Below are 57,671 nucleotides of genomic sequence, written 5' to 3'. Positions count from 1 at the left end.
CTCTCCCTCTATCATTGCCCTCGCATTCAATGGCAATGCAACAAAGGAAGATGCTGAAAAACTGGATCAATACGTGAGAGAAAATTTTAAAGATGACCAGAAATTCAATATCCTGGCCATCTTGACGGATGTAGACGGAACAACTTTTCAAGGAGCTGCGGAAGGAATGGAATTTGATATAAAAAGGTGGAAGCAGTTTAATAAATTCGCTGTTGTCAGTGATAAAGACTGGATTGGAACTGTTTCAAAGGTCACGAACTACCTGCCTGGGATTACAGTCGAATACTTTGAAGGCCATCAGCTGGAGGAAGCCTGGTCGTGGATATTGAAATAGTCCTATTCCTTTTGGAAGGGCTATTTTCTATGTTGGATCGCACGGTATTGGACAGGTAACAACAGGGTTCACAACCTGCTAAGCTGATGCCCTGAAAAATTTCCACCTTGACACTATTAATCTTTTCTGAAATAATAATAGACAATTAAATACTGGTACCTTTAAATCAGTCCCGTGAGGCTGACAAGGACAGCGGAAGTATGATGACTAATGGGTTAGGTGTATCCTGCCCAAGGGTTATTCATGCAGGAAAAAGGCTTCTTGTCGGAAAACGGCGAGAAGCCTTTTTCTTTTTCCATCCACTTACTATCGAAGATCCTTCGGTACCAGTTTCAAAAATCGATTGGAGGAATTGGTATGAAAAAAGTAGATTTGGATTTTTCGTTAGAAGCGGTACCTCAAGGGCACCGCAATGGATTTTGGAAAATGCTTGTGGTGATGCTCGGCCTTACCTTCTTCTCGGCCAGCATGTGGTCAGGCGGAACGCTTGGAACAGGATTAACGTTCATTCAATTTATCGGAATCGTTCTGGCAGGCAACTTGATTTTAGGTGCTTACACAGGAGCACTTGCCTATATCGCGGCGAAGACAGGCCTATCAACACACCTGCTCACCCGGTATGCTTTTGGTGAAAAAGGATCCTACCTATCATCCTTCCTGCTGGCTGCCACCCAGGTTGGCTGGTTCGGCGTTGGGGTAGCGATGTTTGCGCTGCCGGTTCAAAAAGTAACAGGAATTGATGCATATCTTCTGATTGCGGTGGCAGGTCTCCTGATGACAGGCACAGCCTTCTTCGGCATGAAGGCACTGGCAATCTTAAGCTTCATAGCAGTACCTTTAATCACTATTCTTGGAAGCTTCTCCGTTTTTAAAGCAACAGAAACTGCAGGCGGCCTGGAAGGGCTTATGCAATATCAGCCAACAGAGGCCATTAGCCTGGCGGCGGCTTTAACAATTTGCGTAGGCTCGTTTATCAGTGCAGGCACACTGACACCAGACTTTGCACGTTTCTCAAATACAAAGCGTTCGGCGGTAGTATCAACCGTCATCGCCTTCTTCATCGGAAACTCAATTATGTTCCTGTTCGGTGCAATCGGTGCAATTGCAACAGGGCAATCGGATATCTCAGAAGTCATGTTTATCCAAAAATTGATTTTCCCGGCGATTCTGGTTCTTGGTTTAAACATCTGGACAACGAACGATAACGCTTTATATGCATCAGGCTTAGGGTTTGCGAGCATTTTAAAGATACGAAAAGGAAAGGTTGTCATCTTTAACGGGATTGTCGGGACAATTGCAGCCATGTGGCTGTACAACAACTTTGTCGGGTTCCTGACGATTCTGGGTTCGACGCTGCCATCCATCGGGGCTATCATTTTAGCAGATTACTTTATCGTGAATCGAGGCGAGTATAAGAAGTTTGCAGATATGAAGTTTAAGGCTGTTAACTGGATCGCTATCCTTGCTTGGGCAGCAGGTGTAGCCGCTGCAAATTTCGTGCCGGGAATCCCGCCAGTCAACTCGCTATTAGGTTCAGCAATAACATTTGTCCTGGCATCAAAATTGGCGGCTTCATTACAAGGCAGAAATACAGTCAGGGAAGGGGAACTAAGAAGTGATTATTAAAAATGCAAAACTAAGAGGCCGGGAAGGCTTGTGGAATATAGCGATACAAGACGGAAAGATTCATAGCTTATCACAAGGGGAAGCGGATACCGGCGGGGAAATTCTGGACGCTGCCGGATCCCTAGTTTCGGCACCCTTCATCGAACCCCATATTCACCTGGATACAACCCTGACAGCAGGAGAACCGGAATGGAACCAGAGCGGAACTTTATTTGAAGGCATTCAAAGATGGGCACAAAGAAAAGAAACCCTGACACATGAAGATGTGAAAACAAGGGCCAAAACGGCATTGAAATGGCAAATTGCACAGGGAATCCAGCATGTCCGCACCCATGTGGATGTAACCGATCCAAGTCTTACGGCATTAAAGGCACTTTTGGAAGTAAAAGAAGAAATGGCTGACTATGTGGACCTCCAGCTGGTAGCTTTCCCGCAGGAGGGAATCAATTCGTATCCAAGCGGCGCCGAACTCATGGAGGAAGCGCTGAAAATGGGGGCTGATGTGGTAGGAGGCATTCCTCATTTCGAGTTCACAAGGGAGTACGGCGTTGCTTCAATGAAAACGGCCTTTGATCTTGCTGAAAAGTATGACCGCCTTGTCGATATCCACTGCGATGAAATCGATGATGAACAGTCGCGCTTTGTGGAAGTTGTGGCAGCGGAAGCCTATGAACGCGGATTGGGCAGCAGGGTAACAGCCAGCCATACAACGGCAATGGGCTCGTATAATGATGCATATACCTACAAGCTGTTCAGACTTTTGAGGCTTTCAAACATTAACTTTGTCGCCAACCCGCTCGTAAACATCCATCTGCAGGGACGCTTTGATACGTATCCGAAGCGCAGGGGAATCACAAGAGTAAAAGAACTGCTCGAAGCAGGGCTAAATGTAAGCTTCGGCCATGACGACATCTTTGATCCATGGTATCCGCTTGGCACCGGCAATATGCTGCAGGTGCTCCATATGGGCATCCATGTATCACAGCTGATGGGGTATGAGCAAATTGTTAACTCCTTTGACCTGATTACAAATAACAGTGCTAAAACACTAAATATTGAAGCGAAATATGGAATTGAAGAAGGAAAGCCGGCCAACCTGATTATTCTGGATGCGGAAAATGAGTATGAAGCAATCAGGAGGCAGGCCGCTGTCAGGTATTCAATAAGAAATGGAAAAATAATTGCTGAAACGAAACCCAGCCAGACATCAGTGGTGTTTGGTGAAGGAAAAGAGAATGTAGATTTTCATAAATAATAGAAGAATGACTGGCTCAGACTGACTGGGTCAGTTTTTTTGCTATCCTGAAAATTATTATTTAATGTAATCGCTTACAAGCCTAATGGTAAAGAAGCTTATAAGACAAGCTTTTCAAAATAAACATTTCGACTCTAAAAATATAGTAGAATATTTCGATAATCTAATATATACTAATTTTTATTAAAAAGTATGAAAAGTCTAAAAATACCACTTTTTCTTACTTTCAGCTACATAAAACCACAAGGGGGAAAAACAATGAAAGGCAAGTCTTCACTAGTTTTAAGCATTTTACTGATTCTTTCATTGCTGCTTTCAGCATGTTCCGGCAGCAGTGAAAAAGCATCAGGCGGCAGCAGCGGCGATTCAAAAGATGGAGGCTCATTAATTTATGCCCGCGGTGCTGATGCGATTGGACTGGATCCCATCAATGTAACGGATGGCGAATCCATCCGTGTAACAAGCAATATCTTTGAAACATTGTTTGTATATGACGAAAATCTAGAAGTTAAGCCGGGATTAGCAGAATCTCACAAAGTCTCAGACGATGGACTTACATGGACCATTACCCTTAAAAAGGGCATTAAGTTCCAGGATGGAACCGATTTTAATGCGGAAGCAGTCGTGTTCAACTTTGATCGGTGGATGGATCCTGAAAACCCCTATCACAAAGGGGATTTTCCATACTACCCTTTCTTGTATGGAGGGTTTAAAGGGGATTCCAACCATAAGATCGAGTATGTAAAAGCAGTTGATGAATCAACAGTAGAGTTTAAATTAACGGAAAAGACAGCTCCGTTTATCAGCTATTTGGCTATACCTATGTTTGGAATTGCAAGTCCTGCGGCGATTGAAAAACATGGTGACAAATTCTATCAAAATCCAGTGGGAACAGGCCCATTCGTATTTGATAGCTGGAAAACCAATGACAAAATCGTCCTAAAGAAAAATGAAAATTATGCAGGCGAAGGGCCATATCTGGATGAACTGATCTTCCGTGTAATTCCGGAGAATTCCTCACGTCTGACTGCCCTCCAAGCGGGTGAAGTCGATATCATCGATGGGTTAAATCCGGATGATGCCACGACCATTGAAGCTGATTCAAACTTAAGTCTTGTCAAGCGCCCAAGCTTTAACATCGGCTACATGGTTCTGAATACACAAATGGCGCCTTTCGATGATGTTAAAGTCCGCCAGGCAGTCAATATGGCCATTGATAAACAGGCCATTGTGGATGCTTTTTATAATGGCTATGCCGAAGTGGCGAAAAACCCATTCCCATCTGTGCTTTGGGGCTATAATGACAGCATTGAAGACTACAAATTCAATGTGGAAGAAGCGAAAAAACTATTAGCAGAAGCAGGATATCCAGATGGATTCAAGACCCAGCTTTGGGCGATGAGCAACCCAAGACCGTATATGCCGCAGCCGATGAAGGTGGCAGAAGCAATCCAGTCAGATTTGAAGAAAGTTGGCATCGAAGCGGAAATCGTTACCTATGAATGGGCAACGTACCTTCAAAAGTCTGGAAACGGGGAACATCCAATGGGCTTATACGGCTGGACAGGCGTTATGGCCGATCCGGATAACTTCCTGTTCCCGAACCTGAGTGCAACGAATACGGAGAAACCTGCGAGCAACCGTGCGTTCTATGAAAACGAAGAATTCACGAAGCTTTTGCAGGACGCCCGTGTAACATTTGATCAGGAAGAACGGGCAAAGCTATACCAGCAGGCTCAGGAAATTTTTCATGAAGATGCCCCGTGGGTGACGCTTGCACATACAACACCGCCAATCGCAATGGCAGCTTATGTTCAGGGATTCACTGCACACCCAATGGAAGATGATGATTTTACGAAGGTTTACTTAACGAATTAAAAGCAAGGGCCCCTGCGTTTGCGGGGGACTCTTTTCATATTTAAGGAGGGTATCACTGTGTATGAATTATTAAAAGGTTTATGCGATATCGTAGGTCCAAGCGGTTTTGAACAGGATGTTCAACGATTTATTTTAAATGAAGTGAAGGATTATGTGGATGAATACCACGTCGATTCAGTCGGGAACCTGATTGTGAAAAAGAAAGGGAATAACCCGGATTTTCCTTCTTTAGTCATTGCAGCCCACACCGATGAAATTGGGTTTATCGTGAAAAAAATCGAAGAGAATGGGTTAATTCGATTTGAGAAATTAGGCGGATTCGATGACCGTATTCTTTTATCATTGCCGGTTAAAATCCGTTCTGACAAAGGCAATATAGATGGAGTGATTGGAACCATTTCAGCCCATTATGTGAAATGGGACGACCCAAAGCGCATTTCCAGCCACCGCGATCTTTATATTGATATCGGAGCCCGTACAGCCGAGGAAGCCGTGGAAATGGGAATCAAGATTGGACAGCCTATCAGCTATGGCACCGAGTTCAAGAAAATAGGAAATAACCGCGTTACGGGCAAAGCTTTGGACGACCGGGCAGGCTGCGCCCTATTGATTCGTCTACTTCAAAATATTGGAAGAAATGGAACTCAGCATGGCGATATTTACGGTGCCTTTACGGTTCAAGAGGAAGTTGGGTTACGAGGAGCATCCGTTGTATCTGCTGCGGTAGAACCTGATTTTGCGCTGGCACTTGATACAACGCCAACAAGCGACACATTTGACGTGCTCATGACAGGCACAAGAATCCTTGGCGATGGCCCTTGCATCAAAATCGCTGATAAATCACTGATTGCCCATCCGCTTGTCACTCAGCACCTCGAAAAAGTGGCCGAAAAAGGGGATATCCCATATCAGCATGAAGTCTTCATGGGAATCGGAACAGATGCCGGCGCAATCCATATGACAAACAAAGGCGTCACTTCAGGGGTTATCTCCATCCCGTCCCGCTATACACATACGCCGATTGAAGTAGTGGATTTGGATGATATGGAGAACTCCTACAAGCTGCTGCACGACTTTGTGGTGACATTGAATCAGCTGAAGGGGAAGACGTTTTTGGATACATAATCGTATTAGACAAGACAGGGGGATGGATGCTCTCTGTCTTTTTTTTTATAAAAGCAGCCGTGCGAAACTGCCTATTTGCAGAATTCTCCTCTCTATTTGCAGAAATGGCCATTCTATTTGCAGATTTACCCGGTCTATTTGCAAAAAGAGCGTCTCTATTTGCAGGTTTCCCGATTCTATTAGTAATGTTCACATTCACACATCACAACTGCCAAACTCCGAAACTAGAATCTATTTAAAAGTGTTATTTTCTATTACAGCAGCAACATCTGCCGAGCTGGATTGCTCTATTTGCAGAATTTCCCCCTCTATTTGCAGAAATGGCCATTCTATTTGCAGATTCAACCGGTCTATTTGCAAAAAGACGTCTCTATTTGCAGATTTCCCGATTCTATTAGTAATGTTCACATTCACACATCACAATTTACAAACTCCGAAACTAGAATCTATTTAAAAGTGTTATTTTCTATTAAAGCAGCAGCATCTGCCGAGCTGGATGGCTCTATTTGCAGGATTCCCCTCCCTATTTGCAGAAATGGCCATTCTATTTGCAGATTCAACCGATCTATTTGCAAAAAGACGTCTCTATTTGCAGATTTCCCGATTCTATTAGTAATGTTCACACTCACTCGCCAAGGGACAAGCAACCTGTCTCCCAAGCAGCCGCCTGGCATGGATTGATCTGTCAGTCATTCTGTTAAAATCAATCAAACGTTTGATTAATTTCTCAGCTGAAAACAAGAGAATATTTTAACAATTTATAATTTTATCTTGAAATTATAGCGCTTACATTGTATATTGAATACGTATTCAAAAACTAGAAATTTCAGAAAGATGGTGAGCGATTGGAGAGAATAGCTGTACTTGGGTGCGGCACGATGGGCCATTCAATTGCGCTTAATGCGGCCTGGGCCGGACTGAGCGTGACCATGCAGGGAATCAGCGACGCCGACCTGGAACAGGGCTGGACCAACATGCTGAAAAAGCATGAGGTTATGCTCAATAACGGTATTTTATCCGAATCGGAAGCTGGCCACATTCAGGAAAATATTAAAATGACGGTCTCTGTTGAAGAAGCAGTTCAGGGTGCTACTTTCGTGATTGAAGCTGTACCGGAAAACATTCAATTAAAGATTGACTTATTTAAACATCTCGACGCTCTCTGTGATCCTGATGTCATTCTCGCAAGCAATACTTCAGGCCTTAGTCCAACGGAGATTGCTTCAGAGACTGCCCATCCGGAACGCACGGTAGTGACGCACTTCTGGAACCCGGCACATTTAATTCCGCTTGTCGAGGTTGTTCGCGGAGAGAAGACCGGCGATGAAGCAGTGGAAAGATCCTTTCAGCTTTTAAAGCAAATGAAGAAAAAGCCGATTGAAGTGAAAAAAGAAGTTCCCGGTTTTGTCGGCAATCGCCTTCAATATGCACTTTTCCGTGAAGCCCAATACCTTCTGGAGGAAGGCATCGCAAGCAAAGAAGATATTGATGATGCCGTTACTTACGGAATTGGACGCAGGCTGCCGGTTTCAGGTCCGCTGATGACGGCGGATATGGGCGGACTGGATGTCTTCTCCGCCATCTCTGATTATCTGTTCCATCACTTATCCAGTGCAGAGGAATCTTTGCCGGCACTAAAGAAGCTTGTGTCTGAACAGAAGCTCGGCGATAAAACGGGTGAAGGCTACTACAAGTGGGATGAGGCTTTTTCCAAAGAGTACAATCAGAAAAGGGAAGCTGAGCTGATCCGTTTTTTAAAAAAGGATCTGGGAATCCAATAAAGCTGATGGAGGAATGGCATGAAGAACTTTCCTGATCTGGAGAATAAATCAGTAATCGTGACAGGCGGAAGCAAAGGAATCGGAAGGGATATTGCCATGTCCTTTGCGGAAAACGGAGCGAAGGTTGTGATCGTGGGGAGAAATGAAGATGCACTCCGCCAGACAACCGATGAGCTGAAAAAAATTAACACCAATAGCTATTATGTTGCCGCTGATTTAAATAATGTCTCAGAGATTAAAAGAATGACAGAAGCAGCAGTGGATTATATGGGCTCTCTCGATGTGCTGATCAATAACGCCGGAATTAACCGGGCCAAGCCTGCAATGGACGTGACGGAAGAGGACTGGGACCTGACGCTTGATACCAATTTGAAGGCAGCGTTTTTCTGCAGCCAGAAAGCAGCCGAGTATATGATCCCGAAGCAATCCGGCAAGATAGTCAACATTGCTTCCCAGATGGCGTTTGTCGGCTACTATAAACGGGCTGCCTATTGTGCAAGCAAGGGCGGCATGGTGCAGCTGACGAAAGCGCTCGCGGTGGAATGGGCATCACATGGCATTAATGTAAATGCAGTGGCTCCCACCTTTATTGAAACCGAGCTGACATCAAAAATGTTCGAGGACAAGGAATTTGAAAAGGAAGTCTACGGCAGAATTCCGCTTGGAAAGCTTGCGGATGCCGAGGATGTTTCAGCAGCCACCTTATTCCTTTCTTCCAATCTATCAAAGTTCATTACAGGCGATACCATTAAAGTTGACGGCGGCTGGACAGCCATTTAAATTTTTTTCTTTCATTTTGCATACGTATTCAAAAAATAAAAACAGGAGTGATATCAAAATGGCAACTTTCTTAAAACAAGGCAAGAACGACCAAGAGGTACAGGAAGCAGATGTAAAAGTAAGAGAATCGGTGAGCGCCATTCTTAAAAATATTGAAGAAAACGGAGATGCAGAGGTTCGTAAGCTTTCCGAGCAGTTTGATAAATGGTCACCGGGGCAATTCAGATTAACTGAGGAGCAAATCCAGGAGATCGTGGCATCTGTACCGGAGCAAACGATCAATGATATCAAATTTGCTCAAGAGCAGATCCGCAATTTCGCTGAGCATCAAAAAGCAGCACTGCAGGACATTGAAGTCGAAACATTGCCTGGTGTGTTCCTTGGCCATAAAAATGTGCCAGTAAACAGTGTCGGCTGCTATATTCCGGGCGGACGCTACCCGATGGTTGCTTCCTCCCACATGAGTGTTCTGACTGCTAAAGTAGCGGGCGTTAAACGCGTAATTGCCTGCACACCTCCGATTAAAGGAGAAATTCCTTCTGCAACCGTTGCGGCTATGCATCTTGCAGGCGCTGACGAGATTTATCTTCTTGGCGGAATCCAGGCGATGGGTGCAATGGCAATCGGAACAGAAACCATTGAGCCGGTTGATATGCTCGTTGGGCCAGGAAATGCGTTTGTAGCAGAAGCAAAGCGCCAATTATACGGAAGAGTCGGAATCGATCTGTTCGCAGGCCCAACAGAGGTTCTTGTCATTGCAGATGAAACAGCTGATGCAGAAATGGTCGCAACAGACCTTTTAGGACAGGCAGAGCATGGACCAAACTCTCCGGCATGTCTAATTACAACATCTGAAAAATTAGCGAATGAAACAGTAACAGAAATCGAGCGCCAGCTGGAGACTCTTCCAACAGCAGATGTTGCAGGTGCGGCATGGAAGGATTACGGTTCGATCATTCTTGTAGACAGCCTGGAGGAAGCCGTAGTGGAAGCGGATAAACTGGCTTATGAGCACGTGGAGGTTCTAACTGAGGATCCAAACTACTTCCTTGAAAACATGACAAACTACGGTGCACTTTTCCTTGGACCTGAAACAAATGTGGCATACGGTGATAAAGTAATCGGAACAAACCACACGCTTCCTACCAAAAAGGCAGCACGCTACACTGGCGGGCTATGGGTTGGAAAATTCCTGAAAACGTGCACTTACCAGAGAACAACACCTGAAGCAAGTGCAAAGATCGGTGAATATGCATCCCGCCTATGTGATCTTGAAGGCTTTAAAGGCCACCAGGCACAGGCTGATCTTCGTGTGAAACGCTACAGCAGTCTCGTGAAGTAAGCAAAATCTGTTATAATTTCTCTGTCTAGATTCAGGCAGGAGGAACAAGCGTTGAAAAATAAAAAAGTGACAGCCATGGATGTCGCCCGATTGGCAGGCGTTTCCCAATCGAGCGTATCCCGGGCTTTTAGTGAAAATTCAAGTATCTCATCCAAAAAGAAACAGCTTATTTTGGAGGCTGCTGAACAGCTGGGATATCAGCCGAATGCCATAGCAAGGGGCCTTATTACCAATCACTCCCGCATCATTGGCGTTGTCATGCGAAATATCCAGAACCCTTTTTATCCGGAAATCCTTGATAAGTTTTACAGCAGACTGGCTGAAAAAGGGTACAAGGTGATGTTTATCAACTCCCAGAATAACGAAATCCAAGAGGATGAAGTGAGCCATTTAATTGAATACAGCGTTGAGGGAGCCATCATCACCGATGCGCTTTTGACCTCATCGACTGTGCAGAAATTTACCCGCAATGGCATCTCGGTCGTCCTGTTTAACCGATATGTGAACGATTCCTTAAGCAGTGCTGTTGTATGCGATAACTTTGCTGCCGGGAAAAGGATTGGGCACTACTTGATAGAAAAAGGACATGAAAATCTCGCCTTTATCTCCGGACCGATGAATACATCAACAACAGTTGATCGAAAAAATGGCTTCCAGGAAGCTTTGGCAGAACACGGCATCTCTTCCTTTTTAACCGAAAACGGCCTTTATTCATATGAAGGAGGATTTGCAGCAGCCCAAAAACTGCTGGAACGCAGTAAAAAGATAGATGCCATCTTCTGTGCAAATGATATATCCGCTTTCGGCGCAATGGATTATCTGAAAAAACAGGGGATCAGAATCCCTGAGGATATCTCTGTAGTAGGCTTTGACAATGTGGCAATGTCAGATTGGTCATCCTATGAATTAACCACCTGGCACCAGCCTGTTGACGAAATGGTCGATTATTCGATTAACCTTCTTTTGGAGCATATCAATGGGGACACGGACATTCCTGAAATCCAAAGATTAGAAGGCCATTTGGTGGAAAGAGGATCCGTAAAGGACAGAAGGTAATGGAGAGAAGGTGTGGGTTTTAGTAAAACCAATTTTACATCTTTGAAGTTCGATAAGTGTCTAGCTCCAGGCGCCATCGGCTCTCAGGTCTAAGCCAATCCGTCCAAAAGGTTAAAGAACAACCTTTCAGCCGGCTTGTCTTATGCTTGATGTCGATAGGCGGGCGCCTTGTGCTTTTCTGATAGGAGGCTTTTTATGCTAAGTATGATTGGATTGCTTGGGGGGATCGGGCTTCTCATCTATTTGACGATGAGAGGAATGAACCTGCTGCTTGCTGCCCCTCTTGCTGCATTTATTGTTGCAATATTCAGTGGATTGCCGATTTTCCCTCAGCTGGCAGGCGAGGGTGAGGTCAATTTTCTGACCAACTATATGAACGGTTTTGCCGGATTTATTACATCCTGGTATTTGATGTTCCTATTCGGGGCCATTTTCGGAAAACTTATGGAAGACAGCGGAGCAGCAGACAGTGTTTCCAAATGGATTATCGATAAAATTGGCATGAAGCGGGCTGCATTAGCCGTTGTCATTGCCTGTGCGGTCTTAACCTATGGCGGCGTAAGTCTGTTTGTTGTGGCATTTTCCGTCTATCCAATGGCTTTGAGCCTATTTAAAGAAGCCAACCTGCCAAGAAGGTTTATACCGGCAGCTCTTGCCTTCGGTTCGACTACATTTACCATGACGTCTGCCGGCTCCCCGGAAATCCAGAACTGGATTCCGATTGAATTCCTGGGAACTTCCCCGTATGCTGCCTGGGAAGTCAGCTTTATTGTTGCTGTCTTTATGATGGCATTTGGATACTGGTGGCTGAAGAAAATGATTAACAAGGCGATTCGCAATGGAGAAAAATTTGAGGCAAGGGAAACAGATTCTGCACTAATCCGTGAAAACTTGCCAAGCCCATTATTAAGTGTGATTCCGCTAGTGGTCGTCCTTGTGATTTCGTTTATTTTCCATGATTCATTAGCACAGTCAGCCTTGATTATTGCCTTATTGAGCGGCTGCTTTGCAACATATTTTCTTAACCTTAAGTATTTCACGAATGTATGGGGTGCTGTATCAGAAGGAACGATTGGCGCATTGATTGCCATTGCCAATACATCTGCAGTGGTGGGCTTTGGCGGTGTGGCTAAAGCAACCCCTGCCTTTGCTAGTGCGGTTGATGCCATGACCAGCATTCCGGGAAGCCCTTTAATTGGGGGAGCCCTGGCTGTTGCTGTCATTGCCGGTCTGACCGGATCAGCTTCAGGTGGTCAATCCATCGCCTTGCCGCTGCTTGCTCCGCATTATCTGGATATGGGTGTCAATGCAAGTGAACTCCATCGTGTTGTAGCGATATCATCGGGATCAATAGATTCCCTGCCGCATGGCGGTTATGTTGTGACAACCATCCGGGCGATCTGCGGCGAGTCCCATAAGGATGCCTATCCGGCATTTGGTGCTCTGACAGTGATTGTTCCGATACTTGGTGTTATTTTAGCGGTCATTTTATTCTCAATTTTCTAAAGTTATAGCAGAAAGACAGAGGGATTTAGGCTCTCTGTCTTTCTTTCTATCAAAATCGGGCGGTATCCGCTGTGCGTGATAGCTCTATTTGCAGAATTAGCATTTCTATTTGCAAGGTTGGGTCATTCTATTTGCAGGTTCAACCAGTCTATTTGCAAAATAAGCATCACTATTTGCAGGTTTCCGAATTCTATTAGTAATGTTCAAAACTGCGAAACTGGATTTTCTATTAAACTCGGCGGCAAATGCTGTGCGGATTGCTCTATTTGCAGAATTACCATTACTATTTGCAAGATGGGCCATGCTATTTGCAGGATCAACCAGTCAATTTGCAAAATGAGCTTCTCTATTTCCAGATTTCCGGATTCTATTAGTGATGATCACACATTAGCACCACCTGCCAAATTCGAAACTCAACCTATCTATTTAAAAATGGTATTTTCTATTAAACTCGGCGGCAAATGCTGTGCGGATTGCTCTATTTGCAGAATTACCATTACTATTTGCAAGATGGGCCATGCTATTTGCAGGATCCCCCAGTCTATTTGCAAAATAAGCATCACTATTTGCAGATTTCCCGTTTCTATTAGTGATGTTCACACATTGGCACCACCTGCCAAATTCGAAACTCAATCTATCTATTTAAAAAAGGTATGTTCTATAAAAACCGGCAGCATCCGCCGTGGGAATGCTCTATTTGCAGAATTAACATCACTATTTGCAAGATGGGCCATGCTATTTGCAGGTTCACCCGGTCTATTTGCAAGACAGGTCATTCTATTTGCAGGGTCAACCAGTCTATTTGCAAAATACGCATCACTATTTGCAGATTTCCCATTCCTATAAGTAATGTTCACACTCAGGCACCACACTGGAACCTATCTATCTTTTTAAAAGTGTTATAATTTAGAAAATTAAGATTAACGGAGGGGTTCCGTATGCCTCAATCCATTTCTGATAAGAAAGAGGACTTACTAAATGATGAGCACCTTAAAGTGAAAAACTGGATGACACCCAGTCCATTTTGCATCCGGCCTGGACAGACACTGGCAGAAGCTTCAAAAATGATGGCGGATCTTCATCAGGAAAGCCTGCCTGTCACAGATGAAGCCAATCGTCTGGTTGGAATGATTACTTCCAGGAAGCTGCTTAACTACTTTGCCCAGGGCAACCCGGGTGGTGCATTAATTGGCAGCATTCCCAAATCGAATCAGGCAGCTGTCCGGCCGGATGATTCTATCCTTGAAATTATGTCGCTTCCATATGATCAGCTTCCTGTCACGGGTGAAGATGGAAAGCTCCTTGGAATCCTGACAGCCAGGGATATCCTGGATGGGCTCTCCAAATACCTGTATAAGCTAAGGCAGCAGCATAATTCCGAGGGTGCACTTGGCGCCATTTTGGAAAGTGCCTATGAGGGAATAGCAGTTGTCGATGAAAACGGCATTCTGCAGGAATTTAACGAAGCCTATAGCCGTTTTACCGGCATTAAGCGGGAGGATGCAATTGGCAGGCATGTCACAGAGGTCATTGATAATACACATCTTCACGAGACTGTAAAGACCGGGATAGCCGAACGAGGGGTTCTCCAGAACATTCAGGGGCATGACATGGTAGTGCACCGGATCCCGCTCTGGAAGGAAGGCCGGATTGCCGGAGCCATTGGAATGCTGATTTTTGAGGGAGTAACAGAAGTTTATAAAATCTATGAAAAGCTGCAGGAAAATCAAGAGGCCAAGCCGGATCTTTTCACAAAGAAAAAGGAAAATGACAGCCGGGTTACCCTTGACCAAATCATTGGGACAAGTGAAGGGATTACGGAGGTGAAGAGGCTGGCACGGAAGGCTGCAAGGACAGCAGCCACTGTCCTCATAACAGGGGAAAGCGGGACGGGAAAAGAGATGTTCGCCAAGAGCATCCATCACCTCAGCCCTTTTTCCACCGGGCCTTTCATCAGTGTCAACTGCGGGGCCATTCCGGAGCACTTATTCGAGTCTGAACTGTTTGGCTATGAAGAAGGAGCCTTTACTGGGGCGAAAAAAGGCGGAAAGCCGGGAAAGTTTGAGCTTGCGGACAATGGCACGATTTTTCTCGATGAAATCGGAGAGATGCCGCTTGTCATGCAGACCAAGCTGCTGCGGGTCCTGCAGGAAAAGGAAGCTGAACGTGTCGGCGGTGTGAAAAAGTATCAGATAAACGTCCGAGTTATTGCCGCGACAAACCGTAACCTTATGCAAATGGTTGAAACGGGAGAATTCCGGGAGGATCTTTATTACCGGCTGAACATCATCCAGCTCCATATCCCTCCGCTGCGGGAACGGAAAAAGGATATTCCTGTCCTGCTGGTCCATTATCTGAAGGAAATCTGTGAGCGGTACCAGGTACCTGGAAAACTATTTACATCTGAGGCGGTGAACGCTTTTGTCCAGCATCCGTGGAGAGGGAATATCCGTGAGATGGTGAATACAGTGGAACAGCTGGTGACACTGGTTGATGGGAAGGTTATTGACTATCATCATTTGCCGGAGATGCTGAAAAAGCCGGAACCCCCCTTGAAAAAAGAGGATCGGGCTGCTGGGTCTATTGAGGAAGCTAAATTACTGGGCAGCCAAAAAGAATCTGAAATTATTCTGGATGCATTAAGAAGAGCAGGCGGAAATAAATCGAGAGCTGCAGAGTTGCTTGGAATTCATCGGACAACTCTCTACCAAAAGCTGAAAAAACATAGAATAACCTGAATGAAGTGTAGTGGTTTCACTACAAAAAATCTACAGTTGTAGTGTAGTGGCTACACTTTTACAAAAAGAAAACACTGACTTTACTGGGTTTCAAAGTTGGCACGCTCCTTGCATGTATAAGTAGTAATAGAACAAAAGGGGTGGAATGTCCAATGGAGAAACCAGCAGTTTTCCGGGTGCCGGAAGCGATTTTTTATGGAAGGGGGTCTTCCGAAAAAGTTGGTGCTGAAGCGGCGGCTAGAGGGAAAAACGCGTTAATTATCAGTGATAAAATAATGGATCAGCTTGGATATGTAAGTGAATGCAGAACATATCTCCAGGAAGCAGGGGTAAAAAGTGAGATTTATCTCGGGGTAGCATCAGAGCCGACTGACGAGTATGTGGCAGAAGCGCTGGAGCTATTTCAAAAGCAGCAATGTGACCTGGTTATTTCAGTAGGCGGCGGCAGCTGTATCGATACAGCAAAAGCCATTGCGGTTCTAGCAACAAATGGCGGCTATATCGGCGAGTATATGGGAGGAAAGAAACCCGCCAAGAATGCACCGGTTCCTCACATAGCGATTCCGACAACAGCAGGGACTGGCTCTGAGGCCACAGATGTAACCGTCATCACAAATTCATCCAATGATGTCAAAATGATGATCAAACAGCCTGCTTTTATGCCGAGCGTTGCGATTGTGGATCCGCTGCTCACACTTTCATCTCCGAAGAATGTCACATCCGCAACCGGGGTCGATGCCCTAAGCCATGCGGTTGAAGCATATCTATCCAAAAAGGCACATCCGATGACAGACACAATGGCGATATCGGCCATGAAACTGATCGTGGAAAATATTTTAACCGCTTACAATGAGGGGGACAATGTCGATGCCAGGGAGGCGATGAGCCTAGGATCACTGCAGGCTGGAATGGCGTTCTCGAACGCATCCGTATGCCTTGTGCATGGCATGAGCCGTCCAATTGGCGCATTATTCCATGTTCCTCATGGAATCTCGAATGCCATGCTCCTGCCGGCTGTTCTTGAATTCAGCCAGGAAGCATGTGTGGACCGCCTGGCGGATATCGGCCGAATTTTTCAGCCTGATAATGAAAGCCTTACCAACGAAGAAGCTGCAGAAGTGGCTGTTCAATCCGTCAAAGAGCTTTGCCGGAAATTAAATATTCCTAACTTAAGAGGATGGGGAATAGATGGGGAAGCCTTTACGAATGCGGTTGGCAAGATGGCAGACGACGCGATCGACAGCGGCAGCCCCGGCAACAACCCAAGAGTGCCGGCTAAGAGCGAACTCGAAGAGCTCTACCATGTCTGCTATGATTATCAGTTTTCCTCTGAAACAGAGAAAGTGTAACAGGGGGACATACAGATGATTGGAATGCTGGGGTTAATCGCTTCACTGCTTCTATTAATGTATTTAACTATGAAAGGCGTAAATATTATTATTGCCGCCATCATCAGTGCAGTTGTAGTTGCTCTGACAGGAGGGCTTAACCTTGAGACAGCCCTGACAGAGCATTACATGACAGGCTTTACAGGCTATTTTTACTCATGGTTCCTCATCTTTTTATTGGGAGCCATATTCGGAAAAATCATGCAGGTAACCAAGGCGGCTGACAGCATTGCGAATTGGGTCAAGGATACACTTGGGCCATCAAGAGCGGTATTTGCAGTCGTGGCGGCGGCAGCCATCATGACTTACGGAGGCGTCAGCTTGTTTGTTGTAGGCTTCGCCGTTTATCCAATTGCTGTGTCCCTATTCAAAGTGGCAAACCTGCCGCATCGTTTTATCCCGGCGGCATTGGTGTTCGGATCCATATCCTTTACGATGACAGCACCAGGCTCGCCGGAAATCCAAAACCTGATTCCGACTGAGTTTTTTGGAACAAAGCCGACAGCGGGCGGAATCATCGGGGTGTTAATGGCACTTCTGATCATGGTAATAGGCGGTATTCTGCTTAGCCGGATGGTGAAAAAAGCGGTCAAAAATGGCGAGGCTTTCTCATTGCCAAACCAGCCGTCCGGTGCTAATGAGTCGGCAGCAGCTCTTGAATCGGAGCTGGAGATGCAAAGGCCTGATGCTGCTCCGGCAGGGAAGGACTATCCGAATGTGATCATGGCCATCTTACCGCTGGCATCAGTGATTGCGATTTTAAATACGGCAGCCAACTTCACTTCTTCAACGGCGGCCGCATTGATTTCTCTGACAAGCGGCATCGTTCTGGCATGTGTGCTGATGATGAAATATTTAGTCGGATTCTGGGAGGCGCTTGCCAAGGGTGCTCAGGATGCTTTAGTCGCAGCCGCCAATACGTGTGCAGTTGTAGGATTTGGAAGTGTTGCAGCCCAAGTTGCTGCGTTTGATACTTTTGTGGATGCACTGGTAAATATCCCGGGACCGCCGTTAATGGGACTGGGGATTGCCGTTACTCTGATATGCGGTATTACCGGATCGGCATCAGGCGGCTTAGGCATTGCGCTGCCGATTCTGGCGCCAATGTATCTGTCGCAAGGACTGGACCCAGGTGCCATGCATAGAATTTCAGCCCTTGCATCCGGCGGATTGGACTCACTGCCGCATAATGGCTATGTCGTGACAACGATCCGGGCGATTTGCGGAGAAACCCATAAGAGGTCCTATTGGCCAATCTTTATTCTAAGTGTAGCAATGCCAACGGCTGTACTATTCCTGGCAATATTCTTATATTCAATCTTTTAATTTCGAAAGGGGATTTTACTTATGACAGCGACAACAACAACGGTATTAAAAAACTTTATCAATGGCGAATGGGTGGATGCCAATACAGATAAATTCGAAGTGGTGCCAAACCCGGCAACAGGAGAGGAGCTTGCCCGCACACCGATTTCCACACGCGAAGATGTCGATAACGCCGTTCAGGCAGCCAAGGAAGCTTTTAAAACCTGGAGCAAAACACCGGTGCCAAAGAGAGCGAGAATTCTATTTAAATACCAGCAGCTTTTAATAGATAACTGGGACGAGCTGGCAAAGCTGATTACACAGGAGAACGGAAAGAACTATAAAGAAGCCTATGGCGAGGTGCAGCGCGGAATAGAATGTGTGGAATTCGCTGCAGGTGCTCCTTCCCTCATGATGGGCAAGCAGCTTCCGGATATTGCGACAAACATTGAATCAGGCATGTACCGCTATCCGGTTGGTGTTATTGGCGGCATCACACCTTTCAACTTCCCGATGATGGTTCCCTGCTGGATGTTCCCGCTCGCGATTGCATGCGGCAATACATTTGTATTGAAGCCATCTGAGAGAACACCAATCCTTGCTAACCGCCTGGCAGAGCTGTTCACAGAAGCGGGACTTCCGGCTGGCGTATTCAATATTGTTCATGGTGCCCATGACGTGGTAAACAGTCTGATTGACCATAAAGATGTACCGGCAATTTCGTTCGTTGGCTCCCAGCCTGTAGCCGAGTACATTTACAAATCAGCTACAGCAAAAGGCAAGCGCGTCCAGGCGCTGGCCGGTGCCAAGAACCACTCAATCGTGCTGCCTGATGCAGACCTTGATGGCGCGGTTAAGGAAATTATTGCTGCTGCATACGGTTCAGCAGGCGAAAGATGCATGGCCTGCTCTGTGGTAGTAGCCGTGGATTCCATTGCCGACGAGCTGGTTGCGAAACTGAATGAACAGGCGGGCCAGCTGACAATCGGAAACGGCTTGGATGAAAGTGTATTCCTTGGCCCGGTCATCCGCCAGGAAAACAAGGAACGCACAAGCAATTACATTGAAATTGGCGAAAAAGAAGGAGCAAAACTTGTCCGTGATGGCCGCAAAGACGAAGCATACCATGAAAACGGCTACTTCATTGGACCGACGATTTTTGATAATGTAGATCCATCAATGAAAATCTGGAAAGAAGAAATCTTTGCACCGGTACTTTCTGTGGTGCGTGTAAAAAATCTTGAAGAAGCGATCGAGCTTACGAACAAATCCGACTTCGGAAACGGTGCATGCCTATTCACTGACAGCGGAAGCAGCGTCCGCTACTTCAGAGAAAACATCGAGGTCGGCATGCTCGGAGTGAACATCGGCGTACCGGCACCAATGGCCTTCTTCCCATTCTCCGGCTGGAAAAACTCCTTCTATGGAGACCTTCACGCAAACGGAACAGATGGAGTGGAATTCTATACGAGGAGAAAGATGCTGACTGCACGCTGGTAAAAATAAAAGAGTAGAGACACCTGCCATAAAAAGCGGGTGTCTCTTTTTTTTGAATACATAGACCCAGATATTTTAAAAAAAACGTGAAAAAGGTCACAAAATTTCACGTTTTCTGTCGATATAATAAAGGAGTATATAAGAGATGGGGAGATCAATGATGTTCGGAAAAGGAAAGTTGAAGCAGCTGGAAGATGAAAAACGGGAATTGGAGGCAAAACTCCAGTTTGCAGAAGAAGAGTTTCAGCGCAAGGAAAATTTTTATCAGACACTGATTCAATCATTTAACGAAGATTTGACAACTACAGTAAACCAGCATGAAATGGTCAATGGTCAGCATTATATGCTGGGAGATCTGGTTCTGAAAATAAAAGACGGTTTTGAAAATGTAAAAAAACATAGCGAAGCTACTTTTTCAAACAGCCTCACTCTATCGGATAAAGGGGAAAACCTGATTCAATCTGCAAAAGAGATGGTCAAAAGCTCGGAGGATGGCCGCGGATCCGTCAGCAAGTCTGAGCATCTGATTAAGCAGCTGGGAGAGCAGCTGGAAGTGAATTCACAGAAAATGGAGGCGCTGAGCAAACGATCAAAAGAAATCGAGATGATTGTTCAGGTCATTAAAGATATTGCAGAGCAAACGAACCTTCTTGCATTGAATGCATCCATTGAAGCGGCACGCGCAGGCGAACAGGGCAAAGGATTTGCAGTCGTGGCGGATGAGGTCCGGAAACTGGCTGAAAGCACCGCGACGAGCACCGCGAATATCAGCTCCCTGACGAAAAATATTCAGGACGACATTGAAGCAACGCTGAATTCAACAGTCGCAAGCACCGAATTAATTAAAGATGGCATGTCCCTCAGCGGCCAAACTACCAGCAAAATTGATTCGATCACGAACCTGATCCATACAGTTGAAGCCGAAGTCAGTGAAGTGATTGAAATGATCAACATTCAGAAGGGATATTCCGAGGAAGTAGCTGATGAGATTGCGGATACAAAGTCAGTTTTTGACCAGGTGAACGAACTGATTCAGAGACATATTGACGATGCCAGGGTTGTTGACGAGAAGCTGGAAGGCGCCATCTCGCAGGTTAAGGCGGTAAATTACTAAGTTTTAAAAGGGGTCACATGATGAAAAAGAAAAAACAGAAAGAAAAAGGGTCGCTGTTTTCATTTACGATTAGAAAGAAATTATTGCTCTCTTTTATTATTATTCTATTAATTCCTTCTATTTCAATCGGCTACATATCCTATCAGAAGGCGCATGATGAGATAAAGGACCAGATTTCCATGAGTGCAGATGAGAATGTTAAGATCCTTGATCAATTTATAATCAACTTTATAAAGCCTAAGATGGAAGATACGAATTACTTTTCCAAAAGGATCAAAAAGGACTTTTATACAGAGGCAGAACTGGAGGGTACGGTAAACGCATTTAGCCAGTATAAAGATCTTCATCCGGAGGCAGTCGCTATTTATGCCGGTTCTGATAATGGCGATTTAGTTATCTATCCCCGTGCAGATCTGCCAGCTGACTTTGATGCCACCACCCGCCCCTGGTATAAGGGAGCCATGGAGGCCAAGGGAAAAGCCTTCATTACAGAGCCATATGTTGACGCTGTCAGCGGAAACATCTTAATCACCGTAGCGCAAAAGCTCGGCGACAGCTCAGGTGTTATTGGAATTGACTTAAGTCTCTCTGCTCTTAGTGAGCTTTCCAATAATATTAAAATTGGAAAAGAGGGCTATCCTGCCATCTTAAGTGCAGAGGGAAGCTTTTTAGTACACCCGCAGGAGAAGCCGGGCACACAGGCGGAAGGCAGCTGGCTGCCGCAAGTCCTGGAAAAGGAAAAGGGACAGGTTGAGTACACGCTTAATGGCGTAAAGAAAGAGATGCATTTTACCACCAATGGCCTGACAGGCATGAAGGTAATCGGCACGATGAACCTGAAGGAAGTGACGTCATCTGTCCAGCCTATCTTAGTGTCGACAGTCATATTCATAGCCATCTTCGTCCTTGTGGGTGCACTTGTTTCTTACATTATTGTCCGTTCGATTACCCGCCCGCTCAATCTGCTGATCGCGGCAACCGATAAAGTCAGCGAAGGAGATCTGACCCAGAAGTTTATTGTCAAGAACAACGATGAAATCAGCAAACTGGGTGTCAGCTTTAATAAGATGGTCCTATCGCTGCAGCATCTGATCAACCAGGTGAGCGAAAAAGCGGTTCATCTTGCATCCTCATCTGAACAGCTGACAGCAAGCTCTGAGCAGAACAACATGGCAACAGAGCAGGTGGCCAACTCCATCCAGGAAGTAGCTTCTGCTACTGAGCAGCAGACAGAAAAAGTGAAAGAAAGCACCTCTGTCGTCAAGGAAATGTCCGGCCGCCTTCAGCAGATTATGAATAACACCAATGTCGTGGCGAAGACGGCGAATGAGACAAATGAAGTGGTGGTAAAAGGAAATGCAGCCATCGACCTTTCGACGAACCAGATGAAAAATATTAATGTAACAGTCTCAGAACTGGGTTCCATTGTTCATACATTAGGGAAACGTTCGGAGGAGATTGGTGAGATTGTCAATGTGATTTCTGCCATTGCCGACCAGACGAACCTGCTCGCACTGAACGCAGCCATTGAAGCCGCAAGAGCAGGCGAGCACGGAAGAGGCTTCGCTGTTGTGGCCGATGAAGTCCGCAAGCTCGCAGAACAATCGTCCAAGTCAACCGAAAGCATCCGCGAGCTGATCTCAACGATCCAGACGGATACAAACAAAGCCATCTCTTCCATGGAAAAGGGCACGGCTGAAGTGGAAAAAGGAATTGACCTGGTGAACAATGCCGGAGATGCCTTCAGCCACATCCAGCAATTTGCCGACACCGTTTCGGGCCAGATCGCAGAAGTGTCATCATCCATCAGGGACATGGCCGAAGGTGCCGACCAGGTGGTGGAACTCGTAAGCGCAATCGAAGAAATTGCCGCTGTTACAACAGCCGAAAGCCAGGACGTATCCGCCGCTACAGAAGAGCAGCTGGCATCCATGGAAGAAATCGCGGCATCCGCTGCTTCGCTTTCAGGGATGGCGGAGGAACTGCTGGATTCTATTAAGAGGTTTAAAGTGGAGTAAATGTGAGGGACCCGCCAGGATTGGCGGGTCTATTTTAAATTTGGATAAGGCTTGGCTGCTGAGGAGGAGGAGGTGGGCAATTGTGAACTCTGCAAATAGGATTGGAAAATTAGCGAATAGATTTATTAAAGCTACAAATAGAAATGGAGATTCTGCAAATAGAATGGGAAATTTGCAAATAGCCGGCTCCTTCCTGCAAATAGAAGATTCGGGTTAATTTTTAAAATAAAAAATTGCAAATAGAAATGGAGATTCTGTAAATAGAATGGGGAAATTGCAAATAGCCGCCTGCAACCTGCAAATAGAAATCACTCCTCATCCTGCCAAACCGAAACCTCTCCAAATAAAAAAAGCCGCAAAAGCGCATCCAGCGCTTTCACAGCTCCCGTTTAAGGAAAATAGATATCCAGACGATTCTTATCTCTCCGCATAATATAGTAATTTTGAAAATCCTCGCCTATCTTTATATTACGATACTTCTTCGAGTTGATGGTTACGATTCGTTTTCTATTCTTGATAAAATAAATCTTTCCATGATGCACATAAATCTCATCAAAACTGGTCCCATCCCGATTGATAAGCTCATCTTCAAAATAATAATTCAAAATGACATGCCGGTTTTTATAGTCACACAAAATAGTCAGATCTTTCATTTGTTTTTCCATACCCTCAAAACATACCCCCCGCATCCGCATTGATCGATAAATTGAGGGTCCACTTTATTTCCGAAGTATATGAGCAGTGCTTCAGTTAGGTAGTTATCGGGATTTCCTAACTCAGCTGGTGTGACTATATTGACATAATACCCTTTAGCTGTCTGGCTTACTGCCGCAATCGCTTCGTTGATCAGAAGCTCCAAATCACTAGCGTAATCACCATGCTCAAGTGAAATAGACCAGTTCTTTTCCATATTAGCACCTCAATTCAGCCTGATTATAAATTAAATTATTGGGAAAATTTGTGAGGTTAATCACTGTTCAGGGGATTTTTCGTAAATTCGGTGTCTTTTATTTCTTTTAAAAGAAAGGTTCATCCTGGAGAGTAATCTTGAAGCCGCATAGGGGGATAGTATGTGGGTGAATGAGCGGAATTGCGAGTTGGTAATTGCCGGCTTAATTAGCCGGAAGTAGTCTTGGACTGCAGCTTCATGTGCTGACGAAGAGGAAAACAAACACATTGGGCAGTGCCATTTCCCCCAATGGAAAATCATCGGAAGGGAAGTGCATTTAGGACAGCTGACACCAGTGAGAATGTCTTCAGCTGAAACATTGAAATGCTCGAGAATCTCGGATTGTGCAGGGGTATGTTTTTTTAACAAAGTCCGGCATAGCTTCCGTATCTCCTTAGTGTCAGTTTTTTCGTGAGTGAACTTATTTTCAATGCCATTCATTTTGGATAAAAGGTGATGAGAGTGTAAGACTTTCTTAGATATTTGCAGCGGGTCTGTCTCTGCCTTAATAATGGTAGAAGGGTGGCTGATTACAACTAAAAAATCAACAGGAATGCCAGGGAATCCATTTAGGTCAAGCCAGTTTCTAAACTGGTTTGTCTGATGCCGGCCTTGTGAAATGGGGTCTGGAAATCCTTCCTCTTTGTCGTTATGGATGCGGATGACCTGCTGGAAATGAGGGCTGAAAATCAAGGTTCCTGTCCAATTTTTAACTTCCAATATGAGTGCAAAATTTGCCGTCAGCAGCAATGCATCGATTTGAAAAAAATGCGATCCGTTTGATAGCCGCAAATCATGAAAAATCCAATACTTCTTAGGTTCAAGAAAGCTTAAATAATAAAATAACCTTTCTTCTCCCTTAAATCCTGCACTTCTCTTTTTATATTCTGAAATCACTTTCTCACGTGCTGGATGCTGTTCGGGGATTCTTCTTAACAAAGCTTCAAGCTGGAGATTCAATTCAGGGACTTTCAGACTTTTACTAATCAAGTATAGCTCTCCTTTCTATGTTTACTTAGTTATTTTCGATATAAATGTCTATATACCTTTTTTAGATGGGAGGCTATTTGCAATTTTTCGTGCTCTATTTGCAGGTATAGATCGCGGGCACATCCACGATTTTTCTATTTGCAGGAAGCATGTAGCTATTTGAAATTTTCCGGTTCTATTTGCAGAAAATCCCCTGCTATTTGCAGAATCACCCATCTATTTGCAACCTTTCCCGCTCAATTTGCAAAGTTTACATTCGACAAATTTCGCCAGATGATGTCACTAGGAAATTTCTCCATTTAAATGATAATATAGTATCAGGGAGGGTGATGTATGAGAAAGGTTTTGGTTTTTGTTTTTGCAGCCCTGGTTTTGGCCGCTTTGAGCGGGTGCAATAAGGAGATTAAGCCGCAGGATCGCTTTTCGCAGTACGTGGAGCACTGGAATAAGCAGGAGTTTGAGAAGATGTATGAATTCCTGTCGGAGGATGCGAAGCAGTCGATCAGCAAAAAGGATTTTGCAGCCCGTTATGAAAAGGTTTATAAGGATTTAGAGATAGATAATCTGAAGGTAACATACAAGCCGGATATGGAAAAGGAATACGAAAAAGAAGAGAAGGCGAGTTTTCCTTTTTCAGCCAGCATGGACAGTGCTGCCGGCAAGATAGAATTTACCCATGATGCCAAGCTTGTGAAGGAAGAAGCGAAAGAAGAAGACAACTGGTTTGTTGCCTGGGATACGACTTATATTTTCCCGGAGCTGGGGCCGGAGGATAAAATCAGCTACTCAACTGTTCCGGCACAGCGCGGAGATATTGTGGACCGTACAGGTGACCCGCTGGCTCTAAATGGCACGCTCTATGAAATCGGAGTCGTGCCTGAACAGATGGGTGACCAGAAGGAACAGACGATCAAAGGGCTGTCTGCAGCCTTGGGAATGTCTGAAGAGCAGATTAATAAAAGCTTGAATGCCAGCTGGGTGCAGCCGGGATACTTTGTGCCAATTAAAAAGGTCTCCCCCGATGATCAGGAAACGCTCAGCAAGGTGTTCGCACTAAAAGGCGTCCTGAAGCAGGATGTCAAAGGCAGAGTCTATCCAATGGGTGAATCAGCTGCCCATTTAATCGGCTATGTCGGACAGATTACTGCCGATGAAATGAAAGAGCGTGAAGGCTATTCAAGCACCGATATTATCGGAAAAAGGGGACTTGAACAGGTCCTTGAAGAGCGATTGAAAGGTTCAAATGGCATCAAAATCGGCATTCAAAAGAAAGACGGTTCTGAAGTAGTTCTCGCTGAAAAGCCGGTAGAGAACGGTGAAACTATTCAGCTTACCATCGACATGAACCTGCAGAGGTCATTATACAATGAGCTTGGAGGAAAGCCGGGAACCGCAGCAGCGATCGATCCGGTTACCGGAAATACGCTCGCTCTTGTCAGCAGCCCGAGCTTCGACCCGAACCAGGCGTCACTCGGTTTTACCGCGGATGAGTGGAAGGCGATTGAAGCGAATAAGGACATGCCCCTTCTGACACGGTTCAAGCAAACCTATGCGCCAGGTTCCGTGATGAAGCCGCTGACAGGCGCAATCGGACTGACAGAGGGAACCTTAACCCTTGATGAAACAATTAATGTCAAAGGCCTCCAATGGCAGAAGGACAGTTCATGGGGCGGCTATAAAGTCACTCGTGTCAAGGATCCGGGCGGACCGGTTAACTTTGAAAAAGCAATGATGTATTCGGATAATATCTATTTTGCACAGCAGGCGCTTGAACTGGGAAAAGAAAAGTTTTCAGCCGGACTCAAGAAATTCGCGTTTGAAGAGGAAATTCCATACGCATTCCCGCTGGAACCTTCCAAGATTGGCGGCCTGGACACAGAGATCCTGCTCGCTGATTCCGGCTACGGCCAGGGCCAGGTGGAAATGAGCATTGTCCATCTCGCAGCATCATACACACCTTTTATCAATAAAGGCTCCATGATCAAACCTGTTCTTCTGGAAGAAGAGGAAAAGGGACAGGTGCTGAAGGAAGCTATCATGAGTGAAGAAACAGCCGGCACGGTGGCAGCCGCAATGGCTAAAGTCATCCAGGATCCAGGCGGAACCGGCCGTACGGCTTATATGAAAGACTACCCGCTGGCCGGGAAAACCGGAACAGCTGAGCTGAAGAAAAGTGCAGATGAAAAAGGACAGGAGAATGGCTTGTTCGTTTCCTACAATCCGCAATCTCCTAAACTGCTCATCGCGATGATGATAGAAGGCGTTGAAGACAGCGGCGGATCGAAAGTGGTCGTGGAGAAAGTGAAGAAGGTATTTGAAGAGCATAAAGGGCGGTTTTAAAAATAGGGTCTGCATCCAATAGGGTGCAGGCTTTTTTTAAAAGATAAGAAAGTATATAATTTTTGAACGTCGATAACTGTCTAGCGCAAGCAGCCTACCCCCTCGAGACATAAGCCAATCCCTTCCAGAAGGAAAGAACACCTTCTTGCAGGGCTCGTCTTATGCTTGTCGTCCCTGTGCAGTCGCCTCCACATTTCGGACAATCCTCCCAAAAAGGCAAAGAACTCCTTTCCGGGAGGCTCGTCTTGTGCTTGAGGCCCCCAGGACAAGGAAGGCTTCGTCAGCATAATCATCGCACGACCAAAAGCGAAAGCTTTTGGGAGGATGGGGGTCATGCAGACGTTGCCACAGGACGTGGCGTTCTTAGTCTGCGTTCATTCGTGGGCAAGGCGCTTGCGCTTTTCTTGAGCCCGGCGAAATATTATAACCTGATGAGGACCTGTACTATCCAGCAAATAGATTTCATGATACTGCAAATAGCCAGCATGATCTTGCAATTAGATATCTAATCTTGCAAATAGCAGTCTTAATCTTGCAAATAGAAGAGAAAAACTTGCAATTAGAGCACAAGTTTCTAAGCAACCGGGCATATACATAAAACAAAAGTAATATTATTTTAAGATTTTATCGAAAATTGTTGAAATTAATAGCTGAAAAGTCTTATTATAATAGTAACAAAAATCAAATATTCGGCAAACTTATTGAAAAGTAAGGACGCAAAGCCACGAGTCTAAGGTCATGGACTATGATAGTCGGGTTGCAGGTGTAATTGGGGCCGGAAACTAGACCCCAAACTCTTTGTAACCGGAAATCAGGTCTGTCCTTTGGCAGGCCTCTTTGCTGTTTAAAGGTTTGTTAATGTTTAGATAGGGAAACGAATTAATGACTGAAAAATCTAATAATAGGAGGAGAATTTATTGGGTGTAATATTTGGAACGGTGGAATACTTTGAAAAAGAGATTAAAGCATACGTGGCAAATAATCGCTTAAAGGAATCTAAACTCGAAAGGCTGAAAAAGATTACATCTGAACTTGAAAATGAACTGCTATATGACTTTTCTTGTCATGAAAGATTAAGACAGGAATGCCTGAAGAACCTCTCTGAAGCATATGGCAAGATGATACAGGGGAAGGCAGTAGCTATGTAATCAGGTCTCCTTCTAACGCTCCAGTTTTATCTTCTTGAAAGCTTCTGCAGAATAATCCCTCCCTGCATGTTTTCATACAAAAAACAGTGCATCCCCGATCAGGAGTGCACTGTTTTTTTATTTATTGCGGTAATCCTAAATGTCCCTTCAGTTCACCCTGCACCCGCTGCCTTTCTTCATCAGGCACAATCAGGTACCAGATGTCTCCGATATACTGGCCGGCGCCCTCTATGGTCAACTGCTGAATGTTATTCCTCGTATCTTTATAATTCTTTTGAATATCCATCATTTCTTTAAAGGTAATATCAGTTTTGACGTTTTTGCCGAGAGCTGCAAAGATGTCATCAAAACGAGTCAGGGAGCTGAAACTCGCCCCTTTGTTAATAACACCCTGGATGACCTGGCGCTGTCTTTGCTGGCGCCCAAAATCCCCATTCGGGTCATTCTTTCTCATTCTCACATACGACAGTGCTTCGCTTCCGTTAAGATGAATGCTTCCCTCGTTAAAGTGGAATTTTCCCATGTTGAAGTCTGTTTCGTTGGTTACATCAATACCGTTGACAGCATCCACAATATCCTTGAATCCATCCATATTCATTTTAATATAATAATCAATCGGGATATCCAGGAAATCTTCTACTGTATTGATGGCCATCTCAACATCGCCAAAAGCGTAGGCATGATTAATTTTGTCTTCCGTTCCGTGCCCGATGATGTCAGTCCGTGTATCTCTGGGAATGCTCAGCATTTTTACAGATTTCCGGTCGGGATTAACAGTCAGCACAATCATCGTGTCCGATCGGCCTTTATCTCCCTGGCGCTCGTCCACTCCAAGCATCAGGACCGAAAATGGCTCTCTTTCTTCCAAGGTGATCGTTTCTTCACGTTTCTCCGATTTTTCCCGCTGAATCGGCTCCTGCATGGTATCAACAGCAGAAGTCAAAGAGTTATATACATAAAAAGCATAAGCGCCGGCACCTAATAGCAATGTGATAAAAAACAGCGCGATAACAAGAGTCCACTTTTTCCGTCCCTTTTTTCCAGCCAAATGATTTCACCTCAAATTAAAATTCTAGATCGATAATACCACAATTGTAATGAAAAAGAACTATCCTGGATGTCCCGCCGCAGAGGTATTATTTGTCTTTATTTACCTATAGAATTTTAAGAAACCCGGGAATATAATCAAATGGAATTTATTATCAGTTCAGTTAAAAGGAGGAGGGCTATATGAAAATTGGCAGAACGGTAATCTCGTGCCTGGCAGGAGCGGGCATCTTTACAGCAATGTTTTTTTCAAGCGGAGCAGAACCTGCTAAAGCCGCATCTTCATCAGCCTACGCAGAAAAGCTCGTAAGGCAATCGGAGAGTTATGCAGGGTCTCTTAAGTGGGCCATATCTATTGAAGGAACAGGTGATGGCAAGACTATACCATGGGGTTATTATAATGGGACAAAAACAGCCTATGCTAATGCAAAAAAGGCAGTCGGGATCCTTCCGCAAAGTGCAAAGAAAACGGAGCTTCTAAATCGGCTGGAGCAGAATGTCAATCTATACATCAGTGTTCAGCCTGGCAAGACAGGCCGGGCAGTCGCTTATATCGATGCAATCAATGCAGGTGCAAAAATAGAGAAAGCAAAACTCTCCCTGAAAAACCAGCTGGACAAAAGTATCATAAACGATGAAACAGAAAGGTTATATCATAATCTGTCATGGGAGCTTAAAAAGCAACCGTATCTCCTGGACCGGGTATACGGCCAGACCACCCGTGACTTAATCCGCCAGCATTTTAAAAAATCGGCCGAACAGCTGCGTGTACAGGCGCTTTATCCCGTTTCCATTAAAATGGCTTTAGATAAAGTGAAAACCAATATAGACAGCGGAAATTTACCAGAATCCAAAAGATATCTGGATGAAACATATGCTTTATTTGTTAATGGGGAAAAGACAGGCAATCTGCTGCCTTCCTCAGCCATCTATCAGACTTTAATGAAAACATACGAAGAATATAAAACGCTGATCAGCGAATGGGAGCGGAATGAAGTAACGCTGGATTCGGCATTTGTACGTTATTCAGGCAGTGAAGGAACCCACCTGACGATCAGTAAAAACCATACCATGATGCTGAGTTTGACAGATGCCTATCCTCTCGAATCATTGGAATTGCATTTATCTGCACCAGCAAAAAAAGCAGTTGTTTATGTCACCAGGGAGATGAATGGAGAAGAAATCACTGAAAAAATTCACTCAGTGGAAAAAGCTGACAGGCTTTCAGCAGATTTATCTCAATCTGAGCTTTTCAAGCTGCCCGACCCAACGCTAAAAGAGAATGACGGAGCTCCTGGCCGCACTTTCCGCTTCAAAGTCGATGTTACAAACCTCTCCGGTGAAACAAAATCTTATTACGCGAATCTCGGCATCGGTGCTTTCAAATATGGAAGCGGCTTTAAAAGCGGAACCTACTACACTGACTATGGATACTCAATCGATGTGGCAGGGGCGTTTACACTCTATGACCATGGCAATGGCTTAGTCTATATTCCGAGAGACGAAAGCTGTTTAATTGATGACCCAATAAAGGGAACAGTCATTTGTGATCCGACCGGACATTTAAGCCTCAGAACGCTTGAACAGGGAACAGACATAGAAGCCTTGAAGCTTGAGGCGCTGCAATCATACGGCACACCAGTGAAGGACGTGGAGGAAGAACTGCTTCCAGGTACTCTTTATCATGTTCACACCGCTGCAAACGGGTTTTACTTGTATGAGATGGTCATAAACCACAATGGCCGGCTGCTGCAGATTAATTATTCCATTGAGCGCAATGCGGATTATGTGCGGGCTGGAATTGAATCGATGTTAAAGAGCATTAAATAACTTGCAATAGGAGAGTGTACAAGTGAAACGCATTTTTGCCTCCATAATGATCGGAATCTTACTTTTTACAGCTTTTCCTATCCAAAAAACAGAAGCCGCCTATACATACAGCCAGGCTGAAAAGCTTGTGGTCCAGGCAGAAAAATGGGCTGGAGCGCTAAAGTGGCAAATTTCTGTTGAATATAATAAAACACTCGAAATGCCTGATATGAAATTGTTCAACAGTACCAAAACTGCCTACAGTACAGCGCAAACAGCTGTTAATTCATTAAAGGATTCAAGAAAAGCTGCGCTCCAGTACCGTCTTGGTCAAAATGTGGAGCTCCACATTAACCGGGCCATTGCCTATATTGACGCACTGAATGGCGGCAAAAAAATCGAAAAGCTGTCAAATGAGCTTAGCTATCTGATTAAAGAAGAAATCTATATGATCCGCATGGATGACCTGTACCACGAGCTTTCCTATGAAATCCGCAAACAGGCAATTCTACTGTACAGAGTATACGGCAAGTCAACCCGTGAAGCCATTTTGGCCAAATACAAGCTTCCGGCTGAACAGCTGAAAAGCAAGGTCGCCTATTTTGTCACAGTCAAAGATCTCGTGGACAAAGCAAAGCTTGAGATGGCAAAGGATGAAGTGGATATTTACTTGATGATCAATTATCTGGACAAAGCCAATAGCATGCTGGATAAAATCACCCCCGAGCATGCGATGAGGGCACTGCAAACGGATATTGTGAAACTCTCTTCTGAATTAAGTTCAATAAGTGAATCCTATTTTGAAGGCCCAATGATTGAAGGATTGAACACAGAAGACGGCTTTCAGGAAACCATGATCGTGATTTTTGACATGGCCGACTATCTTCAGGAAGAACTCTATCTTCTTGATGAACCGCTTAAATACCAGCAAACAAGAATATTAACTTTTGAGTTTGAAGGCTTTGAATACACGGTCCTTCTTTATAAAACAGATGAAAATCCGTGGGTGCGGCCGGACTACTACACGCTGGATATAACGGAAATTTAGCAAAGAGCTCTCCGATATGGAGAGTTTTTTTACGGATAAATGTGAACAATGCAAATAGCAGGAAGCATTCTGCAAATAGATTTCAATTTTGGCAAATAGAAGCCCAGCATCTGCAAATAGAATTCCATACCTGCAAATAGAGAAAGGAATTCCGCAAATAGAACTTTCCACCTAACCGCGAAACTGAAAGCAGGGACTATTTTCTCAACTTTTCTAATCTATTACCTTACTATTACCTGCGTAAAAATATTTACAGTATAATAACCTTGATAAAAAATGGAAGGATGGTACAAAAAAGTGAAAAAATGGTTAACTGTTATTCTATCTTTCTTTATGCTGTTCGGTTTTACAGCACCTGCTGCAAGTGCGGCTGAAAGCAATACGTTCTGCAATCAGTACAAAGGTGTGAAAAAGATCTGGTGGGATGGCGTGGAATTAAAGTCCGGCCAGATTGGACGTTTGACGGTTCTAAAAGACACAACTCTTTATAAACTTCAGGGAGAGACAAAAGTCCCTTCCCGCACATTGAAGAAAGGCGAGTTTTATCGTATATATGCCTTTAAGCCCGGCAAGCTGAGTGTAGGCGGCGGCTATTATGTGGACCGCGATACAAAAGTAAAATATGAAACGCCGAGCAAAACAAAGTTAAGAGCAGCTCAATGCATCCATAATCCTTATGGGAAAAAGGGCAACCCAACCACAGTAGGTGTTACCTGGGACATGACGGCCAATGACTGGCTGGATGGGAAAAAGAAATACCAGATTACTATGACAGAAGCTGTGACCGATGCCAATCAGGCGTGGAAGATGATCGAACAGGCAAATATGTTCAATTCTCCTCCGCCGGCAGGAAAGAAATATATTCTTGGTAAATTCAAAATAAAATTAATTGAATTTGAAGGAAAGACATTTGACTCCTGGTCAGTCAGCCAGGCCATGTTTGATACGGTCACACAAAAAGGCGCGCTGAATGATCATTACATCGGAATTGTACCTCCAAGCCCTGAACTCCAGGAGCTTTATAAAGGCGGCCAGACTGAAGGATGGGTTCCGTTTGTTGTGGATGCCAATGACAATCCTTATATCGTGTGGAATCGCGGCTGGGAAGATGAGCTGTGGTTTAAAGTCCAGTAATAAATGGATGGGGCCTTCTCTTATGAGGAGGCTTTTTTCACTGCAGAATATCACGCTCTCATCCGATAAGATAAGTAGAATTCAATCTAGAGAGGATGGACAAGCATGCATTTAAAAAGATATTTCTCTGTTTTATTTGCTTTGATTCTATTAGTTAATGTCTCTGCCGCATCAGCATCTGCAGAGCCGGTTGAAGAAGCAAGGGAGCTTATCCGGGATTATTATGTGGAAGAGCTGCCGGACTGGGTCCTGGCCAAGCCCTCGATTAAAGAGATGGTCCGGTACCTGGATCTATACTCTGTTTACATGTCAGCTGAAGAGTTTGCGGAATTTACGAATGCCATTGAACAGCAGCTGGTCGGCATTGGCGTGGTTTTAGAGGAAAGTGAAAATGGGATCCGGATCATGTCGGTTATACCGGAAGGCCCTGCCGCATCAGCCGGACTGAAACCGGGGGACATATTAGTGAAGGCCGATGGAACCAGTCTTGCCGGTGAGTCCGTACAGACCGCGATTTCTCTGATAAGCGGAAAAGAAAATACCAGTGTTACGCTCACTTTTATCAATAGTGAAACCGGGAGCCTGCAGACAATAACCATTCCGCGCAAGGTGATTCAGCTTCCTAATGTGGAATCCCGCATGCTTGGCGGAAATATTGGCTATATCCGCTTAAACAGCTTTTCTATGAATGCGTCTGAGGATATTGCCGCGGCTATTCAGAAGCTTGGGCCGGCAAATGGCTGGATCTTTGATATCACCAATAATGGCGGCGGTTATGTTTCCGCAGCTCAGGAGACAGCAGGTTTTTTTCCGGGAGTGACGAAAGCGTTTCAGCTGAGATACAAAGGAAATCATGCCCAGGTTTATCAGGCGATTCAGCAGCCTGTGGGCTTCACCTCACCTGTGCATATTTTAATCAATGAATACAGTGCCAGTGCCTCTGAAATGGTCTCCGCTTCCGTTAAGGAACAAAAAGGAGCTGTTCTATACGGCCAGAACACATTTGGGAAAGGATCCATGCAATCACTGTTTACCTTGAGTGATCAGAGTGTTCTTAAATTGACCACCGCCAAATTCTTCTCTCCGAAGGGATCTCCAGTCCATGAAATTGGCGTTGCTCCGAACATTGAGACAGCTGCAGGCGATGAACTGTTCATCTCACACCGTGATCAGCTGGTAAGCAGCCTTATGGGATACAGGAAGCTGCCGGCGTTACAAAATGTCCCAGTCACCAAGACCTTCACTGTGAAAATGAATGCCGGCATGCAATGGGACGGCTTAAAGAGGGACGATATTCAGTTGATCCAGCTTGGCGGCGGTGAAGCAGATATAGAGGTGCAGGTAACGGACGAAAAAACGATTAAAGTCATTCCGAAGAAGCCTCTCGCTTCAAAAGGGAAATACCTGCTGATCATCCATCCAAACTGGAAGGGATTAAATGACCGGAAGATGAATGAAGGCATCTGCTTAGAAGTAACGGTTCAATAACAAAATTTCCAATATTATCATAATGAAATTCTCATAATTACAAATTATGATAAAGATATTCTGGAAGTTAATAAAAATTTTGGAAGTTTATTAAAATCATAGAAAAGGTGGAATAAACAAGTGGGCAAAAAATTCAGTAAGACAGTTAAATTGGCAGGGGCAGCAGCCATTGCAGCGTCCGCTTTAGCAGCCGTTAATCCTGCTCAGGCAGACGCAGCTTCCGCAGTAGAGAATCTGGTTTTAAAAGCAGAACAGAACAAAGTGCCTCTTATCCGTGCAACATCAGTTGATTATGATGCCGATGCCGTCACACAGCCCTGGGCTCTCTATAACAAGGCAAAAATAGATTACGCAGCAGCTAAAGCAGCAGTCAATAAATTATCAGGAAAGCAGAAGGTGCAGCTGAGCGCCAGACTGGATACGGTAAAGCTTTATATTGACCGTGCGGCTGCCTATATTGATGCCATTTCTTCCGGCAAAAAGCTTCTAAAAGCCACTGGTGAAATGGAGAAATATCTGGAAGAAGGTAAAATGGAAGAAGCGACAGCTGCTTACCATAAACTTTCATATGAAATAAAGAAGCAGGCAATCATTCTTTACCGTGTGTATGGACAGTCTACAAGACAGGCCATTCTTGATACCTACAAGGCGCCTGCAGAGGATGCGAAGTTTCAGGCGCTCTACCTTGTCAGCATTCACATCGAACTGGACCGATATGAAGCGGCACTGGAGAAGGAAGATTTTGACCAGGTGGTAAAGCACGATAAAAATGTAAATGAGTGGCTGGAGTATGTTGATAATCAGGAACTCTATGACCTGCTGTCAGACCGGTACAGAGAGATCATCGCTTCTTACACGGATGGCCTTGAAGATGTAGCTGAAATCGGGTTTTATGAAGATGCTTATTATGTAACCGGTCTGCCTGGAATGACAGCGTATGATATGATAGGCTTCTTTGATAGCGAAGGAAATGAATTGTTTATCGATGGTGTGGAAAATGACTTTATCATTAAAGATGACAAGGGGTACTTCACAGACCTTGGATCTCTTGCACCGGCATATGAAAAAGACGGTCTTAAAGAAACAGGACCTGTTAAAATCCAGCTGTTCGACCGTGAAACAAACGAATTAGTTCTGGAAGAGACTATTGAAGTGAAGGACGGAACTCAGCTTTACAGTCTGGAAAAAGGGAAGATCGTAAACACTGAAGGCAAGGATGCTGCTTATACAGTAACAGGACAAACCTATCAGTTCACACCGTCTGAGGCGATGACGCTAAACGGAGATATCATCGGTGAAGAAGAAGGCGAAGAGCTAAAGCTAGACCAATTTCCTGGCATTACGTTTAAATCTTCAGATGTAACAAAGTTTGTCGTGAATGCTTCCGGGAAAATTACGCCAGTGGCACCAGGCAAGGCTGATTTAATCGTGACATGGAATGAAATGGAGTATAAGCTTCCAATCGAAGTGAAATCTGCTTCTGCAGTTTCAGAATTTGGACTGGCTTCCGGGAAAACAAAGATTCTTTTGAGCGGTGATACTGATTTTGACAGCTTAATTGATGCTGGATCCTTCACGGCAAAAGATCAATATGGAAATGAAGCGGATTTGAAGGGCGTGAATGCCCAGTTGTTTACCAGCCAGGAGTCTGTCTTCACAGCGAGCGGTGAAAACATCACCGTGAAGGGGAAAGATGGTGATACAGCTTCCCTGATTGTGAAAATAAACGGCATCGTGAAATCAATTCCAGTTGCACTTGATAAAACGGCTCCTGTTTTAGAGGGAGCTGCTGATCAATCTGCTGTGAATCAGGCCGTAACGGTATCCACAAAAGCAGCCGATGTAGCTTCTGTGTCAGCAGCCAAAAATGGGACAGCCATAACTGGCTATACATTAGCCACACCTTTAACAGATGAAGGGATGTATGAAGTAACCGCAATAGACTTTGCCGGCAACAAGAGTGTTCTTAAGTTTGAAATCGATAAAACAGCGCCGGCCTTAACGGTTTCAGGAACGGCGGATGCTCCAGTGATTACAGCATCTGAAGCTCTTTATTATAAGGACTCAGCCGGAAAGCTTACAGCGATTAAGAGCGCTGAGCTTGACGAGACTCAGGCCAATGCCCTGTTTACTTATACAGGAGCAGGGAAGCTGAAATCTGCAACTGTCAATGCTGATCAGCACAAGTGGTCGTTTGCAACAGAAGGTACCGTCACGGGTGATACGGTTCTTTACGATGATGAGGAATTATTTGATAAGGCTGGAAATAAGCTTGCCGGATCTGTTAAGGCAACTTTTACTGGGACAGCTTGGGTGTTAAGCACACAGTAAGATAAGGTAATGGCCGGACTCTCTTGATGAGGGTCCGGCTATTTTAAAAGATTAGAAAATATAACTTTGAACTTCGATAACTGTCTAGCGCAAGCAGCCTGCCCCCTCGAGGTCACAAGCTTGTCTTGTTGCGGCTCCTAGTGACTCTGGGTCATAAGCCGTTTCCTTCCAGAAGGAAAAACGCCTTCTTGCAGGAACCGTCTTATGCCTGTAGTCCCTGGGCAGTCGCCTCCACTTTTCGAGCAATCCTCCCAAAAAGGCAAAGAACGCCTTTCCGTGAGGCTCGTCTTGTGCTTGAGGCCCCCAGGACAAGGAAGGCTTCGTCAGCATAATCATCGCACGACCAAAAGCGAAAGCTTTTGGGAGGATGGGGGTCATGCAGACGTTGCCACAGGATGTGGCGTTCTTAGTCTGCGTTCATTCGTGACCAAGGCGCTTGCGCTTTTTTTATTGCTTAAATTCAGCTAGTTTTTCTAAATAAACAGCTTTTACCGAAGCATCAGGTATCTGGCTGACCAGATTTTCTATTTCTGCGACTCTAGCAGTATATTCTTCATCAGAAATCGGCTGTTTGCTCAATGTTTCAAGCTCGTCGATCTTCATTTTGGCCGAAATCGCAAATCGGTGTTTGTCAATTTCCTTTTCAGCTGGTGCCTTATAGGAAGCAAGGATCGCTTCTCTTGTTGACTGCCCATAAACTCTGTAAAGAAGCACGGCATTCTTTTTAATTTCATAAGAAAGCGTATGGAAGAGGCTTTCTCCTGTGTCAGACAGCGGATCAGTACTCATGGTATTCTGAAGTTCATCTGTCATGGCCAGTAGCTTTTTGCCGGATGTAACAGCATCAATATACCCTTGTGCCCGTTTATAATGAACGACAACATTCGTGTTAAGGGACGTCTGCAATTCATTTTGCTTCACCTTGTCCGAAATGCGGTTAATGGCTGCTTGAGCAGAATTCATATATTTCTTCGTACCATTAAAATACGTCATATTCGGGTAATCCGTCACTTTTTCCGGATACTTATCCTTCCGGTAATCAATATGTATTTCCCATTTAAGGCTGCCTGCATAAGAGATCGCTGTTTTCATATCCCGTTCAGCAAATCCGATATTGGCTTTATTCAATACAGCAGAAGATGGAGTCTCATAGCGGATATACCCGCTCATGTTTGTAACATAACCGCCGCTGCAGATTTTATACTGCCCGCCATGCTTGCTGTCATATCCGCACACCTTTAATCGTTCTAACGGCTGGAGCACCTTTGCTGCGGAAAGCCCGCTGCCTGTCCGGTTCCAAAGTGTAATCGGTTTAAGCACTGTCAGCTTTCCTGTCTGCCCCGGAATCAATTCTGCATCCCAATTCGAGTTCGGCACAACAGTAATGGCCTGCCGTCCCATTTGGACCCAGGATCCCTCGAAATTCTTGCGTGATACCTTTCGATGCTTTCCATAGTAGAGAGGATCATTGATATAGACATACTGGCTGTCATAGCCTGTCACTAAAACGGAATGTTCTTTATATGTAATGCGAAGCGGCCCGCTAGATGTCTGCCAAGTTTGGAAATAGCTGCTGGAGAGCGGCTTGAACAGTGTGTTCGTAATAACCCAAACCGGACTTCCGTTATCCAGAGCCCGATAAATAGCGCTGGCGTTGGATCCAGTCAGATTAACCACTTTGCCAGGCAGATACTTATTTGCAAGATCATAAATAGGTCCATGATAAACACCAAGCCCCGGCTGACTGTATGTATACATATTGCCGACAAACCCGTCATACGGATTGCCGTGAAGGCCATTCTTCTTAAAAGGCACCTTGCGAACCTCTTTGGCAAGCGTCATTTTAGGCACATTGAATCCCTGGCTTTCCAAAAGCATGGCCAGACTCGTAACCTCACACCCTCTCGGCAGCTCAGGCATCTGCCTGATATGCGGTGCATCCACAAGTGTTTTGGCGGAAACTTCCCCCGTCCCGGCACATAAAAACAAGATAAATAGAAAACTAATAAAATACCACTTTGACTTCAAAAATACATAACCCCCTTTGTAAGAATCAGACAAATATTATTCTACCTTAATTTGGTTTAGTCTTTGTTCCTTTTTTAAAATAAGGAACAAATGCATGTATATTCAAATTTCAGAAAAATAAACTGAGTCGAACTGTGTCTTTATGTCTTGATAAAGATAAAATTTTCCTTGAATTCGCTAACAAAAACAAATAATAGGTATAAAGAATTATACCTAAAAAGGCAGAATATTAAATAAGACAGTTATATTACAGAAAAATTACTAAAAATCATAATAAAACCTTGGAATAAGCGATTTTGTGATAATTATAAAACAAAAATGACATAATCATAGTCCGGAAGAATATAATCTTAAGGTGTGCTTTTATTGTTATTTGTGGTTTTGGAGGAAATAATTGCTAACCAAATTCTGCAAATAAACACAAGAAAAACCTAGAATTTCCTCTAAAAATGTATTATTATAGGAAATGTGAGAGGGGATGGTAATTAAACCAGTTAAATAGTCCTCTGTCACAATTCTACTAATTTTTTAGAAGGAAATAGACAAATAGGTTGATATTTCCACAAAAGATTAGTATAATTCTCGTTAAGTTTGCTAGGCAATGATTAGCAGTAGCCTAAAAGCTTAAAAAACAGATGTAAAAGTCTGGCGATCATTGTACTACTTTTTATAATCGAAGGGAGAAATACGAAACATGGCTAAAAAGAAAGCTATTAAACTAGCTGCTGCTTCCGCGGTTGCTGCATCTGCATTCGTTGCTGCTGCTCCAGCTCAAACTGACGCTGCAAGCAATGTTGCTGTTGAAGTTAGTAAAGCTGTAACACAAATGAAAAAGGCATATCACACTTACAGTGATGTGACTGCTACAGGTGAATTTGCTGATATTACAGCGGTTTACAAAGAGTATAACAAAGCTAAAGATATGTATGCAGCTGCTAAAGAACTTGTAAACAAAGCAGGTGGCGCAAACAAAGAAGCACACCTTGCAACTTTGGATGCTACATATAATGACCATATCAAAAAGCGCGTGATTCCATACATTGATGCATACAACTATGCACAAGACCTTAAAGAAGCAACGGCTGAGTTAAACGGCGCAGTTAAAGCTGGTGAACTTGATGGTGCTGAAGATGCTTACCATGCTGTTTCTAAAGAACTAAGAACACGTACTGCTATCTTCTATCGTGTTTATGGTAAATCAACTCGTGACCTTTTCCTTAACGACTTCAAAGCAAAAGCTGACAGCTCTGTAGTTGAAGTAAGAGAAGAAGTAACAATCAAAATGGCTTACGATCTTGCTGAAACAGCACTTGAAGAAGGAAACCTTGAAGAAGCTCAAAAGCAATTCGACAAAGTTGCTGAATACCTTGAGAACCTTGACACTGATTCAGAATTCGGAAAAGCTCTTTCTGCTAAAGTAGAAGCAGCTCAAGAAAAATTCGAAGAACTTTCAGTTCCTGCGGTTGAGAGTGTAAGTGCGATTAACGCTAAACAAGTTGAAGTTAAGTTCAATAAAGCAGTTGATAAAACTACTGTTATCGGCACAGATGACACAGCTAAAGACGGCGTATTCTCTTTCACTTCCTTAAATGGTGAAACAGTTGCGGTAGCAGGTGATGATGCGGCTGCTACTCTAAGTGAAGATGGGAAAACTTTAACATTAACTGCTGTTACAACTTTCAGCGGTAAATATGCAGTTCAGGTTAAAGGAGTAAAAACTATAGATGCTAAAGAAATTGGAACCTTCGAACAAATCGTTGAGTTCAAAGACCAAGTTGCACCTCAATTAGTTGCCGCTTCAGCATCCGCTAAAACAGCTACTAACAAGGTAACACTTCGTTTCAATGAACCAGTTCAAGCTTCCGGTGCTATTGTCAGCGTAAATGGAGTATCTGCTTCAGTTGCTCCTGGTGCTAACCTAAATGAACTTGTAGTAACTGCTTCGTCTGATTTACAAGCGGGTTCTACTGCAAATATTTCAATTATCAACGTTAAAGACTTTGCAAACAACTTTATCACTCCAAATCCACTTCAAACAACTGTAACTGTAGCAGCTGATACTGTTGCTCCAAATGTTGTATCTGCAGAAGTAACTGGAGAGAAAAAAGTAACTGTTAAGTTTGATAAAGCTGTAAACGTTGATTCATTTGCTAACAATGTTCGTTTATTAAGTGTAAATGGTGAAGCTGTTACAACATTCTCAGCTGAAGCTGGTGCTAACGATAAAGAAGTTGTACTTACAACTGTTGCTGACTTAGCATACGGACCAAACGGAACGTTCACTGGTAACCTTCTAATTGGTACTGGTGTTCTGGATAAAGCTGGTAATAACTTAGCTGCTACTTTCTCAAAATCAGTTACATTCACAAAAGATACAGTTGCTCCAGTTGTAACAGGTGTATCTTATGCTGATGGAAAAGTAACAGTTAACTTCAGTGAAAATGTTGTTGAATCTACAGTATCTGCGACAATAATTAATGAAGCTACTGGTGAAGTAGTATCTTCACTAAATGGTGATGACTCAGTAACTGATGGTACAAAACTTGTATTCACTAAGAGCTTAGCTGAAGGAAATTACACAATTCGTTTAGCTGCAAACTCAGTAGCTGATACTTCATTAGCTGGAAACAAGAATGCATTTGATGTTCGTTCATTTACAGTTGTTGCAACACCTGTAACTCCAACTACTGACACTACTAAACCAGTAATTGCTAACGACTCAATTGCTACATCGGTAAGTGGAACTGAGCAACTAGTTACTTACACTGTAACTGATGAGAAAGGTGTAGACTTAACATCAGTACGTAATGTAAGCAACTATACTTTTGATGGAAAAGCTCTACCAACTGGAACATATATTACTACTGCATTAAATGGTGATGCTGAAGGTAAAGATGTAGATGTAACAATTCACATCCCTTCTAAATCAATTTCTGAAACTAAGACAGCTAACTTCCTAGTTAACAATGTTAAGGATAAAGCGGGTAACCTAATTGTTGCTCCTGCAGTTAAAGAAATTACATTAACAGACGGAGTATCTCCACTTCTATCTTCTGCTGTAGTTTCAGCTGGAGACAATTCTACATTAGTATTAGGCTTCAGCGAAGCTGTAGCTGGTGTAGCCGCAGATGACTTTGTTATTACATTGAATGGAAAAGATGTATCGGCTTCAGTTTCTCTTGAAGAGGTATCTTCTGGTACAGACAAAGGTAAATACTATGTAACTGTTGCTACTTTAGTTGATACTAATAGTACTCTTGAAGATTTATCTGACGATAAGCTTTATGTTGAAGTTGATGAAGTAGACGGTCTAACTGAAGGTGACTTAGTATTAAAAACTGGTACTGTAACTGCAGGAAATGTTGACTTCAAAGCTTCTTATGTAACTGGATTAAAAGTTGCAGTAGCTGATGATGCAACAATTGCTGATGGTGAAAATAATCCAGTTGTAGCTGGTACTACAATTACACTTAAGTAATTTTGCTTACTCGTATAGGAAAAAGCTCTGTGGAGAGAAATCTCTGCGGGGCTTTTCTTTTTGTTAAAATCTGAATCAAATAGAATGATAAATATATATTATTTTTATGATGAAGATATCTTTAGCCTTAATTCCTTCCGAGGAGTTAAGGCTATTTCTATTTGAGGAGGAAAGAAAATGGTATATGTAAATTGGTTTGTAGGGAGATTGAAAAAGACGTTTAATACCGTAGTCTCTCAAGATGAAGTGAGCTATGAAGCATATGATTTCTATCATGAAGACCTGGATGACCTGCTAGTACCTGCGAAGCATCTGAAAAAGCTGCCGAATCCGCTCCTTCTTGAAACGCTTAGTTGCGTTGATGGGGAGGGATTTGAATGGATTGCTGGATTTGTGCTGGAAGAGGAAACGAGAAGAATTTTGTACGAAGTGTGGATAAAGAACGGAGAGGCAATCGCTTACGAATTGTATATTTAAAGATGAAAAGGAGAATGAAATGATGACAAAGTATCATAAAATTACGATGAATGGAAAGGTAATGTACAGAGAGTTCGACCCAACCACAGGCTACTATGAAAACGAAATGATAACTGAAGAAGATTTGGTTGAGCAGCTACTAGAAGAAGCTGTGGACTCGGAAATTGAAATAGATGAGGAAGAAATCGACCGAGCTATTAATTACATTCCGAGTTCCTTTCAACGGGAAATGGTCCAAAACTATATTGCTTATCTGCAGGCTGTAATCGAATCTCACTAGCAAACTCACGACAAAACTTCTTAAAGCCGGTTTGAAACTCACGACATAACTAAAGGGACTTAAGTTGAAATTTAGGGAACCCAATCTAGCCAAGCAAACAGCGCATTTTATTAGATTAAAAACTCACGTCATAATTATATAACTGTCGGGAGTTGAGTGATTTGAAGGAGGTGAGAATAAATGTGGGAAAAGGTAATTGTGACGGTTCTAGTGGCAGTAGCTGCAGAAGTAGTAAAAGAATTAACGAGTGGTAATTAATAAAATGAAAAAGGAGGTTTTGGAATTGAAGTGTTTCCCCTGTTCATGCCATTGCCCTCTGCATTGGATGCACAGTAAAAACCATCATTAAATTAATAAGGAAATAAGAGCTATGAATGCAAAGTTAATGCGTTCATAGCTCTTTTTGTTTTTGGAGGGATACTCTTTGAATGACCTGGCACAAGAATTTAAGAAATGGTTAATAGAGGAAGGACGAGCACCAAAAACAATTGAATCCTACGTTGGAGATGTTAATGGATTCAATGACTTTTTAAAGGAGAAGGCGGTTGAGGAACTCCAGCCGCTTTCCCGGTTCTCGTTCGTTCGGTATAAACAGCAGCTGCTAGAGAAGCAGTTTGCCATTGCAACCATTAATAAAAAGATTAACAGTTTAAAAGTCTACAATGACTTTCTTCTGAAAAATGGATATGTGGAAGATAGCTATATCCAATTAAAAAGAGACCAGGTGAAAATTGCATCTGGCAGTGAACATGTTGTTACGGCTTTATCTGAGGAGGAAGTGGAGAAACTACTCTTTTTCCTGGAGGACAGTAAAAAGGTTAGCCGAAGAAACAAGCTCATCGCTTACTTACTTTTATATACAGGTGTAAGAGTAACAGAGCTGGTTAGCATCAAGCTAACGGATATAGATGTGCTGGCAGCTACCCTAACCGTTCGGGGAAAGGGTGGGAAGATTAGAGAAATAAGCCTCCGTCAAGATGTCCTCCAACTAATAAAGTCTTACCAGCAAGAAGACAGAAAAGAATCCAAGTTTTGTGATAGTGAATACCTGCTGGTAAGTCAGCGTTCCAGTAAACTGCATCGAGATGCTGTTCGGGATTGGCTGGCCAAAATCTCAGAGGAACTAGGAATGAAGCTGCATCCTCATCTATTTCGGCATACCTTCGCAACAAGACTGCTTCGGAAAGGGGTAGACTTGACGACTGTGAGCAAGCTAACTGGCCACTCCACAGTGAACATGACCGCAAAGTTTTACATCCAAACCACACGGCAGGAAAAGCAGAATGCCGTAGACAAACTGTAAAAGGAAGCGAAACCTGATGAAAATAATCCAATGTATAGCAGATATAGAAGAATTGAAGTCAAGGAGTACTATTCCCCTTCCCTACTTAAACATCATCGAAACGGAATTTTTCGAATGGTTTGAGGCAGAAAGTAATGGCGAACCCATCATAGCCTTTCGATTACCAACACATTCCTGCATCTATCATTTGGAGGATGAACAGGATACCAGTTTCATAGCCAATCAAATACTAAAAATAGAATTTGTCGAATACGAGACCGCAGCCGATAGAAAGTATTTCCGACTAGGCCTGATGAATGAACATGAAATGAGCATAGTGTTCTTCCTGGAAGGGACCATAGAACAGAGAATGGAAGAGTGTCTGAAACGATGAGGAGAGACAAAATGTTTAATAAGACTAGCAACCGATACATGACGAGAAGCATTGCAAAAGAAATTCATCCGGAAATTGCCATGCGTCTGTGGAACTTGATTGATGAACGGAAAATGGAAGAAGATGAGCTAGACTACCTTCAAGTGTTTGAGCTTTTTATTGAGGATGGGAAACAGCTTGTTCTTCATCGTCAAGAACAACCGTCATATAGTAAACAATGGCTCATTGAACTCAAACACACAGTTCCAATACCGAGCACCATCTGGTGCATTGATGACGGACAAAGCCAGATGATGCTGTTCCCAACTGATTACTGATGAAGAGTTTCTGCCTGTTTGCAATGCTAAAGGTGAACAGGCAGGAATCGTTTATTAGCATTCCATCTATAAAACTTTATTTTTTTTTTATTTTTCTTTAGCACACAGATATAAAAACAATAAAATAATGCGTTTATGTAGACATAAACATCTACGTAAACGTAAATATATATACGAATAGAGATGAAAAAAATCATGGGATACTATGGAGCAAGAAGAAAAAGAAACATTGACCTAAGCCGGTTTCAGAAAGCAAACGAACCCGTTGCGTCGCTTGCTTGGGAGCAAGAGGAGTTGGAACTGGAAGAAGGTTATGAAGAAGTAGAAGAAGAATGTGAGTATGAAGACGAGGAATTGAATGACAGCCAATCAGCGGATAAGAGTGTGGATTTGAATCAAGAAGAACAAAACCACTTTATGCTGGATGGAAAGCCTTTTAGGTTAAAGCAGCATTCCCAAAAACAATCCTTTTCGGAAACACATGTACGAACAACAACCTATCTAGAAAAGAACATTCACCAAATCATCAAGATGCTTCAGCATCAAAATCAAATCGAGTCAATCACCAAGTTCATCAATGACAGCATCAAGCACTATTTGACCACAAGGTATAGCGAATAAATCAAAAGGAAGTGAAAAGGGATAATGCTAAGTGGGCATTATCCCTTTTCGTTCTTAACCAATAGAAAAATCTTTTTGAGATTCTTTTGAATTATTTTCTTCTTCTTCTCCGGAAAGATTAACCAAATGTAACCTGAATTGTTAAAAAAAGCAGCCACAGGGATTTGGTCGGTGGAGAAAATCTTTTCGATGTATGATGCAATCAAAGGAGCTGATTCGATTTTTTGAGAAGAAGTTCGACACAACAACCCTTCAACAGGACCATCAAATATTTCCACCTCTGCTTCCCTTGCTTTTACTGCAAGCTCTTTAAAAAGCTGCTTTTGTCGAGATTCTTGGCTGAGAACGTAACAACCAGTATTTTCATCCTTCACTAAGCCCAAGGACTTTATATCTCTAGATACAGCGGATTGGTTTGTCGAAATTTTATGTATCTTTTTCAATAAATTCACTAGCTGCTCCTGATTTCGAACATCGTGCTTTTGAATAATGGATTGTATTGCTTCCATTCGTTCCTTCTTCGAAGCCCTCAAGTCTTCAAATTGTACCTTCATTTCCAAAACTCCTTCATGAATGTTCACAAAATGTTCACAATTAGGGTTTATTCACAAATTTTTGGTCATATAAAGCAAAAGCTGCTGGAATCATTGCTATCACTATAAAAAGTGACTACTTAAACTTACTCGAAAGCAACCCCTTCCCTTTAGCTAATTTAACCCACAAATTTGATTGGTATTTTGAATGTAAAGTGAATATTTTAATGCATTTATGCTATTTATAATGACTAAAAATGTAGTTAGACACCTATATTATTGCATATTATAATAAGTCCATCAACAAGAAATGCAGTTGAAAATGTTCTTTGAAAACTTCATAGCGTTCCATGTACAAGCGCTCTGAACGAGTAGACTATTTGGAAGCAAAAACAATTGATTTACTATTTTCGAAGCGAGTTGACTCTATCTCAAGAGTGACTTTAGCAAACTAAAAGGGAGCGATAACCATGGGAAAAGACCATTTTGAAAGATTACCTCAAAAAAGATTGGATTGGAATAGTTTTACAGTTAAACTTCCGAAGAGTGTAATCGGCCTAGTAGGAAATGAAAATGACTATACCGTCATAGATACAGTAGACATTAGAATACCTAAATTGGAGAAAAACGATAATCTCCTACGTCAATCCTTGAAAGTGTTTAAGGATAATGATTGCTTTGCGATTTATGAAGACAATGAAAATTATTATTTATGCTTTGATAACTCCAACATGACAAACTGTTTCACATTTAAGGAGATTATTAACGAAATGCTCGAAATGGAAAATATGCTGAAAGCTATGTTGAAAGAGATTCATTTAGTTGATTACAAGATGACTTTTAGTTTAGAGGCTTATAATCATGACTTTTAAAGGTCTTTCCTATTCCGAATCCATTTCATAAATATCAGTAAGAAAAGTCTTATATTTTTATCTAACTCCCAAAAATAGGATGCGAAGCACCAACCATATCCAAGAGTCTATTGTAATTTACGATTCTTGAACTTAATTAGTAAGAAGGTAAATGAAGAAAGGATGAGTTGAATTGAAGTTAAACGACCGAGTGCAAATTTCATTTGATTTTACCGGGGAAAAAGGAACGGCCGAATGTTATATTTTCAAGTTTATTGAAATTAGCTTTAAATTAGAAGATTATTTAAGTTTCCCTGAATATTCAGAAGTAAGTCAACAATTGTATGAAACCTTGAGAAATCATGTTGAAATTGAAAATTATCATTTGGGTTCAGATGAAATATCTTTTGTTACTTCAATGGGTGGAACAGGTTTTGATTTTTTGGAAGAAATGGAACAAGCAGTTAATGAGACAGTAACTGAAATTGTTTCTTTTTTAGGTTCCATTCAATACCCATTTTATATCAACTTAGTTATAGATGGCATTTATTAAGGATTTCCCATTAATGAGGAAAAGATGAGAGTTAATTAATGAACTAAAAGGTTATGAAAAATAATCCCAAAAAACTTGAGGGGGAACATATAATGGCATACTCAATGAAAAAAGGATACCAGCTTCCAAACGAAGGAAATCATGAAGCAACCATTTGTGGAGTGGAAATTCTAGAGGACGAGGTCATAACAGTAAAGGGAAAAAAGAAAACAAGCGATATCATTCAAGTAGACTTTCAGACTGAAAATGGAAAGGCAAGGGGACGATATTTCCCGCTACTTGTCGAGGAGTCTCCTCTTGGAAAGGTAGTAATGGCTATTAATGAAGGTGAAATACCAGAGGAGATTGATAATGTTGAGCAATTTCTTATGAATCAAGACCTCATCATCGAAGTAAAACATAATAAGTCAAAAGAAACTGGTCGCATTTTTGCAAATGTAGTAAATGCTTATCCCCTTGAAGAATACGAGGAAGAAGAATTTGACTTGGATACAGATGATGACCTTGAGGATGGATATCCAGATGATGACATTGACATTGATTTTGAAGACTCATATGACGAAGAGGAAATGGATTTTGATGAAGACTAATTACGTGCTGTAATATCGAAATATTCAAATATATATTATAAAAATGATTACAGGGGAATCACTAAAGAGCTGATTCCCCAACTAAAGGAGGAACTCACATGTTATGGAATGATGGGAAAAAACAATTTTTAAATTATCTCTCGTCTATTGAAAGGAGTCAGGAAACAATTATTGGTTATGGAAAAGACCTTAAAATGCTGGGAGAATTTCTTGCAAATTCATATAATGGTGAAGTTTTTGTGGAAGATGTAACGACAGATGATATTGAAAATTATCTGGTTTGGCTAAAAGAAGTACGTAACTATCAACCAAGAAGCAGACAGCGACATCTTCATACCTTCCGTTCATTCTTTTCTCATGCTTATAAAAAGGAGTGGATAGAGCGAGATGTTGCCTTAGCAGTTGAAAATATCAAGGCTCCACAAAAAGAGAGAACCTTTATGGAAAAAGAGGAAGTAGAAGAACTGATTGAGGCCATTGAGCATCCCCTAATTCAGACAGTCTGTACAACCCTTTACTTAACAGGACTGCGAATCTCAGAGTGCCTTAATCTAACTGTGGACAACGTGAACTTAAGGAAAAGAGAAATTCTCATCATTGCGGGTAAAGGAAATAAGGATAGAAGAATTCCAATCTCGGAAAAATTGTTTCCAGTGCTTGATGAATACCTGAAGTACAAGCGTGTAAATACAAGTTCCCAAAAGTTCTTTGCGACAAAGAAGACGGGAATGCTATCTGCCCAATATGTGAACAGAGTCCTGAGTGACACTACAAAGAAACTAGGATGGAAGAAAAAAGTAACTGCACATATTTTTCGGCACACCTTTGCAAGTCAGCTTGTCAAGAAAGAAGTAAATCTAGTCCAAATTCAGAAACTGCTCGGACATAGTTCTTTGAAAGTTACAAGTGTTTACACTCATACCAACATGGAACAAATGGCCGAAGCTGTAAATGCTCTATAAGGGGGGAGAACAATGACGATAACAGAAGACAAAAAGCCCATCTATGATACACGCGTAGAGGAGATACTGCAGGGGATGGCAAAGGGGAAGACAAGGGATGATTTAGCAGCAGAGTTTGGACATAAAAGTACCCATGCTATTGATAAATACATGAAAACAAGAAACTTTGTTTGGGACAGAGAAAGAAAGCAATTCATTCCAGCGTACTCCAGATTAGAAGGTATTCAATTTGAAGAGTTGCCTGACGGTTCGAAGGCCTCTCAAGTGATTGCTCTCTTTAAGAAAGAGGGAACGAATTCCAAAGTAGTGGCAAAAAGACTCGGATTTGAAGACCATCGGGAACTCGCTTCCTATATGAAGGGAAAAGGATACGTATGGTCGATGGAAAAGGGGAACTATGAAAAGGCTGTTGGGGAAATCGAGAAAGAAAAGGATAACGATTCAGATGATAAATACCAAGAAAAAAAGGAGACATCTGCAAGTCAGATAACAAGGGATACTCCAAACGACCTTATGCAGTTCTTGCCTCTATTGGAAATGCTGGAACGAAATAAGGACAGGCTAATGGATTTTATTATTCCCACATCAGAAACTGGTCATATCCCGCGTTACGCAGTACCTGGTGTATTTGTGACGAAGTCAGTTCACATGGCTAGTCCGTTGGACCAGCTAGTTAGAGAGTTTAGTAGAGAAAAAAATGTCAGCCAGAGGGACGTTTTCACAGTAGCATTAATTCAATTTTTTCGCAGGTACGGATTTGAGCGAGAAGTTGAACAGTTGCTAGGGCAGTAATAGGATTTGCTAATGATTGTTTTTGAGAAGCGGTGGAGTCGGTGTGATTCTCTTGAAGTGCAATAGCATCAAGGGATTACACCGCACCACTCACCGCACGAAACAATGAAGAGGTTTTTTTTTGCCAATAACAGCAATGGAGAGGGGAAATCAAAATGAATGAGAAAAGCTCATATTTGATACAGAATCATCGCTTGTACTTTGTACAAGATGGGGAAAACAGAGACATTGGAGGAGCCATTTACATAGACCGATACGTCACCAATGTAGATACAGGCGAAGTTAGCGTACACGTTTCTTTCTATGATAATGGCTCCAAAGTGACAAAGGTGCTCACAAGAGATGAAATTACCCCGCAAAAAATCGTAGGCCTTACAAAGTACGGGGCTGATTGCTGGAAGGAGGTCTCAGATTTGTATGCTGACCACCTAAGAGAACAAATCACACAAATGGAACGGAACTTCGAGCACAGTGATGTTGGTTGGGGAGAGTACCAAGGAAAGGAATTTTTTAAACATCATCAAGCAGTCGGGCTTCCATCCACCTATAAAGGCGACAGGTACAACTTGAATCCCAAAGGTTCTCATGAAGTGTGGATGGAGATGGTCAAAAAAGAGGTATTGGGTAACCAATGGCTGGAGTGTGCTCTTGCCTGCGGTTTCACAGCCCCATTGGTGAAAATTATTAAGGAAGAAGCCAACATGGATTCCCTTTTCATTAATTTTTATGGAATATCCAGCACTGGAAAAACCTTAGCCACTCGATTAGCGGTCAGCCCGTTTGGATTACCTGATACTAGAAAGAATGGACTCCTGCTGACATGGTATGGAACTGACCAAGGTATCCTACATCATTTACGTGGAAATTTTGGTATACCTATGGTTATTGATGATACTTCCATGCAGGAAACAGATAAGGACTTTACACAATTCATTTACTTGATTGCAGGTGGACAAGAGAAATTAGCCATGACCTCCCACGGGACGAAGCGGGAACGGTCAGAATGGATAACCACTGTGTTTTCCAGTTCAGAAGTCTCCATCCTCCAAAATACAGATAAGCGAGGAGGCATTCGTGTTCGATTCTTTGAAATTAGTGAGAAGTTAACAAAGAGCGCTGAGAATGCTGAAGAGATTGAAAAGGTTGTTTTGAAAAATTATGGTCACGCTGGTCCTTTGTTCATTAACTATTTGTTTGGGATGGAACATGAGGAAATAACAGACCGCTGGTATAAAATTAAACAGCAGCTCGTTAAAAAAATGGGAAACGACCAGTTTACTCACCGAATAGCCGGAAAGCTTGCAGTCATTCAATTAGCAGGAGAATTGGCAAATGAAGCACTGGACTTAGGGTTGGATATTGAGAAACTACAGGAGGGCCTCATGTACCTAGAGGCTAAATCTGTACAGACACGCAATAAAGAAGAAGAAGCCTACCGCCACATAATGGAATACTTCTCCCGTAACAGAAGCAAATTCTTTAGAGATGCGAGCGAGCTGGTTAACAAAAAGGTAATTGTCGGGAAGTATTTACAGAAAGGCGGGAAAATCTCGGAGATTCGGATTCCGAAAGAGGAATTTGAAAAGATTCTAAAATACGGAAAATTTGACCCTGATTCCACAGTTAATAAGTGGAAAGAAAAGGGGTGGCTAGTCCATGATAACGGGAAGAATACTCTCACAAGAGTGTTTCAGCCTGGAATGCCACGTATGGCTATGTATGCCTTCAAGGTGCTGGATATTTCTGATGTGGAACTCAACCAAACTGAACAATTCGAAGAAAAGAAACTGGAGACCCTAGCCAAAGAAATGGAGCACAAGGAAAATGAACACAATTATTCCCTCCAACAAGCAGAAGAGTACCAAGAGAAAACGAGACTGCAAAAGCAAAAGAAAAAGCCTAAAAAGAGAGGAAAGTATAGCCTCAGTAAAGTGAGTAATACCCAGGAGATTGCAACGATTGATGAATTCTAAACCATTGGGCCATCTATTTGATGGTCTTTTTTTGTTTGCCGCAATTCAATCAAAACGATACGCCATTTAGCAATTTTGGTGCGAAAGAGGAGGCGGCCCAACTGCTTGCGGCACATAGCATTCCATCAAATCGCACCGACCGCACCGCGTTTTCGCCATATAAATGAATGAATAGATGAGCTATGAAATCTATATAGATATCAATTTTCTTCCTCGTAAGAGGAAGGAAATTGAAAAGGGAGGTTGTTAGCAGCGTCCTACGGGGGTGGGAAATAGAAAAGAGAACGGAAAAACGGTGGTAAGAACCTCCCTTTTTGAGAGCCTGAGATAAGGATTCTTCTTACAGGATAAAGGATAATAAAATTATATTAATATTAGATATAAATATATATTTATTAATATTTATTATTATTAATTAAATAAATAATAGAGATAATATAGAAATTTTTTTATTTTTGTTTTTCAGAAAGAGCGGTGCGTTCGGTGCGATTTTTTCAAATTCCATGAGGGACAAGGAATTGAATCGCTTCGGTGATTGCAGCAATGGAGAAGCTGCAAAAAACCTTAACTTTATTTTCCCTAGTTTCCATTACAAGTAGAGTACCATTATTTTGAGAAATTTAGATTCCATTCCACTTATTTTTACAAATGGTTAGGGTTTTAGATTGTCGAATTCCATGGGACACATGGACCTATATAATAGTAGAAACTCGGATTTTTTTGGTTAAGGTTGTGCGATTAACGTTAATAAGCTTCAAGTAACTTTCAGCAAAGATGTTGATACTGATGCTGCAAAGTTTGAAGTAAAGCGTGGTTCTGTAACTGAAACTGTTAAAGTTTCTTGGAACGAAGCTAAAACTGTTGCTACTTTAGAAAAGACTGCTGGAAACTTCTTAGCTGGAGAATACACTGTAGCTGTAACTGGTGTTGAAGGATTAGAAAATGCTACAAACACAGTTTCAGTAGAAGCAGAGAAGGTTGAATCTGTAGTTATCAATACGGGTTCATTACAAGATTCTGCTACAGCGCCATTATCTGTTGATTTCATTAACCAATATGGTGAAAAAGCAACTGTTCTTGCAAGTGATTCTGATTTAACAATCACTGCATTCAATAAAACTCAAGGAACTAACCTTACTCAAGTAGCTGGTAAATTCCAAATTAACGCTCTTTCTGCTGACGTAAAGGATGAAGTTACTGTAACTGTTCTTTACAAAGGTGTAAAAGCTACTAAAACAGTAAATGTTGTTAGCCCAGCAACTGTTGGTTCTGTAACTTTAGGAGAAGCTGTATTACCATCTGGTAAAACAATGTTCACTCCAGCTGGAACTACTAATGTAGAAGTAACTTACACTGCAGAAAATACATTAGGTGAAGAGTACAAGCTTGATGCTGCTGATGTAGGAACATCAAACACTCATGCAGTTAAAGTTATCTCTTCTGATGACACAATCTTGTCTCCGTCAGACGTAACGGTTGATGGAAACAATAAGCTTAAAATTGCTAAATTCAAGAAGGCTGGAACTGTTAAGTTAACATTGTTATCAACAGCTACTGGTGAATCTTCTCAGATCACTATTGAAGTACAAGAAAATGCTGGTTCTCCTTATGCTGTAAGCTTAGGAAAATCAACTGTTGATTTTGCAGCAGGATACACAACTCCTATCTATGTTGATATGCCAGTTGTTGATAAATATGGAACAGCTATCGCAGCTAAAGACATTGTTGCTGGTGATTACACAGTAACTTTAGATAACGGTACTTTAGCAACTGTTGGTGTGCATACTACTGCTGATGCTAATCAAGGTAAACTTGTAATTACTCCTAAATCTGGTGCAGTTAAGGGAGCTACTGGTGTAGTTACTGTAACTGTAAATGCAACAGGACAAAAAGCAAGCTTAACTTTATCTGCTAAAGATGCAGCTGTACCGACTGCAGTTGTAACTAAAAAGAATACATCTGTTGCTACTAACATGTTAACAGGTGCTACTCAAACATTGAGCTTTGATGTGCATGACCAATATTCAAATATTATTGGCAACACAGCTAACTACACTGTTGAGTATTCAACTACAGATAACACAGTTGTATCTGTTACAGATCCAACACAACAAGATGGTCTAGCTTCTGCAAGTGCTCAAATTAATGCGCTTAAAGCTGGTTCTGCAACTGTAAAAGCTCAGCTTAAGAAAGATGGAGTTGCTATTGCAGAAAAATCTTACACAATTAATGTTGGAGCAAATGATTCATCTAAAGTAACTTACTCTATTGGAGACATTCCTGTATTATTCAAGAATGCTGATGTAGATGCTGATGCTGGTACTGCAGCAGGCGCTACTGCAGCCGAGGTAGATGCAGTTGTTGATGCTGGATATGGTAAAGAATTCAAAGTTACTGCAACTGATGCTTCTGGTAATGTCTATACAGTACCATCAAGCTCAATTGTTAGCATTACAACAAACAATGCTGGTGTAGCTGTAAAACAAGGTACTGATGGAAAGTATTATATTGTTACTGATACTGTAGCTTTAGGTTCTCCAGCTGCTGATCAAAAAGTAAATGTAGTTGTAACAATCAATGCCAATGATACTGTTAAGACTATTACTAAAGAAGTAACTGTATCAAAAGATGATAGAACAGCAGTTAGCTTTGCGTTTAAAAATGAAGCTGCTTCTGTAGCAAATGTTGATACAGCAGAAGATGTTGATTCTTTAGAAATCTCTAGCGCTGATGCTTATACAACAGCAATTCCAAATGTATATACTTGGGTTAAAGACCAATTTGGTGGTTACGGTCTATCTGCAGATACTGTGTCTATCATTCCTGGAAAAGGTATCACTGGAAACGGAAATGATACTGTAACAGTTAACGGTAGTCTAACTATCGCTGATGGATCTTCTGACACAATTATCACAGCAGACAATGCATTCCGTGTTGTAGGTATCAAAGGAACTCAATCAGATTTCATTAACGTAACTGTTAAAGATGCTGGTGTAGCAAATGTTCTTGCTAAACCGCAATGGGGTGCTGATGGTACAGGTGCCTTAAACGCAGAACTTACAAAAATGTATGATGGAACTTATGGAATTTTTGTAGGTGCTGGTGATAGTTCAGTTGATTTCATTCCTAGCAAAATCACTGCACAAGTTAAGACTGATAATGGTTTCTGGCAAGACCCGGCTGCAAATCCTTATCAAGTACCAGTAGCAATTGCTAAGCCAGCATTAGCAACTGGTGAGCCTACAAAAGTAACTGTTAATGGTACTGAAGTAGCTCTTGACACTGTAGTTAAAGATGCAAACTATTCAACTACTCCATATTTAATCTGGTTGAAGGAAAATATGGCAGTTGGAACATATGTTTATGAAGTAACTTTTGAAAATGGTTATGTTGCTTCTTACACTGTTGTGGTTAAAGCTTCTTAATTAAGATTGTCTACAACATTAGGCTCTGTGGAGAGAAATCTCTGCAGGGCTTTTCTTTTTGCTAGAATCCGTATTAGATAGAAAGATAAATTTATATTATTTATTAGATAGTAATTACTTTAAGCCCTAATTTCCTTTCGAGGAGTTAGGGCTATTTCTATTTGAGGAGGAATTGAATTGAAACAGAATGACCTGGAAAGAAAGGAACAGCTATCACTGTTTTAAGGAGAGCCGGAAAAAATTAAGTCAGATAAGCGAATCAACATTGTTAGCCTAAAGTTGGTGAGGGAATCTAGCATTCTGTATAAGGAAAGAAGAATTTCCTCTCCGGAATCTGCTTATAAGCTTTTGAAAGAATTCTTAGTTGAATCTGACCGGGAACGGTTCGTTGTTGTGTGCCTAGACACAAATCAGCCTACTGCGATTAATATCTGTCATGTTGGCAGCCTAAACGCCAGCATACCAATGGATAGAAAAATTAACTTTATGGTGTGCGTATAGACGTATATTGTGTATTAGCAGTAATGCTCACAACTACAATAACACCGTTAATATATAAAATAACTGAAGGAAAATGCTACAAACTTACGACTCGTCTTATATAATAGATATAAATATATAAGAGGTTTATTTTATGGCTAAACTTACAATTCTAGATATGAAAAAAATGGCTGCCGAAAAAGGTGGGTTCTGTCTTTCAGAGGAATATATAAATAATTTAACAAAATTAACATGGAAATGCTCAGAGGGACATATTTGGGATACCATACCAAAGCATATTAGAAAAGGTGCTTGGTGCCCAATTTGTGCACGTAAAAAAGAAAATAGAAAAAGTTATGGAAAAGTTACAATAGATGATATGAGAATTATAGCAGAAGAAAAGCAGGGTTCTTGTTTATCAAAGGAATATTCAAACAAGTCTACTAAACTTAAATTTCAATGCATAAATGGGCATATTTTCGAATCCAGGCCTGCGGAGATATTAAGAAGAAATTGGTGTGCTTACTGTGCAGGTAAGTATAAAAATAACATTGTAAAAATGCAGGAAGTCGCTCAAAAATTTGGTGGTAAATGCCTTTCGTCAAAATATATAAACGTATTTACAAAATTGAGATGGCAATGTGCTAATGGACATGAATTTGAAGCAATCCCTAAGCATGTATTGAATGGACATTGGTGCCCTAACTGTACATTTTATCTAAATGAGCAACGTTGTAGATTTATCTTCGAATGCTTATTTAACACTAAATTTTTAAAAGATCATACTGCTTTAGATGGATTGGAACTAGACGGATACAATCCAGAACTTAAATTAGCTTTTGAATATCATGGAAAACAACACTATGAAGAGATCGGACATTTCTATTCTAGAGGAGATATGACACTTGAAGACCGCATGAAGAGGGATAAATTTAAGGAAGAGAAATGTAAGGAATTAGGCATTGAATTGATAATTATCCCTTATACCATTAAATCTATGGATCAAGTTTCTTTTATAGTTTTAGAACTTGAAAAGAGGGGTTATAGTTTTCAAAATGATCCAGAATCCATTGATTTTAGCAAATTTCTTCCTATGAAAGAATCTCTTAAAGAGATCCAAGAAATAGCTAAGTCACAAGGAGGTAGATGTCTTTCAATAGAATATATAAATGTGGACACTGAAATGGAATTTGAATGTGCTAATGGACACAGATTTTTCAATACACCATATAGAATTAAAAAGGGTAATTGGTGTAGAAAATGTTTTTATATTGAAAAAGCAGGTAGTACCCAGCGGCTAGACTCTAATATAATGCAAGAACTAGCAAATAAATATGGATGGCAATGTTTATCACATGAATATAAAAATGCAAGAGAAAAGTTGAAATGGAAATGTGGAAAGGGGCATATTTTTGAGAGATCGGTAAGTCATGTGAAAGAAGGAAGAGGATGTCCAGAGTGTGGAAAATTACGTTAAATAGTGTGCAGGTTATAGATCAGAAAATTCCGGTGCCTGACCCCACAACCACTAAACCACTAAAACAAATAAGAACAGGCACTGAAAGTGAACTATACCCCGGATAGCGGACACTGATAAAAAAGTGCCCC

General features: G+C 42.4%; 48 protein-coding genes, 1 pseudogene and 1 riboswitch (1 of these 50 running past the window's edge). Of the genes and pseudogenes, 40 read left to right on the top strand and 9 right to left on the bottom strand.

Annotation, left to right across the window (positions count from 1 at the left end; all coding sequences use genetic code 11):
* The 5 genes from PBF_RS04710 to PBF_RS04690 form a co-directional block, all read left to right on the top strand.
* Positions 1-334: the 3' portion of an STAS/SEC14 domain-containing protein gene (locus PBF_RS04710; protein WP_035327739.1), read on the top strand. It extends 23 nt beyond the left edge of the window; the window shows 334 of its 357 coding nt (coding positions 24-357); the start codon falls outside the window, past its left edge; it ends in the stop codon at positions 332-334.
* Positions 335-691: 357 nt separating this feature from the next.
* A complete protein-coding gene (gene codB / locus PBF_RS04705; protein WP_035328363.1) occupies positions 692-1,960 on the top strand; it encodes a cytosine permease in 1,269 nt (422 codons plus the stop codon).
* On the top strand, positions 1,950-3,215 hold the full coding sequence (locus PBF_RS04700; RefSeq protein ID WP_035327737.1) for a cytosine deaminase: 1,266 nt from the start codon (positions 1,950-1,952) through the stop codon (positions 3,213-3,215). Before codB ends, PBF_RS04700 begins: the two co-directional genes overlap by 11 nt.
* 258 nt (positions 3,216-3,473) lie before the next feature.
* Complete coding sequence (locus PBF_RS04695) at positions 3,474-5,093, top strand: ABC transporter substrate-binding protein (protein ID WP_035327735.1); 1,620 nt, start codon at positions 3,474-3,476, stop codon at positions 5,091-5,093.
* A 57-nt stretch (positions 5,094-5,150) separates the two neighbouring features.
* Positions 5,151-6,218: a M42 family metallopeptidase gene (locus PBF_RS04690; protein ID WP_035327733.1), complete on the top strand. Its 1,068-nt coding sequence runs from the start codon at positions 5,151-5,153 to the stop codon at positions 6,216-6,218.
* 231 nt (positions 6,219-6,449) lie between these two features.
* On the opposite strand, the gene PBF_RS26080 is transcribed toward PBF_RS04690, so the two are convergent.
* Positions 6,450-6,626, bottom strand: coding sequence for a hypothetical protein (locus PBF_RS26080; protein ID WP_160169244.1), 177 nt, complete (start codon positions 6,624-6,626; stop codon positions 6,450-6,452).
* Positions 6,627-7,063: 437 nt separating this feature from the next.
* Here PBF_RS26080 and PBF_RS04675 point away from each other — a divergent pair, with 437 nt between their 5' ends.
* The 5 genes from PBF_RS04675 (at position 7,064) to PBF_RS04655 (ending at position 12,683) form a co-directional block, all read left to right on the top strand.
* Positions 7,064-7,999: a 3-hydroxyacyl-CoA dehydrogenase family protein gene (locus PBF_RS04675; RefSeq protein ID WP_035327727.1), complete on the top strand. Its 936-nt coding sequence runs from the start codon at positions 7,064-7,066 to the stop codon at positions 7,997-7,999.
* A gap of 18 nt (positions 8,000-8,017) precedes the next feature.
* Positions 8,018-8,779 carry an SDR family NAD(P)-dependent oxidoreductase gene (locus tag PBF_RS04670; RefSeq protein WP_035327725.1) on the top strand — a complete coding sequence of 254 codons (762 nt, stop codon included), beginning with the start codon at positions 8,018-8,020 and terminating at the stop codon, positions 8,777-8,779.
* Positions 8,780-8,837: 58 nt separating this feature from the next.
* Positions 8,838-10,121 carry a histidinol dehydrogenase gene (hisD, locus tag PBF_RS04665; RefSeq protein WP_035327723.1) on the top strand — a complete coding sequence of 428 codons (1,284 nt, stop codon included), beginning with the start codon at positions 8,838-8,840 and terminating at the stop codon, positions 10,119-10,121.
* Positions 10,122-10,172: 51 nt separating this feature from the next.
* A complete protein-coding gene (locus tag PBF_RS04660; protein ID WP_035327721.1) occupies positions 10,173-11,177 on the top strand; it encodes a LacI family DNA-binding transcriptional regulator in 1,005 nt (334 codons plus the stop codon).
* Between the two features lie 195 nt (positions 11,178-11,372).
* Positions 11,373-12,683, top strand: coding sequence for a GntP family permease (locus PBF_RS04655; protein WP_035327719.1), 1,311 nt, complete (start codon positions 11,373-11,375; stop codon positions 12,681-12,683).
* A gap of 426 nt (positions 12,684-13,109) precedes the next feature.
* On the opposite strand, the gene PBF_RS26075 is transcribed toward PBF_RS04655, so the two are convergent.
* Positions 13,110-13,283, bottom strand: coding sequence for a hypothetical protein (locus PBF_RS26075; RefSeq protein ID WP_160169243.1), 174 nt, complete (start codon positions 13,281-13,283; stop codon positions 13,110-13,112).
* Positions 13,284-13,286: 3 nt separating this feature from the next.
* On the opposite strand from PBF_RS26075, the gene PBF_RS25750 reads away from it, so the two are divergent.
* The 7 genes from PBF_RS25750 (at position 13,287) to PBF_RS04625 (ending at position 22,743) form a co-directional block, all read left to right on the top strand.
* Positions 13,287-13,529 (top strand): hypothetical protein, encoded by a 243-nt coding sequence (locus PBF_RS25750; protein ID WP_152539662.1) that lies wholly within the window; start codon positions 13,287-13,289, stop codon positions 13,527-13,529.
* 92 nt (positions 13,530-13,621) lie between these two features.
* Complete coding sequence (locus PBF_RS04650) at positions 13,622-15,421, top strand: sigma-54-dependent Fis family transcriptional regulator (RefSeq protein WP_035327717.1); 1,800 nt, start codon at positions 13,622-13,624, stop codon at positions 15,419-15,421.
* Between the two features lie 152 nt (positions 15,422-15,573).
* Entirely contained in the window at positions 15,574-16,770 is a 1,197-nt protein-coding gene (locus PBF_RS04645; RefSeq protein WP_035327715.1) for an iron-containing alcohol dehydrogenase, read from the top strand.
* Between the two features lie 15 nt (positions 16,771-16,785).
* Complete coding sequence (locus PBF_RS04640) at positions 16,786-18,135, top strand: GntP family permease (RefSeq protein ID WP_035327712.1); 1,350 nt, start codon at positions 16,786-16,788, stop codon at positions 18,133-18,135.
* A 21-nt stretch (positions 18,136-18,156) separates the two neighbouring features.
* Entirely contained in the window at positions 18,157-19,614 is a 1,458-nt protein-coding gene (locus PBF_RS04635) for a CoA-acylating methylmalonate-semialdehyde dehydrogenase (RefSeq protein ID WP_035327710.1), read from the top strand.
* 142 nt (positions 19,615-19,756) lie between these two features.
* Complete coding sequence (locus tag PBF_RS26705) at positions 19,757-20,725, top strand: methyl-accepting chemotaxis protein (RefSeq protein ID WP_275451088.1); 969 nt, start codon at positions 19,757-19,759, stop codon at positions 20,723-20,725.
* A 20-nt stretch (positions 20,726-20,745) separates the two neighbouring features.
* Positions 20,746-22,743 (top strand): methyl-accepting chemotaxis protein, encoded by a 1,998-nt coding sequence (locus tag PBF_RS04625; protein ID WP_035327708.1) that lies wholly within the window; start codon positions 20,746-20,748, stop codon positions 22,741-22,743.
* 389 nt (positions 22,744-23,132) lie between these two features.
* On the opposite strand, the gene PBF_RS04620 is transcribed toward PBF_RS04625, so the two are convergent.
* The 3 genes from PBF_RS04620 to PBF_RS04610 are packed head-to-tail and all read right to left on the bottom strand — an operon-like array spanning position 23,133 to position 24,682.
* Positions 23,133-23,408, bottom strand: coding sequence for a hypothetical protein (locus PBF_RS04620; RefSeq protein WP_051488808.1), 276 nt, complete (start codon positions 23,406-23,408; stop codon positions 23,133-23,135).
* The gene (locus PBF_RS04615) at positions 23,393-23,653 is read right to left on the bottom strand and encodes a CGCGG family rSAM-modified RiPP protein (protein WP_035327706.1); all 261 of its coding nucleotides are present in this window, start codon (positions 23,651-23,653) and stop codon (positions 23,393-23,395) included. The genes PBF_RS04620 and PBF_RS04615 overlap by 16 nt, the downstream gene beginning before the upstream one ends.
* A gap of 60 nt (positions 23,654-23,713) precedes the next feature.
* Positions 23,714-24,682, bottom strand: a complete 969-nt coding sequence (locus PBF_RS04610) for a nuclease-related domain-containing protein (RefSeq protein ID WP_035327704.1) — start codon at positions 24,680-24,682, stop codon at positions 23,714-23,716.
* Positions 24,683-25,015: 333 nt separating this feature from the next.
* Between PBF_RS04610 and PBF_RS04605 the strand changes: the two genes are divergently transcribed.
* Positions 25,016-27,022 (top strand): penicillin-binding transpeptidase domain-containing protein, encoded by a 2,007-nt coding sequence (locus PBF_RS04605; RefSeq protein WP_035327701.1) that lies wholly within the window; start codon positions 25,016-25,018, stop codon positions 27,020-27,022.
* Between the two features lie 681 nt (positions 27,023-27,703).
* Positions 27,704-27,787: riboswitch (cyclic di-GMP riboswitch) on the top strand.
* A 152-nt stretch (positions 27,788-27,939) separates the two neighbouring features.
* Positions 27,940-28,170, top strand: coding sequence for a hypothetical protein (locus tag PBF_RS04595; RefSeq protein ID WP_035327695.1), 231 nt, complete (start codon positions 27,940-27,942; stop codon positions 28,168-28,170).
* 121 nt (positions 28,171-28,291) lie between these two features.
* Here the strand turns inward: PBF_RS04595 and PBF_RS04590 are convergent, their stop codons facing one another.
* Positions 28,292-29,218, bottom strand: a complete 927-nt coding sequence (locus PBF_RS04590; protein WP_035327691.1) for a LytR family transcriptional regulator — start codon at positions 29,216-29,218, stop codon at positions 28,292-28,294.
* Between the two features lie 182 nt (positions 29,219-29,400).
* Between PBF_RS04590 and PBF_RS04585 the strand changes: the two genes are divergently transcribed.
* The 5 genes from PBF_RS04585 to PBF_RS04565 all read left to right on the top strand — a co-directional run bounded on the left by PBF_RS04585 (position 29,401) and on the right by PBF_RS04565 (position 37,027).
* Positions 29,401-31,047: a hypothetical protein gene (locus tag PBF_RS04585; protein WP_035327689.1), complete on the top strand. Its 1,647-nt coding sequence runs from the start codon at positions 29,401-29,403 to the stop codon at positions 31,045-31,047.
* A 22-nt stretch (positions 31,048-31,069) separates the two neighbouring features.
* Positions 31,070-32,074 (top strand): hypothetical protein, encoded by a 1,005-nt coding sequence (locus PBF_RS04580; RefSeq protein WP_035327687.1) that lies wholly within the window; start codon positions 31,070-31,072, stop codon positions 32,072-32,074.
* 297 nt (positions 32,075-32,371) lie between these two features.
* Positions 32,372-33,208, top strand: a complete 837-nt coding sequence (locus PBF_RS04575; protein WP_035327685.1) for a hypothetical protein — start codon at positions 32,372-32,374, stop codon at positions 33,206-33,208.
* Between the two features lie 105 nt (positions 33,209-33,313).
* Positions 33,314-34,696, top strand: a complete 1,383-nt coding sequence (locus PBF_RS04570) for a S41 family peptidase (RefSeq protein ID WP_035327683.1) — start codon at positions 33,314-33,316, stop codon at positions 34,694-34,696.
* 120 nt (positions 34,697-34,816) lie between these two features.
* Complete coding sequence (locus PBF_RS04565; RefSeq protein ID WP_035327681.1) at positions 34,817-37,027, top strand: hypothetical protein; 2,211 nt, start codon at positions 34,817-34,819, stop codon at positions 37,025-37,027.
* A 447-nt stretch (positions 37,028-37,474) separates the two neighbouring features.
* On the opposite strand, the gene PBF_RS25130 is transcribed toward PBF_RS04565, so the two are convergent.
* A complete protein-coding gene (locus PBF_RS25130) occupies positions 37,475-39,055 on the bottom strand; it encodes a C39 family peptidase (RefSeq protein WP_064503401.1) in 1,581 nt (526 codons plus the stop codon).
* Positions 39,056-39,749: 694 nt separating this feature from the next.
* Between PBF_RS25130 and PBF_RS04550 the strand changes: the two genes are divergently transcribed.
* The 7 genes from PBF_RS04550 (at position 39,750) to PBF_RS04520 (ending at position 45,904) form a co-directional block, all read left to right on the top strand.
* Positions 39,750-42,533: a hypothetical protein gene (locus PBF_RS04550; protein ID WP_035327675.1), complete on the top strand. Its 2,784-nt coding sequence runs from the start codon at positions 39,750-39,752 to the stop codon at positions 42,531-42,533.
* 177 nt (positions 42,534-42,710) lie between these two features.
* Positions 42,711-43,010, top strand: coding sequence for a hypothetical protein (locus PBF_RS04545; protein ID WP_035327673.1), 300 nt, complete (start codon positions 42,711-42,713; stop codon positions 43,008-43,010).
* Positions 43,011-43,029: 19 nt separating this feature from the next.
* Positions 43,030-43,290 carry a hypothetical protein gene (locus PBF_RS04540; protein WP_235192199.1) on the top strand — a complete coding sequence of 87 codons (261 nt, stop codon included), beginning with the start codon at positions 43,030-43,032 and terminating at the stop codon, positions 43,288-43,290.
* A 424-nt stretch (positions 43,291-43,714) separates the two neighbouring features.
* On the top strand, positions 43,715-44,593 hold the full coding sequence (locus PBF_RS04535) for a tyrosine-type recombinase/integrase (protein WP_035327668.1): 879 nt from the start codon (positions 43,715-43,717) through the stop codon (positions 44,591-44,593).
* A 16-nt stretch (positions 44,594-44,609) separates the two neighbouring features.
* A complete protein-coding gene (locus PBF_RS04530) occupies positions 44,610-44,966 on the top strand; it encodes a hypothetical protein (RefSeq protein WP_035327665.1) in 357 nt (118 codons plus the stop codon).
* Positions 44,967-44,977: 11 nt separating this feature from the next.
* Complete coding sequence (locus tag PBF_RS04525) at positions 44,978-45,283, top strand: DUF960 family protein (RefSeq protein WP_051488807.1); 306 nt, start codon at positions 44,978-44,980, stop codon at positions 45,281-45,283.
* A 294-nt stretch (positions 45,284-45,577) separates the two neighbouring features.
* Entirely contained in the window at positions 45,578-45,904 is a 327-nt protein-coding gene (locus PBF_RS04520; protein ID WP_152539661.1) for a hypothetical protein, read from the top strand.
* 38 nt (positions 45,905-45,942) lie between these two features.
* Here PBF_RS04520 and PBF_RS04515 read toward each other — a convergent pair whose 3' ends face one another.
* Positions 45,943-46,458 (bottom strand): hypothetical protein, encoded by a 516-nt coding sequence (locus tag PBF_RS04515; RefSeq protein ID WP_035327661.1) that lies wholly within the window; start codon positions 46,456-46,458, stop codon positions 45,943-45,945.
* 449 nt (positions 46,459-46,907) lie between these two features.
* Between PBF_RS04515 and PBF_RS04510 the strand changes: the two genes are divergently transcribed.
* The 6 genes from PBF_RS04510 to PBF_RS04485 all read left to right on the top strand — a co-directional run bounded on the left by PBF_RS04510 (position 46,908) and on the right by PBF_RS04485 (position 52,158).
* Complete coding sequence (locus PBF_RS04510; RefSeq protein WP_035327658.1) at positions 46,908-47,309, top strand: hypothetical protein; 402 nt, start codon at positions 46,908-46,910, stop codon at positions 47,307-47,309.
* A 172-nt stretch (positions 47,310-47,481) separates the two neighbouring features.
* A complete protein-coding gene (locus tag PBF_RS04505; protein ID WP_035327655.1) occupies positions 47,482-47,841 on the top strand; it encodes a hypothetical protein in 360 nt (119 codons plus the stop codon).
* Between the two features lie 92 nt (positions 47,842-47,933).
* Positions 47,934-48,431: a hypothetical protein gene (locus PBF_RS04500; protein ID WP_035327652.1), complete on the top strand. Its 498-nt coding sequence runs from the start codon at positions 47,934-47,936 to the stop codon at positions 48,429-48,431.
* A gap of 98 nt (positions 48,432-48,529) precedes the next feature.
* Positions 48,530-49,393 (top strand): tyrosine-type recombinase/integrase, encoded by an 864-nt coding sequence (locus tag PBF_RS04495; RefSeq protein WP_035327650.1) that lies wholly within the window; start codon positions 48,530-48,532, stop codon positions 49,391-49,393.
* Between the two features lie 12 nt (positions 49,394-49,405).
* Complete coding sequence (locus PBF_RS04490) at positions 49,406-50,185, top strand: hypothetical protein (RefSeq protein WP_035327647.1); 780 nt, start codon at positions 49,406-49,408, stop codon at positions 50,183-50,185.
* Between the two features lie 155 nt (positions 50,186-50,340).
* Positions 50,341-52,158 carry a DUF927 domain-containing protein gene (locus PBF_RS04485; RefSeq protein ID WP_035327645.1) on the top strand — a complete coding sequence of 606 codons (1,818 nt, stop codon included), beginning with the start codon at positions 50,341-50,343 and terminating at the stop codon, positions 52,156-52,158.
* A 754-nt stretch (positions 52,159-52,912) separates the two neighbouring features.
* Here the strand turns inward: PBF_RS04485 and PBF_RS04480 are convergent.
* On the bottom strand, positions 52,913-53,272 hold the full coding sequence (locus PBF_RS04480) for a hypothetical protein (protein ID WP_035327643.1): 360 nt from the start codon (positions 53,270-53,272) through the stop codon (positions 52,913-52,915).
* 196 nt (positions 53,273-53,468) lie between these two features.
* Between PBF_RS04480 and PBF_RS04475 the strand changes: the two genes are divergently transcribed.
* The 3 genes and pseudogenes from PBF_RS04475 (at position 53,469) to PBF_RS24850 (ending at position 57,540) form a co-directional block, all read left to right on the top strand.
* Positions 53,469-55,583 carry a hypothetical protein gene (locus PBF_RS04475; protein WP_035327641.1) on the top strand — a complete coding sequence of 705 codons (2,115 nt, stop codon included), beginning with the start codon at positions 53,469-53,471 and terminating at the stop codon, positions 55,581-55,583.
* A gap of 240 nt (positions 55,584-55,823) precedes the next feature.
* Positions 55,824-56,063, top strand: a pseudogene (locus PBF_RS27175) (JAB domain-containing protein); the annotation flags it as partial.
* Between the two features lie 154 nt (positions 56,064-56,217).
* The gene (locus PBF_RS24850; RefSeq protein WP_051488806.1) at positions 56,218-57,540 is read left to right on the top strand and encodes a zinc-ribbon domain-containing protein; all 1,323 of its coding nucleotides are present in this window, start codon (positions 56,218-56,220) and stop codon (positions 57,538-57,540) included.
* Positions 57,541-57,671: the final 131 nt, after the last annotated feature.

The organism is Cytobacillus firmus DS1, from assembly GCF_000565285.1.
Taxonomy (GTDB): domain Bacteria; phylum Bacillota; class Bacilli; order Bacillales; family Cytobacillaceae; genus Cytobacillus; species Cytobacillus firmus_A.
Note: the sequence above shows the minus strand (reverse complement) of the source record. Positions and strands in the feature narration are given on the sequence as shown.

Excerpts from the sequence above, each read along its gene's own strand:
- codB (WP_035328363.1), top strand. The coding sequence starts at position 692 with ATGAAAAAAGTAGATTTGGATTTTTCGTTAGAAGCGGTACCTCAAGGG.
- PBF_RS04695 (WP_035327735.1), top strand. The coding sequence starts at position 3,474 with ATGAAAGGCAAGTCTTCACTAGTTTTAAGCATTTTACTGATTCTTTCA.
- PBF_RS04670 (WP_035327725.1), top strand. The coding sequence starts at position 8,018 with ATGAAGAACTTTCCTGATCTGGAGAATAAATCAGTAATCGTGACAGGC.
- hisD (WP_035327723.1), top strand. The coding sequence starts at position 8,838 with ATGGCAACTTTCTTAAAACAAGGCAAGAACGACCAAGAGGTACAGGAA.
- PBF_RS04655 (WP_035327719.1), top strand. The coding sequence starts at position 11,373 with ATGCTAAGTATGATTGGATTGCTTGGGGGGATCGGGCTTCTCATCTAT.
- PBF_RS04650 (WP_035327717.1), top strand. The coding sequence starts at position 13,622 with ATGCCTCAATCCATTTCTGATAAGAAAGAGGACTTACTAAATGATGAG.
- PBF_RS04645 (WP_035327715.1), top strand. The coding sequence starts at position 15,574 with ATGGAGAAACCAGCAGTTTTCCGGGTGCCGGAAGCGATTTTTTATGGA.
- PBF_RS04640 (WP_035327712.1), top strand. The coding sequence starts at position 16,786 with ATGATTGGAATGCTGGGGTTAATCGCTTCACTGCTTCTATTAATGTAT.
- PBF_RS04635 (WP_035327710.1), top strand. The coding sequence starts at position 18,157 with ATGACAGCGACAACAACAACGGTATTAAAAAACTTTATCAATGGCGAA.
- PBF_RS26705 (WP_275451088.1), top strand. The coding sequence starts at position 19,757 with ATGGGGAGATCAATGATGTTCGGAAAAGGAAAGTTGAAGCAGCTGGAA.
- PBF_RS04625 (WP_035327708.1), top strand. The coding sequence starts at position 20,746 with ATGAAAAAGAAAAAACAGAAAGAAAAAGGGTCGCTGTTTTCATTTACG.
- PBF_RS04620 (WP_051488808.1), bottom strand. The coding sequence starts at position 23,408 with ATGGAAAAACAAATGAAAGATCTGACTATTTTGTGTGACTATAAAAAC.
- PBF_RS04615 (WP_035327706.1), bottom strand. The coding sequence starts at position 23,653 with ATGGAAAAGAACTGGTCTATTTCACTTGAGCATGGTGATTACGCTAGT.
- PBF_RS04605 (WP_035327701.1), top strand. The coding sequence starts at position 25,016 with ATGAGAAAGGTTTTGGTTTTTGTTTTTGCAGCCCTGGTTTTGGCCGCT.
- PBF_RS04585 (WP_035327689.1), top strand. The coding sequence starts at position 29,401 with ATGAAAATTGGCAGAACGGTAATCTCGTGCCTGGCAGGAGCGGGCATC.
- PBF_RS04570 (WP_035327683.1), top strand. The coding sequence starts at position 33,314 with ATGCATTTAAAAAGATATTTCTCTGTTTTATTTGCTTTGATTCTATTA.
- PBF_RS04550 (WP_035327675.1), top strand. The coding sequence starts at position 39,750 with ATGGCTAAAAAGAAAGCTATTAAACTAGCTGCTGCTTCCGCGGTTGCT.
- PBF_RS04545 (WP_035327673.1), top strand. The coding sequence starts at position 42,711 with ATGGTATATGTAAATTGGTTTGTAGGGAGATTGAAAAAGACGTTTAAT.
- PBF_RS04540 (WP_235192199.1), top strand. The coding sequence starts at position 43,030 with ATGATGACAAAGTATCATAAAATTACGATGAATGGAAAGGTAATGTAC.
- PBF_RS04530 (WP_035327665.1), top strand. The coding sequence starts at position 44,610 with ATGAAAATAATCCAATGTATAGCAGATATAGAAGAATTGAAGTCAAGG.
- PBF_RS04525 (WP_051488807.1), top strand. The coding sequence starts at position 44,978 with ATGTTTAATAAGACTAGCAACCGATACATGACGAGAAGCATTGCAAAA.
- PBF_RS04515 (WP_035327661.1), bottom strand. The coding sequence starts at position 46,458 with ATGAAGGTACAATTTGAAGACTTGAGGGCTTCGAAGAAGGAACGAATG.
- PBF_RS04510 (WP_035327658.1), top strand. The coding sequence starts at position 46,908 with ATGGGAAAAGACCATTTTGAAAGATTACCTCAAAAAAGATTGGATTGG.
- PBF_RS04500 (WP_035327652.1), top strand. The coding sequence starts at position 47,934 with ATGGCATACTCAATGAAAAAAGGATACCAGCTTCCAAACGAAGGAAAT.
- PBF_RS04495 (WP_035327650.1), top strand. The coding sequence starts at position 48,530 with ATGTTATGGAATGATGGGAAAAAACAATTTTTAAATTATCTCTCGTCT.
- PBF_RS04490 (WP_035327647.1), top strand. The coding sequence starts at position 49,406 with ATGACGATAACAGAAGACAAAAAGCCCATCTATGATACACGCGTAGAG.
- PBF_RS04485 (WP_035327645.1), top strand. The coding sequence starts at position 50,341 with ATGAATGAGAAAAGCTCATATTTGATACAGAATCATCGCTTGTACTTT.
- PBF_RS04475 (WP_035327641.1), top strand. The coding sequence starts at position 53,469 with ATGTTCACTCCAGCTGGAACTACTAATGTAGAAGTAACTTACACTGCA.
- PBF_RS24850 (WP_051488806.1), top strand. The coding sequence starts at position 56,218 with ATGGCTAAACTTACAATTCTAGATATGAAAAAAATGGCTGCCGAAAAA.